This is a genomic window from Edaphosphingomonas haloaromaticamans (genome assembly GCF_001853345.1).
In the GTDB taxonomy this organism is placed as follows: domain Bacteria; phylum Pseudomonadota; class Alphaproteobacteria; order Sphingomonadales; family Sphingomonadaceae; genus Sphingomonas_E; species Sphingomonas_E fennica.
Genome location: NZ_MIPT01000001.1, coordinates 1006978 through 1061930, shown reverse-complemented (window position 1 = coordinate 1061930; position 54953 = coordinate 1006978). Strand labels below are relative to the sequence as shown.

58 protein-coding genes (1 of these 58 running past the window's edge) are annotated in these 54953 nt (G+C 68.2%); 26 read left to right on the top strand and 32 right to left on the bottom strand.

What is annotated here, in order from left to right:
• From BHE75_RS04990 to ybaL, 6 genes are all read right to left on the bottom strand, one after another.
• Window positions 1-129 carry the beginning of an efflux RND transporter permease subunit gene (locus BHE75_RS04990; protein ID WP_015459575.1) on the bottom strand. Its footprint begins 3000 nt before the window's first position, so only the first 129 of its 3129 coding nucleotides appear in the window; its start codon is at window positions 127-129; its stop codon lies off the left edge, out of view.
• Between the two features lie 4 nt (window positions 130-133).
• Complete coding sequence (locus BHE75_RS04985) at window positions 134-1162, bottom strand: efflux RND transporter periplasmic adaptor subunit (protein ID WP_015459574.1); 1029 nt, start codon at window positions 1160-1162, stop codon at window positions 134-136.
• A gap of 412 nt (window positions 1163-1574) precedes the next feature.
• A complete protein-coding gene (locus BHE75_RS04980; protein WP_015459573.1) occupies window positions 1575-2663 on the bottom strand; it encodes a Rieske 2Fe-2S domain-containing protein in 1089 nt (362 codons plus the stop codon).
• 237 nt (window positions 2664-2900) lie between these two features.
• Complete coding sequence (locus BHE75_RS04975) at window positions 2901-3614, bottom strand: EthD domain-containing protein (protein ID WP_041864937.1); 714 nt, start codon at window positions 3612-3614, stop codon at window positions 2901-2903.
• Between the two features lie 108 nt (window positions 3615-3722).
• On the bottom strand, window positions 3723-4739 hold the full coding sequence (locus tag BHE75_RS04970) for a cation diffusion facilitator family transporter (protein WP_070932807.1): 1017 nt from the start codon (window positions 4737-4739) through the stop codon (window positions 3723-3725).
• Window positions 4740-4971: 232 nt separating this feature from the next.
• Window positions 4972-6597 (bottom strand): YbaL family putative K(+) efflux transporter, encoded by a 1626-nt coding sequence (gene ybaL, locus BHE75_RS04965; protein ID WP_070932805.1) that lies wholly within the window; start codon window positions 6595-6597, stop codon window positions 4972-4974.
• 136 nt (window positions 6598-6733) lie between these two features.
• On the opposite strand from ybaL, the gene BHE75_RS04960 reads away from it, so the two are divergent.
• On the top strand, window positions 6734-8533 hold the full coding sequence (locus tag BHE75_RS04960) for a cation:proton antiporter domain-containing protein (protein WP_070932803.1): 1800 nt from the start codon (window positions 6734-6736) through the stop codon (window positions 8531-8533).
• Between the two features lie 32 nt (window positions 8534-8565).
• On the opposite strand, the gene BHE75_RS04955 is transcribed toward BHE75_RS04960, so the two are convergent.
• On the bottom strand, window positions 8566-9033 hold the full coding sequence (locus tag BHE75_RS04955; protein ID WP_015459568.1) for an SRPBCC family protein: 468 nt from the start codon (window positions 9031-9033) through the stop codon (window positions 8566-8568).
• Window positions 9034-9086: 53 nt separating this feature from the next.
• On the opposite strand from BHE75_RS04955, the gene BHE75_RS04950 reads away from it, so the two are divergent.
• Window positions 9087-9428 (top strand): ArsR/SmtB family transcription factor, encoded by a 342-nt coding sequence (locus tag BHE75_RS04950; protein WP_070932802.1) that lies wholly within the window; start codon window positions 9087-9089, stop codon window positions 9426-9428.
• A gap of 10 nt (window positions 9429-9438) precedes the next feature.
• On the opposite strand, the gene BHE75_RS04945 is transcribed toward BHE75_RS04950, so the two are convergent.
• The 6 genes from BHE75_RS04945 to BHE75_RS04920 form a co-directional block, all read right to left on the bottom strand.
• Window positions 9439-9891: a cupin domain-containing protein gene (locus BHE75_RS04945; RefSeq protein WP_070932799.1), complete on the bottom strand. Its 453-nt coding sequence runs from the start codon at window positions 9889-9891 to the stop codon at window positions 9439-9441.
• 17 nt (window positions 9892-9908) lie between these two features.
• Window positions 9909-10898 carry an NADP-dependent oxidoreductase gene (locus tag BHE75_RS04940; protein ID WP_084653451.1) on the bottom strand — a complete coding sequence of 330 codons (990 nt, stop codon included), beginning with the start codon at window positions 10896-10898 and terminating at the stop codon, window positions 9909-9911.
• Between the two features lie 95 nt (window positions 10899-10993).
• On the bottom strand, window positions 10994-11725 hold the full coding sequence (recO, locus tag BHE75_RS04935; RefSeq protein WP_070932798.1) for a DNA repair protein RecO: 732 nt from the start codon (window positions 11723-11725) through the stop codon (window positions 10994-10996).
• Between the two features lie 102 nt (window positions 11726-11827).
• A complete protein-coding gene (locus tag BHE75_RS04930) occupies window positions 11828-12484 on the bottom strand; it encodes a PEPxxWA-CTERM sorting domain-containing protein (RefSeq protein WP_015459563.1) in 657 nt (218 codons plus the stop codon).
• Window positions 12485-12622: 138 nt separating this feature from the next.
• Entirely contained in the window at window positions 12623-13549 is a 927-nt protein-coding gene (locus BHE75_RS04925; RefSeq protein WP_084652936.1) for a hypothetical protein, read from the bottom strand.
• 86 nt (window positions 13550-13635) lie between these two features.
• A complete protein-coding gene (locus BHE75_RS04920) occupies window positions 13636-13926 on the bottom strand; it encodes a 4a-hydroxytetrahydrobiopterin dehydratase (RefSeq protein ID WP_070932795.1) in 291 nt (96 codons plus the stop codon).
• Window positions 13927-14031: 105 nt separating this feature from the next.
• Here BHE75_RS04920 and BHE75_RS04915 point away from each other — a divergent pair, with 105 nt between their 5' ends.
• The 3 genes from BHE75_RS04915 to BHE75_RS04905 are packed head-to-tail and all read left to right on the top strand — an operon-like array spanning window position 14032 to window position 15661.
• A complete protein-coding gene (locus BHE75_RS04915; RefSeq protein ID WP_070932793.1) occupies window positions 14032-14427 on the top strand; it encodes a metallopeptidase family protein in 396 nt (131 codons plus the stop codon).
• Window positions 14424-15017 (top strand): heme ABC exporter ATP-binding protein CcmA, encoded by a 594-nt coding sequence (gene ccmA / locus BHE75_RS04910; protein WP_070932791.1) that lies wholly within the window; start codon window positions 14424-14426, stop codon window positions 15015-15017. The genes BHE75_RS04915 and ccmA overlap by 4 nt, the downstream gene beginning before the upstream one ends.
• Window positions 15014-15661: a heme exporter protein CcmB gene (locus tag BHE75_RS04905; protein WP_070932788.1), complete on the top strand. Its 648-nt coding sequence runs from the start codon at window positions 15014-15016 to the stop codon at window positions 15659-15661. Before ccmA ends, BHE75_RS04905 begins: the two co-directional genes overlap by 4 nt.
• Before the next feature lie 4 nt (window positions 15662-15665).
• Here BHE75_RS04905 and BHE75_RS04900 read toward each other — a convergent pair whose 3' ends face one another.
• On the bottom strand, window positions 15666-16559 hold the full coding sequence (locus tag BHE75_RS04900) for an SDR family NAD(P)-dependent oxidoreductase (RefSeq protein ID WP_070932786.1): 894 nt from the start codon (window positions 16557-16559) through the stop codon (window positions 15666-15668).
• 138 nt (window positions 16560-16697) lie between these two features.
• The gene (locus BHE75_RS04895) at window positions 16698-17717 is read right to left on the bottom strand and encodes a sensor histidine kinase (protein ID WP_070932784.1); all 1020 of its coding nucleotides are present in this window, start codon (window positions 17715-17717) and stop codon (window positions 16698-16700) included.
• Window positions 17718-17873: 156 nt separating this feature from the next.
• Here BHE75_RS04895 and thrC point away from each other — a divergent pair, with 156 nt between their 5' ends.
• The 3 genes from thrC to BHE75_RS04880 are packed head-to-tail and all read left to right on the top strand — an operon-like array spanning window position 17874 to window position 21372.
• Window positions 17874-19280, top strand: coding sequence for a threonine synthase (gene thrC, locus BHE75_RS04890; RefSeq protein ID WP_070932782.1), 1407 nt, complete (start codon window positions 17874-17876; stop codon window positions 19278-19280).
• Complete coding sequence (locus tag BHE75_RS04885; RefSeq protein WP_070932780.1) at window positions 19277-20506, top strand: M16 family metallopeptidase; 1230 nt, start codon at window positions 19277-19279, stop codon at window positions 20504-20506. The genes thrC and BHE75_RS04885 overlap by 4 nt, the downstream gene beginning before the upstream one ends.
• Window positions 20503-21372, top strand: a complete 870-nt coding sequence (locus BHE75_RS04880) for a class I SAM-dependent methyltransferase (protein WP_015459553.1) — start codon at window positions 20503-20505, stop codon at window positions 21370-21372. Before BHE75_RS04885 ends, BHE75_RS04880 begins: the two co-directional genes overlap by 4 nt.
• Before the next feature lie 497 nt (window positions 21373-21869).
• Here the strand turns inward: BHE75_RS04880 and BHE75_RS04875 are convergent, their stop codons facing one another.
• The 8 genes from BHE75_RS04875 to coxB all read right to left on the bottom strand — a co-directional run bounded on the left by BHE75_RS04875 (window position 21870) and on the right by coxB (window position 28197).
• Window positions 21870-22436 carry an SURF1 family protein gene (locus BHE75_RS04875; protein ID WP_438830609.1) on the bottom strand — a complete coding sequence of 189 codons (567 nt, stop codon included), beginning with the start codon at window positions 22434-22436 and terminating at the stop codon, window positions 21870-21872.
• A 38-nt stretch (window positions 22437-22474) separates the two neighbouring features.
• Window positions 22475-22858, bottom strand: a complete 384-nt coding sequence (locus BHE75_RS04870) for a DUF983 domain-containing protein (protein ID WP_015459551.1) — start codon at window positions 22856-22858, stop codon at window positions 22475-22477.
• Window positions 22859-22904: 46 nt separating this feature from the next.
• Complete coding sequence (locus BHE75_RS04865; protein WP_015459550.1) at window positions 22905-23750, bottom strand: cytochrome c oxidase subunit 3; 846 nt, start codon at window positions 23748-23750, stop codon at window positions 22905-22907.
• 36 nt (window positions 23751-23786) lie between these two features.
• Window positions 23787-24341 (bottom strand): cytochrome c oxidase assembly protein, encoded by a 555-nt coding sequence (locus BHE75_RS04860; protein WP_015459549.1) that lies wholly within the window; start codon window positions 24339-24341, stop codon window positions 23787-23789.
• A 2-nt stretch (window positions 24342-24343) separates the two neighbouring features.
• Window positions 24344-24466, bottom strand: a complete 123-nt coding sequence (locus BHE75_RS25175) for a hypothetical protein (protein WP_015459548.1) — start codon at window positions 24464-24466, stop codon at window positions 24344-24346.
• Complete coding sequence (locus tag BHE75_RS04855; RefSeq protein ID WP_015459547.1) at window positions 24463-25389, bottom strand: heme o synthase; 927 nt, start codon at window positions 25387-25389, stop codon at window positions 24463-24465. Before BHE75_RS04855 ends, BHE75_RS25175 begins: the two co-directional genes overlap by 4 nt.
• Before the next feature lie 102 nt (window positions 25390-25491).
• Window positions 25492-27150, bottom strand: coding sequence for a cytochrome c oxidase subunit I (gene ctaD, locus BHE75_RS04850; protein ID WP_070932773.1), 1659 nt, complete (start codon window positions 27148-27150; stop codon window positions 25492-25494).
• 12 nt (window positions 27151-27162) lie between these two features.
• A complete protein-coding gene (coxB, locus tag BHE75_RS04845) occupies window positions 27163-28197 on the bottom strand; it encodes a cytochrome c oxidase subunit II (RefSeq protein WP_070932771.1) in 1035 nt (344 codons plus the stop codon).
• Window positions 28198-28381: 184 nt separating this feature from the next.
• On the opposite strand from coxB, the gene pyrE reads away from it, so the two are divergent.
• The 5 genes from pyrE to BHE75_RS04820 are packed head-to-tail and all read left to right on the top strand — an operon-like array spanning window position 28382 to window position 32207.
• A complete protein-coding gene (pyrE, locus tag BHE75_RS04840) occupies window positions 28382-28966 on the top strand; it encodes an orotate phosphoribosyltransferase (protein WP_070932769.1) in 585 nt (194 codons plus the stop codon).
• 31 nt (window positions 28967-28997) lie between these two features.
• Window positions 28998-29726: a pyridoxine 5'-phosphate synthase gene (locus BHE75_RS04835; RefSeq protein WP_070932767.1), complete on the top strand. Its 729-nt coding sequence runs from the start codon at window positions 28998-29000 to the stop codon at window positions 29724-29726.
• Window positions 29723-30124: a holo-ACP synthase gene (gene acpS, locus BHE75_RS04830; protein WP_015459542.1), complete on the top strand. Its 402-nt coding sequence runs from the start codon at window positions 29723-29725 to the stop codon at window positions 30122-30124. The genes BHE75_RS04835 and acpS overlap by 4 nt, the downstream gene beginning before the upstream one ends.
• Before the next feature lie 50 nt (window positions 30125-30174).
• Window positions 30175-31128, top strand: a complete 954-nt coding sequence (gene lepB / locus BHE75_RS04825; protein WP_191225148.1) for a signal peptidase I — start codon at window positions 30175-30177, stop codon at window positions 31126-31128.
• Window positions 31125-32207: an AI-2E family transporter gene (locus tag BHE75_RS04820; RefSeq protein WP_015459540.1), complete on the top strand. Its 1083-nt coding sequence runs from the start codon at window positions 31125-31127 to the stop codon at window positions 32205-32207. The genes lepB and BHE75_RS04820 overlap by 4 nt, the downstream gene beginning before the upstream one ends.
• Window positions 32208-32536: 329 nt before the next feature.
• Here the strand turns inward: BHE75_RS04820 and BHE75_RS04815 are convergent, their stop codons facing one another.
• Complete coding sequence (locus tag BHE75_RS04815; RefSeq protein ID WP_070932765.1) at window positions 32537-33127, bottom strand: FKBP-type peptidyl-prolyl cis-trans isomerase; 591 nt, start codon at window positions 33125-33127, stop codon at window positions 32537-32539.
• Window positions 33128-33204: 77 nt separating this feature from the next.
• Window positions 33205-33411 carry a 30S ribosomal protein S21 gene (gene rpsU, locus BHE75_RS04810; RefSeq protein ID WP_010126124.1) on the bottom strand — a complete coding sequence of 69 codons (207 nt, stop codon included), beginning with the start codon at window positions 33409-33411 and terminating at the stop codon, window positions 33205-33207.
• Window positions 33412-33637: 226 nt separating this feature from the next.
• On the opposite strand from rpsU, the gene BHE75_RS04805 reads away from it, so the two are divergent.
• Complete coding sequence (locus tag BHE75_RS04805; protein WP_070932763.1) at window positions 33638-34399, top strand: class II aldolase/adducin family protein; 762 nt, start codon at window positions 33638-33640, stop codon at window positions 34397-34399.
• 27 nt (window positions 34400-34426) lie between these two features.
• Here BHE75_RS04805 and BHE75_RS04800 read toward each other — a convergent pair whose 3' ends face one another.
• Window positions 34427-35170, bottom strand: coding sequence for a hypothetical protein (locus tag BHE75_RS04800; RefSeq protein WP_070932761.1), 744 nt, complete (start codon window positions 35168-35170; stop codon window positions 34427-34429).
• Window positions 35171-35299: 129 nt separating this feature from the next.
• Between BHE75_RS04800 and BHE75_RS04795 the strand changes: the two genes are divergently transcribed.
• The 6 genes from BHE75_RS04795 to BHE75_RS04770 are packed head-to-tail and all read left to right on the top strand — an operon-like array spanning window position 35300 to window position 41307.
• Entirely contained in the window at window positions 35300-35935 is a 636-nt protein-coding gene (locus tag BHE75_RS04795; protein ID WP_015459536.1) for a DUF4129 domain-containing protein, read from the top strand.
• The gene (locus BHE75_RS04790) at window positions 35932-37134 is read left to right on the top strand and encodes a hypothetical protein (RefSeq protein WP_084652934.1); all 1203 of its coding nucleotides are present in this window, start codon (window positions 35932-35934) and stop codon (window positions 37132-37134) included. The genes BHE75_RS04795 and BHE75_RS04790 overlap by 4 nt, the downstream gene beginning before the upstream one ends.
• Window positions 37124-38080, top strand: a complete 957-nt coding sequence (locus tag BHE75_RS04785) for an AAA family ATPase (protein ID WP_015459534.1) — start codon at window positions 37124-37126, stop codon at window positions 38078-38080. Before BHE75_RS04790 ends, BHE75_RS04785 begins: the two co-directional genes overlap by 11 nt.
• Window positions 38077-39390, top strand: a complete 1314-nt coding sequence (locus tag BHE75_RS04780; protein ID WP_070932757.1) for a DUF58 domain-containing protein — start codon at window positions 38077-38079, stop codon at window positions 39388-39390. The genes BHE75_RS04785 and BHE75_RS04780 overlap by 4 nt, the downstream gene beginning before the upstream one ends.
• Entirely contained in the window at window positions 39387-40430 is a 1044-nt protein-coding gene (locus tag BHE75_RS04775) for a stage II sporulation protein M (protein ID WP_015459532.1), read from the top strand. Before BHE75_RS04780 ends, BHE75_RS04775 begins: the two co-directional genes overlap by 4 nt.
• Window positions 40423-41307, top strand: coding sequence for an RDD family protein (locus tag BHE75_RS04770; RefSeq protein ID WP_070932755.1), 885 nt, complete (start codon window positions 40423-40425; stop codon window positions 41305-41307). Before BHE75_RS04775 ends, BHE75_RS04770 begins: the two co-directional genes overlap by 8 nt.
• Window positions 41308-41461: 154 nt before the next feature.
• On the opposite strand, the gene BHE75_RS04765 is transcribed toward BHE75_RS04770, so the two are convergent.
• Both BHE75_RS04765 and BHE75_RS04760 read right to left on the bottom strand, forming a co-directional pair.
• The gene (locus BHE75_RS04765) at window positions 41462-41764 is read right to left on the bottom strand and encodes a hypothetical protein (RefSeq protein ID WP_041865436.1); all 303 of its coding nucleotides are present in this window, start codon (window positions 41762-41764) and stop codon (window positions 41462-41464) included.
• Window positions 41765-41846: 82 nt separating this feature from the next.
• Window positions 41847-44699 (bottom strand): M16 family metallopeptidase, encoded by a 2853-nt coding sequence (locus BHE75_RS04760; protein ID WP_070932753.1) that lies wholly within the window; start codon window positions 44697-44699, stop codon window positions 41847-41849.
• Window positions 44700-44943: 244 nt separating this feature from the next.
• On the opposite strand from BHE75_RS04760, the gene BHE75_RS04755 reads away from it, so the two are divergent.
• Window positions 44944-46485 (top strand): O-antigen ligase family protein, encoded by a 1542-nt coding sequence (locus BHE75_RS04755; RefSeq protein WP_015459528.1) that lies wholly within the window; start codon window positions 44944-44946, stop codon window positions 46483-46485.
• Window positions 46486-46504: 19 nt separating this feature from the next.
• Here BHE75_RS04755 and BHE75_RS04750 read toward each other — a convergent pair whose 3' ends face one another.
• Window positions 46505-47134, bottom strand: a complete 630-nt coding sequence (locus tag BHE75_RS04750; RefSeq protein ID WP_070932751.1) for a TetR/AcrR family transcriptional regulator — start codon at window positions 47132-47134, stop codon at window positions 46505-46507.
• Window positions 47135-47225: 91 nt separating this feature from the next.
• Here BHE75_RS04750 and BHE75_RS04745 point away from each other — a divergent pair, with 91 nt between their 5' ends.
• The 3 genes from BHE75_RS04745 to BHE75_RS04735 all read left to right on the top strand — a co-directional run bounded on the left by BHE75_RS04745 (window position 47226) and on the right by BHE75_RS04735 (window position 51392).
• On the top strand, window positions 47226-48686 hold the full coding sequence (locus BHE75_RS04745) for an efflux transporter outer membrane subunit (RefSeq protein ID WP_070932749.1): 1461 nt from the start codon (window positions 47226-47228) through the stop codon (window positions 48684-48686).
• Window positions 48679-49836 (top strand): HlyD family secretion protein, encoded by a 1158-nt coding sequence (locus BHE75_RS04740; protein WP_070932747.1) that lies wholly within the window; start codon window positions 48679-48681, stop codon window positions 49834-49836. Before BHE75_RS04745 ends, BHE75_RS04740 begins: the two co-directional genes overlap by 8 nt.
• Window positions 49837-49850: 14 nt before the next feature.
• Window positions 49851-51392: a DHA2 family efflux MFS transporter permease subunit gene (locus BHE75_RS04735; protein WP_070932745.1), complete on the top strand. Its 1542-nt coding sequence runs from the start codon at window positions 49851-49853 to the stop codon at window positions 51390-51392.
• Between the two features lie 2 nt (window positions 51393-51394).
• Here BHE75_RS04735 and BHE75_RS04730 read toward each other — a convergent pair whose 3' ends face one another.
• The 3 genes from BHE75_RS04730 to BHE75_RS04720 all read right to left on the bottom strand — a co-directional run bounded on the left by BHE75_RS04730 (window position 51395) and on the right by BHE75_RS04720 (window position 53776).
• Window positions 51395-52216, bottom strand: a complete 822-nt coding sequence (locus tag BHE75_RS04730; RefSeq protein ID WP_015459523.1) for an oxidoreductase — start codon at window positions 52214-52216, stop codon at window positions 51395-51397.
• Between the two features lie 89 nt (window positions 52217-52305).
• On the bottom strand, window positions 52306-53082 hold the full coding sequence (locus BHE75_RS04725) for an META domain-containing protein (RefSeq protein ID WP_070932743.1): 777 nt from the start codon (window positions 53080-53082) through the stop codon (window positions 52306-52308).
• A 289-nt stretch (window positions 53083-53371) separates the two neighbouring features.
• On the bottom strand, window positions 53372-53776 hold the full coding sequence (locus BHE75_RS04720; protein WP_015459521.1) for a winged helix-turn-helix transcriptional regulator: 405 nt from the start codon (window positions 53774-53776) through the stop codon (window positions 53372-53374).
• An 88-nt stretch (window positions 53777-53864) separates the two neighbouring features.
• On the opposite strand from BHE75_RS04720, the gene BHE75_RS04715 reads away from it, so the two are divergent.
• Together BHE75_RS04715 and BHE75_RS24860 are read left to right on the top strand one after the other, a co-directional pair.
• The gene (locus BHE75_RS04715; protein WP_070932741.1) at window positions 53865-54428 is read left to right on the top strand and encodes an FMN-dependent NADH-azoreductase; all 564 of its coding nucleotides are present in this window, start codon (window positions 53865-53867) and stop codon (window positions 54426-54428) included.
• Window positions 54429-54444: 16 nt separating this feature from the next.
• The coding region (locus BHE75_RS24860) for an SDR family NAD(P)-dependent oxidoreductase (RefSeq protein ID WP_254684363.1) at window positions 54445-54953 on the top strand (509 nt) is incomplete at its 3' end.

The following is a 54953-nucleotide window of genomic DNA, read 5'->3' as shown; positions in this document are numbered from 1 at the left end:
CGGCGGATCGACATCAGGATATTCGCGCACCGAAAGCGCGAAGAAGGCGACCGCGCCGATGATCGTCAGCAGGATGGACATCACCGCCGCGAAGACCGGGCGCTTCACCGAAACGTCGGAAAGCAGCATCGCCTTACTCCGCCGATGCCTGCTGCGTGGGCTTGGCGGCGGCGGGGCCGGCCGTGCGCACCTTGGCGCCGTCGGCCACCTTCACCACGCCTTCGCCGACGATCTTCTGCCCCGGCTTCAACCCTTCGGTGATCTCGATCATGCCGTCGCGGCGCACGCCCACCTTCACCGGCGTCCGCTTGACCACGTCGTCCTCGCCGATCAGGAAGACGAAGCGATCCGCCCCCTGGCCGATGATCGCGGGCTCGGGCACGGCCGGCGCCACGCGCGCGCCGGATTCGATCGCCACGGTCAGCAACATCCCCGGTTTCAGCCGGAGGTCGCCATTGGGCAGCACCGCGCGCACCATCACCGATCGCGTCGCGGGATCGACCACGGGATCGATCGTGGCGATCGTGCCGCGAAACGGCTGGTCGGGGTAGGCGGCGGCGCGCGCCTCGATCGTCTGGCCGGGCTTCACCGCCGACAGCATCGTCTCCGGCACCGGGAAATCCAGCTTGATGCGGGAAATGTCGCTGATCGTCGCGATCTCGGTTCCCGCCGAAACCACCGCGCCGGCCGAAACCGTGCGCAGCGAGGCGTAGCCGGCAAAGGGCGCGCGGATTACCCGGTCGCCGATCGACGCGATCGCCTCGGCCGCCTGCGCGCGGGCCGAGGCGGCGGCGGCGATCTGGGCATCCACGCTGGCATTGGTGGCGAAGCCCCGATCCTTCAGCGCCGAAAGGCGGGCAAGCTGCTGCTCCGCCTCGCGGGCGCGGGCGCGGGCATCGGCCAGCTGGGCGTTCTGCTGCCCGGCGGCGAGCACGGCGATCACCTGCCCCTGCGCGACGAAGCCGCCATCCTCGAAATTGATGCGGTCGATCCGCTGCGTCACCGGCGCGGAAAGCGTCACCTGCTCATTGGCGCGCGCGCTGCCGACGGCCTCGATCCGATCGATGAAGCGCGCGGACGCGACGGTCGCCGCCGTCACCAGCGGGGCCTGGCGGGCGTCGCCCTCTTTCTTGCCGGCGCCACAGGACGCGAGCGAAATCATCAAGGCTGGCAAAAGAATATGTCGCATCAGCTTCAGAACATGCTCCGCTAGTCGCCCGGGTCCATACGCAATTTGCGCGCCGCCCCGCCCTTCATGGGCTTGCCGGCGGCCATGGTGGCTTATGCCACGGCCATGCGCCTGGAATATTTCAATATTGATATGTCGCGCGATCCGCACGGTTCATCGCTGGATCTCGCACCCTCCGGGTGCATGCAACGCGCCGCCGACGGCCGCGCCATCTTTCGACAAATCGACAAGAGGCTTCGACGAACGGCAGCGCCGCGCCTGCCGACCGCCATCCGGCCCCGTCATTTCTTCGGCAAAGGCGCCGAAAATCCGTCGCCAAGCAAAAAGGGCGGAGTCCACGGCCCCGCCCCTTCCATGTCGATCCGCCTCTTGGGAGGCGGCGGCGTCAGGCGACCTGCTGGTCGTCCCAGGGCGCGTTCAGCGTGCCCCGCGTGATGATCGTCCCGTTCACGCGCGCCCGGAATTCCTGGGCGCGGGCGCGTGGGTTGTAGAATTGGCGATACCAGATGCGCAGCTTGCCGATCGGGCCGTCGCCCAGCACCGCCATCGGGTTGAAGCAGGGGCGCTTATTGGCCCACACCTCGAAATCCTGGCTGAACGCATCGCACGAGGCCTGCTGATAGGCCCGCGCCATGCCGATCTCCTCCTCGCTCGGCACCGCGCCCGCCACCTTCACGAGCAGGCCGTGCCACACCTTCACGACGCCGTCGTCCACCGGCGTGTGGGTGATGAGGATGATCGACGGGAACTGCCCCGCCATCTGCGAAATCAGGATGCCCGGCCCGGTATACCAGGTGTCGGTGAAGAGCGGCTCGCCCCCTTCGGCCGAAAGCGTGCGGTGGCCGGAGGACATGCGCTGCACGACCTTGTGATCCTCGAAATCATTTTCGAACAGGATCACGTCCTGCGTGCCGTGGATCGGCTCGAAATGGGCGCGATCGGCCATGTTGTCGACGATCTCGACGGGGTGGCTGTTCAGCAGCCCCAGCCGGTCCATCTTCCAGTTCACCCAGTGCGGCGCGCCATATTCGGCGAATTCCGGCAGGTCATATTCGGGCTCGCCGCCTTCCGGGTCCCACCACATCCAGATGCAGCCGGCGCGTTCCTTGACCAGCCAGCTTTCCAGCTTGGCCGCGCCCGGCACCTTCTGGGGCGAATAGGGGATCTGGTTGCAGCGGCCGTCCGGGCCGAAGCGCCAGCCATGATAGGGGCAGCGGATCGAATCCCCTTCCACCTGCTTGCCGTCGCGGATCACATAGGATGTGGTGTTGCGGGCCAGATGCGCGCCCATGTGCGGGCAATAGGCATCCACCATGTGAAGCGCGCCGGATTCGCCGCGATACAGCACCATGTCGCGGCCGAAATAGCGCACCGCCAGCGGCTTGGTGCCCTCCAGCTCGTCCGCGTCGGCAACCATGAACCATCCCCTGGGGAAGGTCTGTTCGCCAAGGCCATATTCAGCCGTCGTCGCCATCTTCACTCTCCGCATATTCCGCCCGTGGCCGGGCACCCGCGACTCTTATCGTGGGATGAAACTACCATAAGCGGCGCCATGGCCGACCCGTCCATTTGGACCTGCGGTTCCGCTGGAACCGCTCCCGTCCACGGGGCCGCCCGGCCATCTTGCCGAATTGCGTTGGCCAAAACGCATTATTGCAACGCATTTCGGCACATATTTTCACGCAAGCACCGTCAATGCAAGCTTATTGGCTCATCCGCCGATCGGCCGGAGATCGAACTGGCTGGTCTGGATCACGTCGATCCGCTCGAAATCCATGAACTGGGCGCAGGCTTCGAACATCAGCCGCTTGTTCTCCTGCCACTTCGCCGGATCGCCGGGGCCGTCATAATAAGCCGCCTCGTCATGGAAGGCGGCGGCGGGGAAGCATTCCTCCACGATCGCAACGAAGGGCGGGGCGCCGTAGGTGAGCGGCCGCACCACCAGATTCTGGCGATATTCGAAATTGCTCTGCGTCTCGATCGCCACCGCCGTCTGCACCCGCCGCCACTGATAGGCGAATTCCTCATGGCTCATCTTGGGCGGCTGGCCGATGAAGGCGAGCTGGGAGAAGCCCTCGGTGCGCTTTCCCTTCACCGGCGGGTGAAGCTCGTTCGGCAGCGGCACGGATTCGCACACCAGCCAGGCGGCGAAGCGCGGCGCCGCGCGGCCGACGATCTCGTCGATCGCGGCGCGATAGGGATCGTGCGAGCAATGCACCCAAAGCTGGATCACCGCATCCATCTGCGGCCGGATATTGGCGATGCGCGGCACCGTGCCGCCGACGACATCCTCGTCCGCCACGTTGATGCGCAGCGCCAGCACATGCGGTCCCAGCGCCTCGGCCACCTCGCCCAGAAGCTGCTGCTTGAAGGCGGCCGCATCCACGGCGTCGGATCGCCACAATGCGTAGATTATCTTCTCCATATCTCTCCATTCCGTTGCCGCCCGCGCATCTCATGGCGCGTTCGCGGATGATGGAGGAGGAAGGATTGCGCGTCCAGCCCGGCCGCCGGGGAACCCCCTCCCGATGGCCTAACCGCCGTGGAAGGCGCAGCCGCCGATGTCGCACCGCCCCTCGCCCACGCCTTCCCCCTGCTCGATCTGCAGGGTCGCGTGGCCGATGCCGAAGCGATCGTGGAGCATCGCCGCCGTCCGTTCCAGGAAGGCGTCGCCCGGATGCCCACCCGGCACCACCAGATGCGCAGTCAGCGCCGTCTCCGTCGTGCTCGTCGGCCAGATGTGGAGATGGTGGACCCGCGTGACCCCCTTCACCTCTGCCAGCGCCTGCTGGACGGCGGCGGGATCGATCCGCCCCGGCACCGCCTGCATCGCCATGGCGAGCGATTCCCGGAGCAGCCCCCAGGTGCCGGCGACGATCACCAGCACGATCACCAGGCTGGTGGCGGGATCGATCCAGTCGGCCCCCGTCTTCAGCGTCAGCAGGCCGGCGATCACCACGCCCGCCGAAACCGCGGCATCCGCCGCCATGTGGAGGAAGGCGCCCCGGATATTGATGTCGTGCCCGCTGCCCCGCGCGAACAGCAGCGCCGTGCCCAGGTTGATGACGATGCCCACCCCGGCCACGATCATCATCGTGCCGCCCGGCACCGGCGCCGGCTCCGCGAACCGCTGGATCGCCTCCAGCGCGATCGCCCCGCAGGCGATCAGCAGCAGCACCGCATTCACCAGCGCCGCCAGGATCGATGATCCGCGCAGGCCGTAGGTGAAGCGCGGCGTCGGCCGGGTGCGCGAGGCGAACCACGCGCCCCAGGCGATCGCCAGCCCCGCCACGTCGGAAAGATTGTGGCCCGCATCGGCCAGCAGGGCCATCGATCCGGTGGCCAGCCCATAGAACGCCTCGACGGCGGTATAGGCCAGGTTCAGGCCGATGCCGATCGCGAAGGCCCGGCCGAAGCTGGCCGGCGCGTGCGAATGCCCGTGCCCGCCATGGCCGTGGGCGTGGGCCGCATGCGCGGCGTGCCCCTGAGACACATGGTCATGCGACGCGTGGTCATGGGATGAATGATCGTGATGATGGGCGCCGCCCATGTCCTTGTGATTCCTGCGCCCGCTGCTGACCTTGCCTTAAAAGGCGCCACTATGGGGCGCCGGTCAAGCCGGATAGATCGGATCGCCACGCATTCTTTGCGCCGCCTCCCCGCTTCGGCGCTTCTTCCTCCCCTCCCCGGAAAGGCGGGGGGAATGCCCTGCGCCGGCGGGCCCGGAAGAACCGTTCGGCCGGAAACCGCCGCTCCGGGATTCCAGCCGCTTCCCCCTCGCCCTAGCGGCCGATCAGCGCCTCGTCGATCATCCGGCGCGCGATCTCGCGCTCGCCCATGATCGCGCGGTCGGCGCCATGCGTTTCCAGATAGGCGGACTCGGCATCGCTGTGCGCCCTGGCGACGATGCGCAGCGCGGGATTGAGCGTGCGGGCCTGCTCCACGATCTGTCCCGCCTCGAAGCTTTCGGGGATGGCCACGAACAGCATGCGCGCCTTGTCGATCCCCGCCTCGCGCAGCAGCGCCCCGCTCGCCGGGTTGCCGGCCAGCACGGTGGCCTTCTCATGGGCGGGCAGGCCGGACTTGTCGGCCTGGGCCTCGATCACCGTCACCCGCTCGCCCGCGTCGGTCAGCCCCTTGGCGACGATGCTGCCCACCCGGCCATGGCCCACGATCACGACATGGCCGCGCACCGGCGCCGGCGGCTGGCCGCCGATCGCATGTTCGGGCTCCACGCCGCCCGCCACCCGCGCGGCGAAGCGGTCGATCAGCGAGAAGAGCAGCGGGTTCAGCATGATCGAGATGATCGCGCCCGCCAGGATAAGATCGCGCCCGTCCGACGGCAGCAGCTCCAGCGAAAAGCCCAGCGTCGCCAGGATGAAGGAGAATTCGCCGATCTGGGCCAGGCTCGCCGCGATGGTCAGCGCCGTCTTGTTGGACTTGCCGAAGGCGCGGACGATGCCGAAGGCGGCGATCGACTTGCCGAACATGATGATCAGCACCGTCGCCAGCAGGGCCAGCGGCTCGTCCGTCAGGATATCCGGGTTGAACAGCATGCCCACCGATACGAAGAACAGCACGGCGAACGCGTCGCGCAGCGGCAGCGTCTCCTCGGCGGCGCGCTGGCTCAGCGGCGATTCCGCCAGGATCATGCCGGCGAAGAAGGCGCCGAGCGCGAAGGACACGCCGAACAGCAGCGCCGCGCCGAAGGCCACGCCCAGCGCGATCGCCAGCACCGCCAGCCGGAACAGCTCGCGCGATCCCGAATGCGCCACGGAATGGAGCATCCACGGCACCGCGCGCCGGCCGACGATCAGCATGAAGGCGACGAACGCCACCACCTTGCCCACCGTCACCGCCAGCGCCGTGGCGACGCTGCCGCCCCCGCCCTCGGCGATCGCCGGGATCAGCACCAGCGCCAGCACCATCGCCAGATCCTCGACGATCAGCCAGCCGACGGCGATCTGCCCGCGTTCGGTGTCGAGGATGCGGCGTTCCTGCAGAGCGCGCAGCAGCACCACCGTGGAAGCGACCGAGAGCGCGAGGCCAAACACGAAGCCGCCGGCCACGCTCCAGCCCAGCAGCCAGGCGAGCCCCATGCCCAGCAACGTCGCCACGCCGATCTGCCCCAGGGCGCCGGGCACCGCGATCTTGCGGACGGCCATCAGGTCCTTGACCGAGAAATGCAGGCCGACGCCGAACATCAGCAGGATCACGCCCAGCTCGGCCAGTTCGTTGGCCAGGCTCTGATCGGCGACATAGCCGGGGGTGAAGGGCCCCACCGCGATCCCGGCCAGCAGATAACCGATCAACGGCGACAGGCGCAGGCGGAAGGCGATCTGCCCAAGGATGAAGGCAAGCACGAGGCCGGCGACGATGGTGCCGATGAGCGGTGTTACATGGGGCATGCGGCGATCTGATCTCCCTGTTGGCGGTCGATCCCCAAGCTATGGAAGGATGATGCGTTATGCGAGGCGGAAACAAAAAGTAAAATTGCAAGCCGGCGCTGGAATTTCGTGACTCCAGCCCCCAAAGTCGGCGGCGATGCCGCTACCGATCCAATCCGACGCTTTCAGCGATTCGCTTGTCATCCTCGGGGCCGCGGGCCTCATCATCCCGGCTTTCGCCCGTTTCCGGGTCAATCCGGTGATCGGGTTCATCCTGGTCGGGCTGCTGGTCGGCCCCTCGGGCCTGGGCTCGCTGGTCGATCGGGTGCCCTGGCTCTACCATTTCACCATAACCGACAAGCATTCGATCGAGCCCTTCGCCGAATTCGGCATCGTGCTGCTGCTCTTCTCGATCGGCCTCGAACTGTCGTTCAAGCGGCTATGGTCGATGCGCGGGGCGGTGTTCGGGCTGGGCGCTGCCGAACTCGTGCTGTCGGGCCTCGTCATCGGTTTGGCGCTCCACCTGCTCGGGCAGAGCTGGGCCGGCGCGATCGGCCTCGGCCTCGCGCTCGCCCTGTCCTCGACCGCGCTGGTGCTGCCGATGGTCGGCACGACATCGGGGGTCGGCCGCGCCGCCTTCGCCATGCTGCTGTTCGAGGATCTGGCCCTGGTGCCGATCATCTTCGGCCTGGGCGCGCTCGCCCCCACCGCCACCGATGAAGGATGGGAAGGCCTGCTTTCCACGGTGATGCTCGGCGGGCTCACCGTCGTCGGGCTGATGGTGCTCGGCCGCTTCCTGCTGCCCAGGCTGTTCGCGCAGGCCGCCCGCACCAAAAGCCCCGAACTGTTCCTGTCGGCCAGCCTGCTCGTGGTCATCCTGTCGAGCATCGCCACCACGGCGGCCGGCCTTTCGCCGATCGTCGGCGCCCTGCTCGCCGGCCTGCTGATCGCGGAGACGGACTATCATACCGAGGTCGAGGTGATCATGGCCCCCTTCAAGGGGCTGGCGCTCGGCGTGTTCCTCATCACCATCGGCATGAGCCTCGATGTCCGCGTCATCCTCGCCAACTGGCAGGCGCTGGTGCTGGCGGTGGCGGGCGTGGTCGCCGCCAAGGCGGTCGTCACCGCCGGCCTCCTGCGGCTGAGCGGGGCCGATCGCGGCATCGCCACCCAGACCGGCCTGCTGATGGCCTCGCCCTCGGAAACAACGCTGATCGTGCTGGCGGCCGCCGCGCAGGCCAAGCTCATCATGCCGTCCACCGCCGCCTTCTGGCAGATCGTCACCGCGATCGGCCTCACCATCACCCCGCTGCTGGCGCGCATCGGCCGCGATATCGCCAGCCGGGTCGAGCGGCGCGAAGGCAAGGATGCGCTGGACACGATCGAAACCAAGCCCGGCCGCACCGTCATCATCGGCTTCGGCCGGGTCGGGCGGCTGGTGGCGCAGATGCTGGATGCGCACAAGCGGCCCTATGTCGCGCTGGATGCCGATATCGATACGATCGCCCATGCCCGGCGGCGCGGCTACAATATCGTCTTCGGCGATATCACCCGGCCGGGGATGATCGACAAGCTCGATCTCGCCAATGCCAGCGCGCTGGTGCTCACCATGGACGAACCCGTCCAGATCGTCCGCACGGTGGCGCGGGTGCGCGCGGCTTTTCCCGATCTCGCCATCATCGCCCGCGCGCGCGATCCCAACCATGCGGCCGAGCTCTATCGCGCCGGCGCCACCGACGCGGTTCCCGAAACGCTCGAATCCTCGCTGCAATTGTCGGAAGCCGTGCTGGTCGATCTCGGCGTGGCCATGGGGCCGGTGATCGCGTCCATCCACGAAAAAAGGGCCGAGCTGCGCGCCAAGATCATGGAAATGGCGCAGACCACCCGCGTGCCGCCGCTGCGCGGCCGCCGCCTGCGCGATGCCGCGCCGGACAAGGCGAGCAGCGAAGCCGGCTGATCGGCGCGGTTCGCCCATCCATCCCGGCTACGCTATTTGTAGAAGCCCTGCCGCAGCCTCACGCCGTCTTCCAGCCACGCCTTCAACGCGCAGAGCATCCCCGTCCAGCCCTCGCAATTGCCGTAGGATGCGGCAAGCCCCGCCGGCGTTTCGGACCATCCTTCCTCGGTGATCCGCACCAGCGTGCGCCCGTCCTCCAGCGGCTCGAAGGTCATGGTCACGGTGGTCAGCCGCGCGCCCGTGGCATCGGGCGGGGCGGTGCCGTCCACCGCATCCCATCGCAGGACGATGCGACTGTCCTTTTCCACCTCCGTCACATGGACGGGAAAGGCGCCGGGAAAATCGTGGAAGTCCCAGGATACCACCGCCCCCGGCTCCAGCCGTCCCTTCGCGCCGCCGGTCGTGAAATATTCCGATAGCCGGCCGGGATCGACGACGGCCTCGAAAACCTCGCTCACCGGCTTGGCGATGCGCCCCGCGATCGTGAACCTCAAGTCCATCGCGCGCCTCCAATCTCTGTTGCGCGGGCCATGATATGTTGTAGGATTATAACATGTCAATCGACGATCAGGATGATGCGCTGTTCAAGGCGCTCGGCCATCGCACCCGCCGCCGGATGCTGGACGCGCTGAAGGAAGGACCGCTCACCACAGGAGCGCTCTGCGCCCGCTTCCCCGATCTCGATCGCTGCACGGTGATGCAGCATCTGGACGTGCTGGAAGCCGCCGGGCTGATCGTGGCCGAACGGCGCGGCCGCGAACGCTGGAATCATCTGGATGCGCTGCCGATCCACGGCATCCACGAACGCTGGATCGGCCCCTATGCGGCCTATGCCGCGCACATGCTGGGCCGGCTCCGCACGGCGGCCGAGGCACCCGCGAAGCACGAAGCCTGAGCCCCTCCCCTCAGTCGGCCCGCGCGGTCATCACGCCCCAGAATACCGCATCCCGGTCGGTCATGTTCTGCCAGGCGTGGCTGGCGTTACGCTGGATCACGACGTCCCCGGCGCGGATCGTGGTGCGATCGCGATCGAGCACGAGATCCACCTCGCCCTCCAGCATCAGGATATAGTCGATCGTCTCGGTGCGGTGGAAACCATCCGCATCTAGGCCGGGAAAGCGGCCCGCCGCCACATCGTCCTTCATCGCTGCCCATGGCGGCAGCACCACGCGGGAGCAGCGGCTGCTGCCTCCATCCGGCTCCAGATGCCGCGCGGTGGAGGGCAGCCAGCGCTCCAGCCGCCCGCTTTCCCGCCAGACCACGCCGTCGGGCGCTCCTTCCACCGCCACGACCCTCTCGTCGCTCACGATATAGGAGCGCCCCTGCGCGTCATTGCCCGTCACGATCCGCCGGATCATCGCACCGTGCCTGCGGATCAGAGCCGCACCACCATCTTGCCCTTGTTGCCGCCGCTGAACAGCTCGCGGAACGCATCGGGCGCCCCTTCCAGCCCGTCGCGGATCGTCTCGATATTCTTGAGCTTGCCGGCCGCCGCCCAGGGGCCGACCTCGGCGAAGAACTCGTTCATCCGGTGCATGTAATCGCTGATGATGAAGCCGCGCAGCTGCAGGCGGAACCCCACGATCCGTATGGCATATTGCAGCGACAGCGGCGCGCCCGTGTTGTAGCTTTCGATCATCCCGCACATGGCGAAGCGGCCATGGTTGCGCGCCGCCGCCAGCGCGGCATCCAGATGCTCGCCGCCGACATTGTCGAAATAGACGTCGATGCCGTCCGGCGCGGCTTCGGCAAGCTGCTTCACCAGCGGCCGGTCCGCCTTGTAATCGATCACCGCATCGGCGCCGAGATCGCGGACCAGCGCGCATTTCTCCGCGCCGCCCGCCGATCCGATTACCGTCATGCCCTTCAGCTTGGCGAACTGGACGACGGCCGATCCCACGGCGCCCGCCGCCGCCGATACGAACACCGTGTCGCCGGCCTTGGCTTCCGCCACATCGAACAGCCCGAAATAAGCGGTCAGCCCGGTGATGCCGAGCAGGCCGAGGAACATCTGGTCCGGCACGCCCAGGTCCGGCAGGGGCATGAATTCGGGCGGCTTGCCCACCGCCTCGTCGCGCCAGCCCAGCATGTGCATCACCCGGTCGCCGGGCTTGAGGCCGTCGGCCCGCGATTCCACCACCACGCCCACCGCGCCGCCGGTCATCGCCTCGTTGAGGCCGAAGGGCGGGACGTAGCTTTTCACGTCGTTCATCCGGCCGCGCATATAGGGATCGACCGAAAGCCAGGTGTTGCGCACCCGCACCTCGCCGTCCGCCAGCGGCGCCGGGGGCGTTTCGACCAGGCTGAAGCATTCGGGGCCGGGCAGGCCGGTCGGGCGGGCAATCAGGTTCCAGGCACGCGGCATCGCCATTCTCCCAGCTATATCTGACGCGAACATAGGCTAGGCACGGGCCGGCGCAATCTTTCGAAAGGGCGTTCGGAAATTCGCAAAGCGGGCCGTCAGCCCAGCCGCCCGATCCGCTCGATCAGCCGCTCGCGCGCGGCCAGCACCGCCGCCCGGCGCTCGGTCATCACGTCGCGGGCCAGGAAATGGCCGGTGATGCGCAACCCGGCCAATATGTCACCCCATCCCTCCCCCTGTCCGCCGGCGATCAGGAAGGATGGCAAGGGCAGCAGCCGGTCCTCATATCCGGCCGCCCCCGCCAGGCTCACCGCCCGCCCGCTGCGGGGGCTGACGAAGGCGAGGCCCGCAGCGTCGCCGGTCGCCGCGCAAGCCGAAAGATCGAGACCGAAGCCCAGCTCGCCCAGCAGCAGCAGCTCGTATCGCGCCAGCGCCGCGCCCCAGCCCCGCGCCGACGGCGCGAGCTCGATCGCGTTCAGCAGGCCGTCCAGCGCGGCATGGAGCTGCGGGAAGGGCTGGCCTTCGGGCAGGGCGGCGGCCGTCAGCGCCGTCGCCCAGCCGATCGCGGCGGCGGCCAGCGGCTCGCCCATCAGCCCCGCCCGGCTGCGCACCAGCTCCACGGTCAGCCCGGCAAGCTGCTCCTCGCTGCGGGCGCGGAACTCGGCCGCCACCAGGTTGCCCGGCAGCAGCACCGGCCGGATCGCGCGCGATCGGCCGCCGCGCACATAGCCCGGCTGCAGGCCGTCATCGGGCGTCATCAGCCGCGCCACCGTGCCATGCTCGCCATGGGCGAGGACAGCGCAGACGATCGCGGTGGCCCTGATATGCATGGAACCGGCTTATCGGGGACGACGCCTCGATACCATCCGATAAGCGGCGCTGCGGCGCCCGGCTATGGGGGCCGGCTTTCGGGCCAGCCCCCCATCCCCTTTTCAATCGGCGAAGGCGATCCTCGCGCGATAGCGCCGCCGCCGCGCGGTCGCCCCGACCAGGCCGAAGCCCGCGATCATCATCGCCCAGCTTCCCGGCTCGGGAATGGCGCCCTGCGTCGGCCGTTCCGATCCGAAGGTAATGTTGTCGAAGGCGGTCTGGTTCGCGGTTCCGCCGAAATCGATCGATCTCGCCAGCCCTTCAAAGGCCACGCCGATCGGCGTCCAGTTGCAGAACTGGCCATTGGGATCGCCGGTGCAATTGTTGGAGAATTGGGCGGTCAGGTCGATCGATCCCAGCAACGTGCCGGTGGCGCCGACTTCGGACCACACGTTCACCGTGGCTGCCGTCGAGGAGCTGTAGAAGAAGGAGAAGCCGGTTTCGAAGCCCGCCGCCACGTTCAGGACCGCATTGTTGGAATTGAGGAAGAACATGACGGTGCTGGCCGATGGCTCGTTGGCGATATTGCCGGTCCCGCCGGCATCGGCATCGATCACAGCCAAGGTGTCGTCTGAAAATATGATGCCTTGCGCGGCATAGAAATCACCGACGGGGTTGAGATTGCCGATCCCCTCGAAGGTCAGCGTGACGATCGCCGCATTCGCCGTCACTGGCAAAGCCAGCGACAGTGCCAGCAGCGCGACTGAACTCTTGAACATACGCATGACAGTTTCCCCAGCTGTATCGCCGTGTGGCGACGCCGCAGGAAGCCGCCGGACGGGGCCTTGGGTCAATTGGCGCAAAAGTATCTGCCCCGACATCGCCAGGGCGGGTATTCCGGGCGGGCGCGGCGCGCCTCAGATATCGCCGCGCGTGCCCTCGTCGCGATCGAAGGGGGATGCCACCAGCAGGTAGGCGAGCGTGGCGAATTGCGGGCTTGGTTTCAGCACGTTGACGCCACCGGTGCGCCCCGCCAGCGCCAGCATCGTATCGGGCATGTCTCCGGCGGGCCGCGCGGTCGATGCCGGCACGTCCACCAGCCGCACCGCATCGGACAGCGAGGCCGTAAGCGGAGTCGCCGTCATGGCCACGTCCGTCGCCCCTTCCAGCGCCGCCATCCGCACCGGCCGCTCCATCGCCGATCCGCCGCCCGGCGTTTCCACCTTGCGCGCCATCAGCCGATAGACCTCGTCCAGGCTTCGCGCGGTGCCGGATCGGGTGTAGAAGATCGTGCGGTTCACCGCCGCCTCGCGCGGGAACATCGCGGCGGCGGGCGCATCGGGATTGTCCTGCGCCGCCTTCAGGAATTTGCGGGCGCCAGCCAGCCCCAGAAAATGCGCGAAATAAAGGTCGCCCGCGCTCGGTTCCCGGCCCAGCGCGGCGCGCAGGCCATCGGCATTGTCCTGCGCGAACTCGCCGGCCATCAGCGCCGATGCCTGCGGATCGTTGCGCAGGGCGAACACCGCCTCGCGCGCGGCCGGCGCCACCCGCCAGCGTCCGCCGCTCCACGAGATCGCATCCGCCGCCCAGCCATAGCCGTGCGTGCCGCCATGCTGCTTCAGCACGCCGAGCCAGCTCTGGTCGATGAACTGGTAAAGCCCGCCCGCCGAGGACGTGCTTGCCTTGGCATAGGGGTCCAGCCCGCTCTCGCTCTTGGCCTGGTTGAACAGATAGGTGAAGTCCGCGCCCGTCCGCTCCGCCGCGCGGCCGATCGCGTCGCGCACCGCCGCCTTGTCGGCGGAGGCGCGGATCGATCCGGTCCCTCTCAGATATGGCGCGGTCAAGGACGGTCCTTCCCTGGCAGATGCGCCTTCCTGCCGCCGATATGGTTAAGGAAGGATTAGCCAGCCGGGATCGACCCGCCCCAGCTTCAGCCCACCATCGCGTCGATCGCCTCGGCCAGCACGATATCGCGGGTGGAAAGTCCGCCGGCATCGTGGGTCATCAGCAATATCTCCACCCGGTTCCACACGTTGGACCATTCGGGGTGGTGATCCATCTTCTCCGCCAGCAACGCCACGCGCGTCATGAAGGCGAAGGCTTCGGAAAAATCGGCGAAGGTGATGGCGCGGGTGATGGCGTCGCGGCCCTCGTCATAATCCCACTCGTCCAGCGCCTCCAGCGCATCGGCGCGCTCGGTCTCGTTCAGGGCCTCGATCATCGTCCACTCCAGAAACTGCCAGGGATGCACCCTAGCGCGCGCTTTTGCGGGCACAAGTTCAGCCCGGCGATTGGAAGCCGCACGTTTCCCATCTATGCCACGAACATGACCGGCACCTTCGCCCCCACGGCAGAACAGATCGAGGCCCTCGCCCGCCGCGCGCTGGCGCGCATTCCGCAGCCGTTCCGCGACCATATGGGCACCATCGCGCTGTTCGTGGAGGATTTCGCCGACGACGAGACGCTCGATGCCATGGGCTTCGAGGACCCGTTCGAGCTGACCGGCCTCTACCAGGGCACGCCGATCGGCCAGAAATCGATCAGCGACGTCGCCGCCATGCCCGATCGCATCACCCTCTATCGCCGCCCGCTGCTGGATGAATGGGTCGAAACCGACGTCAGCCTGGAAGCGCTGGTCACCCATGTCGTCGTGCACGAGGTGGGCCATCATTTCGGCCTGTCGGATGATGACATGCACGCGCTGGAGGATGCCGTCGGATGATAGCGGCGGGGGGCGCGGCCCGGCTGGAATTCGATCGCGTGGCCTGCCTGCGCGGGCACCGGCTGCTGTTCGAGGGGTTGAGCATCGCGCTCGGCCCCGGCGAGGCGGCGCTCGTCACCGGCCCCAACGGCACCGGCAAGTCCAGCCTGCTGCGGCTTGCCGCCGGCCTGCTCGCGCCCGCGGCCGGCGCGATCCGGCGCGAGGGCGCGATCGCGCTGGCCGATGAGCGCCACGCGCTCGATCCCCGCCTGCCGCTGGGCCGCGCGCTCGCTTTCTGGGCGGCGATCGACGGGCGGAGAGGCGATGCCGTCGCAGCGGCGCTCGATACCACCGGCCTTGCCGCCATCGCCGAAGTGCCGGTGCGGATGCTGTCCACCGGGCAGGCGCGGCGCGCCGGGCTGGCGCGCCTGATCGCGGGTGGCGCGGCGATCTGGCTGCTGGACGAACCCGGCAACGGCCTCGACGCCGCCTCGCTCGATCGGCTGGCGGGGGCGATGGCCGCGCACCGCGCTGGCGGGGGCATCATCCTTGCCGCCAGCCACCAGCCGCTGGGCCTCGCCGATGCGCAGGCGATCGGGCTGGCGCCATGAGCTCGCTCGCCCGCATCGCCGCCCGCGACCTTGCCCGCGCCTATGCCGGCGGCGGCGTGCTGCTGCCGCTGATCTTCTTCCTGCTGGTCGCCACGCTCTTCCCCTTCGCGGTCGGGCCGGATGCCCGGCTGCTGGCCGCCACCGGCGGCGGCGCGCTGTGGATGGCTGCACTACTGGCGGCGCTGCTGCCGGTGGATCGCCTGCTCGCGCCCGATGCGGAGGCCGGCGTGCTCGATCAGCTGGCGCTGCGCGGGATCAGCGAGGAAGCGGTCGCCCTGGCCAAGCTCGCGGCCCACTGGCTCACCTTCGGCCCGCCGCTGCTGATCGCGGCCCTGCCCGCCGCCGCGCTCCTCAAGCTGGACGGCGCCACGCTCGCCCGGCTGGAAATGGGCCTTGCGCTCGGCACGCCCGGCCTCGCCGCGCTCGCCCTCATGACGAGCGCGCTCACCCTGGGCCTGCGCGGCGCGGGCGCGCTGGCGGGCCTCGTCATGCTGCCGCTCGCCGTGCCGATCCTGATCTTCGGCGCGGGATCGCTGGGCGCGGCGGACAATGGCGGCCTCAAGCTGCTGGCCGCCGCCTCGCTGATCCTGGTGGCGCTGGCCCCCTTCGCCGCCGGCGCGGCCCTGCGCGCCGGCCGGGAATAAGGGATCAGATCGGCGAGGGGATCTTCGCCGTCGGGATCTTGAAGGTCGAACGGATCGCCTTTTCCAGCTGGCTGTCCGAAAGCAGGCGGCGCATCAGCCCCATCGGCTTCACGTCCTTGCCGACATAGGAGATCGGCTTCCACTTCGGCTGGTCCAGGATCGCCATCATCTGGTCCACCGCCTCGTCGGGCGTGCTGCCGCTCTTTTCCAGCATGTCGGGCAGCACCTGCTTCACCGTATTGCCCAGCGGCTTGTCATAGACGGCCAGCACCGCATCCGGCTGGGCGTGCCAGGTCTTCAGCGTGTTGGCATGGGCATTGGCGGACATTCCGGTCAGCACGCCGCCGGGCAGGATCGACGTCACCTGGATGCCGAAGGCGGCCAGTTCGTGCCGCAAGGTCAGCGTCATGCCGTGGATGGCGTGCTTGGTCATGTTGTAGGGGCCGGAGCCCACCGGATTGGCGATGATCGCGCCGGAGCTGTAATTGGCGATCCGCGCGGCCTTGGCCCGGCGCAGCATCGGCAGGAAGGCCTGGACGACGCGGAGCTGGCCGAAGGTGTTGATCTGGAAGATGCGCTCCACCTCCTCCATCTTCACGCCCTCGATCACGCCCACGGCGATATTGGCCACGCCCGCCACGTTCAGCAGCAGATCGAGGCCCTGCCCGTTCAGGGCCGCCTCGACGATCTCCGCGCTCTTCCGCACGGATTCGCCGTCCGAAACATCCTGTTCGACCAGCGTGATGCGGTTGTCGCCTTCCAGATCGGTGGGCGCGCCGGGCAGCACGCCGGCAAAGACGCGCACGCCCCTGTCGGCCAGCCGCTTGGCCAGCAGATTGCCCTGCCCGACATTGGCGCCGGTGATGAAAGCGGTTCCGATCGGCCTGTGGCTTGCCATTATTCGCCTCCCCCAAAAGGCGATGTCGCTTCCCGCCGGCGGTCGGCGCCGGTCGTGCCACGCATCGCTGAACAGGATTCATTATAAGCCAAGCCGGTCCGCTGGCAAGGCGCGGCAAGGACGCGGGAAACGCCCCTTTCAGGCGGGGCGCCGGGGGATGGAGATGGAAAAGCGGGCGCCCGGATCGGCGCTCGCGACGGTCACGGTCGCATCCAGCTGGCGGGCGATATTGGCGATCAGCCGCATCCCCAGGCTCTGGCCACGGGCGTGGATGTCGAACCCCTCCGGCAGCCCCACGCCGCGATCGGCCACCTCCAGCACCACCCGGCCGCTCTCCGGTCCGCCCTCCGTCCGATCATGCAGCACCACCGCGATCGGCCCGCCCTTCCCGTGCGGATAGGCATATTTCAGCGCGTTGGTGACAAGCTCGTTCAGCATCAACCCCAGCGGGATCGCCCGGTCGGTCGGCACCATGATCCGCCCGCCGGCGAAGCTGATCTCATGTTCCGGTGCGGTCTCGGCCAGGCGCAGGCACAATTCCTCCAGGAAGGCCCCGATATTGGTGATGCTCGAATCGCTCTGCCGCCACAGATGGGCGTGCACGTCGGCGATGGTCTGGACGCGCGAATAGGCATCCATCAGCACCTTCCGGCTCGCCTCGTCCTCGGCATCGCGCGCCTGCATCGACAGCAGCGCCGCCACCAGCGAAAGGCTGTTCTTCACGCGATGGCTGATCTCCTGCGCCATCAGCCGCTGGCGTTCCTGCAATTCGCGCTCGTCATGGATATCGCCGGCGGCGCCGATCCATCCCACGACCCTGCCGTCGATCGGCACCGGCGATACGCTCACGCTATGCCAGCGATACATGAGGTCGCACGCCCGCCGCAGCCGCACGTGCATGTCGTATCGGGCGCCCCGCGCGAAGCCTTCGTTGCGGATGCGCACCAGATCGGCCTGATCGTCGGGATGGACGATATCCTTCCAGTTGCTGATGTCCGTCATCGGGGCAAGACCGGCATAATCGCGCCATTCGCGGTTGAAGAAGCGCACCCTGCCGACCGTGTCGGTCGCCCACATCTTGCGCGGGGCATGTTCGATATAGGCGCGCAGGCGATCCCCGCTTTCGTTCCACCAGTCCGCGCCCTCGGCATCCGTCATGCAGGCATCCTGTCGGCCGGGCGCCGCCGCTGGGCTTCGCGATGTTCGCAAGCGCACCCCGGGCTCATGTTTTTCGCGCACATATTGACCGTTTCGGAACGCCCTTTCATGTCAAAAGTTGCTCCGGGCCGCGCACGCCGCTAAGCGCGGCGCACTATGCGCTATATCAGCACCCGGGGCACGGCGCCCGCACTCGACTTCGAAAACGTCACCCTCACCGGTCTTGCGGCCGATGGCGGCCTCTATGTGCCGGAAAGCTGGCCGCGCTTCACGCCCGAAGCGATCCGCGCGCTGGCCGGCCTTTCCTACGTGGATACGGCGGTCGAGGTGATGGCCCCCTTCGTCGGCGACGCGCTGGGCCGGGACGAGCTGCGCGCGCTCTGCGCCGAAGCCTATGGCCGCTTCGATCATGAGGCGGTGACGCCGCTGGTCCAGCTCGACGGGCGCAACTGGCTGCTGGAGCTGTTCCACGGCCCCACACTCGCCTTCAAGGATGTGGCGCTCCAGCTTCTCGGCCTGCTGTTCGAACGCTTCCTGTCGCAGCGCGATACCCACCTCACCGTGGTGGGCGCCACCTCGGGCGATACCGGATCGGCGGCGATCGACGCGCTGGCCGGCCGCGCCAAGGTGGATATCTTCATGCTCCACCCGCTGGGCCGGGTGTCGGACGTCCAGCGCCGGCAGATGACGACGGTGCTCGCCCCCAACGTCCACAATATCGCCATCGAAGGCAGCTTCGATGATGCGCAGGCCCTGGTGAAGGCGATGTTCGCCGATCGCGATTTCGCCGGCCGCTTCCGCCTGAGCGCGGTGAATTCGATCAACTGGGCCAGGCTGATGGCCCAGATCGTCTATTATTTCTACGCCGCCGTCCGGCTGGGCACGCCGGACCGGCCTGTCGCCTTCTCGGTGCCCACCGGCAATTTCGGCGACGTCTTCGCCGGCTATGCCGCCGCGCGGATGGGCCTGCCGGTGGCGAAGCTGATCGTCGCGACCAACGTGAACGACATCCTCCACCGCGCGCTGGCGGAAGGCGATTATTCGGTCGGCACCGTCACGCCCACCGCCGCGCCGTCGATGGACATCCAGGTCAGTTCCAACTTCGAACGGCTGCTGTTCGACCTGCACGGGCGCGACGGCGCCGCGCTGGCGCAGACGATGGCGGGATTCGAGGCAACGAAGCGGCTGGCCATCCCCGCAGCCATGCGGGACGAGGCCGCCCGCCTGTTCACCAGCGCGCGCATCGACGCGGACGGCATGGCGCTGGCCATGCGCCACGCCGCCGAGCGCAGCGGCCAGGTGATCGATCCGCACACCGCGATCGGCCTTGCCGCCGCCCATGGTGCCGATCTCGATCCGCAGGTCCCGATCGTCACGCTCGCCACCGCGCATCCGGCCAAGTTCCGCGATGCGGTGGAGCGCGCCACGGGCCAGCGCCCCAACCTGCCCGCCCGCGTCGGCGGCCTGTTCGAGCGGGAGGAGCGCTATGCCACCCTTCCCGCCACGCTCGAGGCGATCGAGGCGCATATCGCCGAACGCGCGACGGCGGCCGTCCCCGCATGAGCGCCAGCCTCCACCGGCTGGCGAACGGGATCACCGTCGCCATCGAGCCGATGGACGGGGTGGAGACGCTGGCGGTCGGCCTCTATGCGGATGTCGGCGCGCGGTCCGAGCCGGAGGGGCTGAGCGGCCTCGCCCACATGGTCGAACATATGGTGTTCAAGGGCGCCGGCAATCGCGACGCCCGCGCCATCGCCGAGGATATCGAGGATGTCGGCGGATCGCTGAACGCCTGGACGGCGCGCGATCACACCGTGTTCCACGGCCGCCTGCTGGCGGGCGATCTGGCGCTGGGCGTCGGCATGATCGCCGATCTCGTCCGCGCGCCCCATTTCGATGCCGACGAGCTGGAGCGCGAGAAAGGCGTCGTCCTGTCCGAACTGGGCGAGGCGCGGGATACGCCGGACGATATCGTCTTCGATCACCTCCAGCTCGCCGCCTTCCCGCGCCAGCCGCTCGGCCGGCCCGTGCTGGGCGACGAAGCCAGCATCGCCGCGATCGACGCCGATGCGCTCCGGGCCTGGGTGACGGGGCAATATCGCCCAGACGGCCTCGTCCTCGCCGCCGCCGGCAAGGTGGACGAGGCGGAGCTGCTCCGCCTTGCCGAGGCGTATTTCGGCGACATGGCCCCCGGCGCGCCCGCCACGCCGCCCGCCGCCAGCTTCGCGGCCGGCGCCAAGCTTGACCGGCGCCGCTTCGACCAGATCCATCTGGCGCTCGGCTGGCGGGGGGTCGGCTATCGCGATCCCGCCGTCCACGCGCTCAGCCTGTTCACCACGGCGGCGGGCGGCGGCATGTCGTCCCGCCTGTTCCAGGAACTGCGCGAGCAGCGCGGGCTGGCCTACAGCGTCTATGCCTGGGCGCAGAGCTATGCCGAGACCGGCCTGTTCGGCGTCTATTGCGCGGCCCAGCGCGATCAGGGCGCGGAAGCGCTGGCGCTGGCGGAGGAAGTGCTGGCCCGCACCGCCGAAGGGCTGACCGAGGCGGAGCTGGAGCGCGCCCGCGTCCAGGCCAAGGCCGGGCTGCTGATGGGGCTGGAAGGCCCGGCGGCGCGCTGCGATCATCTCGCCCGCCAGATCCAGGTCCACGGCCGCATCGTGCCGGTCGCGGAAACCGTGGCCGCGCTCGACGCGGTAAATCTGGCGGCGGCGCGCGAAGCCGGGGCACGGGCGCTTTCCGGCGGACGGGCGATCGCCACCGTGGGCGGCAAGCTGGCGAAGGCGGCATGAACGATCTCATCACCCTCGTAACCGAACCCTGGGCCGATTACGGCCTCGTCGATTCCGGCCATGGCCGGAAGCTGGAACGCTATGGCCGTTTCCGCTTCATCCGCCCCGAACCGCAGGCGATGTGGGCGCCCGCCGATCCCAACTGGAGCGCCGACGGCGATTTCATCGCCGCGTCGGACGAGGATGGCGGCGGCAAGTGGCACCTCGATCGCGAAGTGCCGCGCGGCGGCTGGCACCTGAAATGGGAGGATGTGCGCTTCAACGCGCAGAACACCCCCTTCCGCCACCTCGCCTTCTTCCCGGACATGGCACCGCAATGGGCATGGATGCGCGATCGCATCGCCGAGGGGGACGAGGCGCTCAACCTGTTCGGCTATACCGGCGTCGGCACGCTGGCGCTCGCGGCCAGGGGCGCGCGCGTCACCCATGTCGATGCGTCCAAGAAATCGGTGGAGGCCGGCAAGGCCAATGCCCTGCTGTCCGACATGGTCGACCGCCCGATCCGCTGGATGGTGGACGATGCCGTGAAATTCGCTGCCCGCGAGGTGCGTCGCGGCCGCCGTTACGACGGCATCATGCTCGATCCGCCCAAGTTCGGGCGCGGGCCGGATGGCGAGGTATGGCGGCTGGAGGAGCATCTGCCCGGCCTGATCGCCCATTGCGTGAACCTCCTGGACGAACGCTCCAAATTCCTCGTGCTCACCGTCTATGCGGTGCGCATGTCCGCGATCGCCATCGCGGAGTTGCTCCGTCAAGCCACCGCCCATCTCGGCGGCCGGATCGAAGCCGGCGAGATGACGGTGCGGGAAGAAGCGCGCGGCCTGCTGCTCCCCACCGCCATCTTCGCGCGCTGGGTGAGGGATTAGGGCGAGCCGGCGCCACCGGGAATGGCGCCGCAAAAACGAAATCTAGGGTCCGCCGAGCATCGGCCATTCCCCTGAATTCCATCCCTCGCTGCAGCGTGCGCGGGGTCCCCTGCACAAGGGGGCGGCATCCATGATGGCTCGCACTTCGTTAACCCTCTGACAGGAAGCCGACGGAGACACTTCGAGGATAACCTGCGGAGTAGGATTGAGACTGCTTGCTTGAACCATGTATGCCCGAAGCTGGGCATTGGAAATCGCCACTTTGTTCCAGAGAATCGAACCGTCCGATGCCAAAAATACGGGCATTATCGGCACGAGATGCCCCACTCCGTCCTTCTCGGTCCCCCAATGGCTGAGCGGAGTTGAACAAGCGGCGCTGTAGGTCGTTGGCACTCGATCACATCCGGACAATAGTGCCGCCCAGGCAAATGCCGCCGCGATAACAAGCCCTCTCATTACGGTACGGTGGCGTGCTATCCTCGACACTACAACCCCAGTCAGGCGCCCGGCTTCGCCCCCGGCCCGGCCGGCGGGCGGCGCCAGACGGCGATGGCGTAGATCACCAGCGCGACCAGGGCGAACAGGAACCATTGCACGGCATAGGCGCGGTGATTGTTGGGCACGTTCAGGGGTGAAGGCTTCTCGCTCGGCTCCAGCCCCGGCGCGGCCGTGTCGGCGACGAGGATGAACACGCGGTCGCGGTCGAAATCGATCACGCCGCTCACCGGCCCGCCGAGCGCCGGAGCCTTGGGGGCTTCGGAGCTGCGCGACCAGCCATAATCGACCGCCATGCCCGGCCCCTCGCCGCCGCCGGTGCGGCAGGAGGCGATGTGGCGCCAGCCCTGCNCGCCCTTGCGGTTGCGACCTGCCCGCGCATCCCAGCGCGTCACCGCCAGGCAATGGCCCGATGCCCTGCGGAAGACGAGGTTCTCGTCCGGCACCGGCACGGCCGGAAAGGCTGTCGGCGGCAGGCCTTCGGCGGCGGCGTAACGCGCCAGCAGCGCTTCCTTCCATTCGGCGCGGCGGAGCTGCCAGATGCCCAGCCCCACCATCAGCGCCACCATCGCCAGCACGAACAGGGTCGGCCAGAAGGGCAGTCGCCTCACGGCTGCTCGTCCCGTGCCGCTTCCTCGACGATGCGGCCCTCGCGCGCGGCGTTGCGATATTCCAGCGCCAGCAACATGCCCTTGGCGACGCGCAGCGATCCCAGCACGGCGCCGGCGGTGATCGGTATCCACAGGATCAGGTGCAGCCAGAATGGCGGATGGACGGCCAGTTCGAACAGGATCGCCATCGCGGTGACGGCGGCGCCCACCCCCAGCGTCAGGAAGGCCGCCGGCCCGTCGCCCACGTTGAAGCTGGCGAAGGAAAGGCCGCATGCCCGGCAGGAAGGCGCAAAACTGGCTGCCCCCGCGAACAGCGTCTTGGCGCCGCAGCGGGGGCAGAGGCCGCGAAGGCCGGATTCGAGGGGTGTCGGGCTGGTCATGCCAGCGCCGCCCCGGCGCGATCCACCAGGGCGGCGATGATCGTCATCAGCCGTGGACCGGGGCGCCCCAGCCGCCCCACACATAGACGGCGGCGAACAGGAACAGCCACACCACGTCCACGAAGTGCCAGTACCAGGCGGCCGCCTCGAAGCCGAAATGCTGCTTCGGCGTGAAATCGCCGCGATAGGCGCGGATCAGGCAGACGATCAGGAAGATCGTGCCGACGATCACGTGGAAGCCGTGGAAGCCCGTCGCCATGTAGAAGGCGGCGCCATAGTTCAGGCCTTTGAAGGCGAAGGGGGCATGGGCATATTCATAAGCCTGGATGCTGCTGAACAGCAGGCCCAGCAGGATGGTGAGCCACAGGCCGGTCTTCAGGCCCTTGCGGTCGCCTTCCAGCAGCGCGTGGTGCGCCCAGGTGACGGTGGTGCCCGAGCAGAGCAGGATCAGCGTGTTGAGCAGCGGCAGGTGGAAGGGATCGATCACCTCCAGCCCCTTGGGCGGCCACACGCCCGCCGTCTGGACCAGGCTCACTGCACCGTCGGTCACTTCCACCGGCGCCGGGAACAGCGCGAAATCGAACCACGCCCAGAACCAGCCGACGAAGAACATCACTTCCGAAGCGATGAACAGGATCATGCCGTAGCGCAGGTGGAGCTGCACGACCGGCGTGTGATCGCCGGCATGCGCCTCGCGAATCACGTCCGACCACCAGCTGTAGAAGGTGAACAGCAGCAGCGCGACGCCCGCCAGGAACACCGCCCCGCCATGGGCCGCCTCGTGCATCCACATGATGCCGCCCGAAGCCATGACCAGCGCGGCCATGGACCCGGACAGCGGCCAGATGCTCGGTGGCAAAATGTGATAATCGTGGGTCTTGGCGCCGGCCATTCTTTCCGTCCCCTTTGGCTCTACCGTGCGTCGTCCTTAACCGCCGTTCCCGGCGGAATCCACCGGGAAGAAGGTGTAGGAAAGCGTGATTTCGTTGATATCCCTGGCATCCGGATCGTCGAGGATCCTCGGGTCGACATAGAAGACGACCGGCATCCGCACCGATTCTCCGGGCTTCAGCGTCTGCTCCTTGAAGCAGAAGCATTCGATCTTGGTGAAATATTGCCCCGCCTGGCTGGGCGAAACGTTGAACGTCGCCGATCCCGTGACCGGTTTGTCCGAATTGTTCGTGGCGTTGTAGAAGGCCATGTCCCTTGCGCCGATGGCCACGCGCTGCACATGCTCCTCGGGCGCGAAGCTCCACGCCATGCCCGGCTTCACATTGCCGTCGAAGCGCACGTTCACGATCTTGCCGACCACCGCGCCCGGCGCCTTCGCGCCTTCGGCCTTCTGCGTCGTGCCGTTGAAGCCGGTCACCTGGCAGAACATGCGGTAGAGCGGCACGCTGGCGAAGCCGAGGCCGATCATCGCGCCCACGATCGCGGTCGCCATCAGGCCCACCCGGCGGTTGCGTTCGACCAAGGTCGCCATGGTCAGGCCATCTTCGCGATCGAGATCGCGTAGAACAGGATCACCAGCGCGCCCAGCAGCAGCGCCATCACCAGCGCGCGGGAACGCTGGCGGCGGCGGATCTCGTCGTCGGGAAGCGGATTCATGCCAGCACCATCCGATCGGCGACCAGCGCGCCGAACAATATGAAGAGATAGAGGATCGAATAAGCGAACAGCCGCCGTTCCGGCTTCATCTTCGCCTGGTCCGCCTCCTGGCTGAAGGCGACGCGGGCGGAAAGCAGCAGGAACAGGCCGGAAAGCGCCACGGCGGCAAGGCCGTAGATCGCGCCCGTCAGCCCCAGCGGCCACGGCGCGACGGCGGCGGCCACCATCGGCAGCGTATAGAGCAGGATCTGCGCCCTCGTCGTCCGCGTGCCTGCCACCACCGGCAGCATCGGCACGCCGGCATTGGCGTAGTCGGTGCGCACGAACAGCGACAGCGCCCAGAAATGCGGCGGCGTCCACAGGAACACGATCGCGAACAGCAGCACCGGCAGCAATTCCACCCGGCCGGTCGCCGCCGCCCAGCCGATCAGCGGCGGGAAGGCGCCGGCCGCGCCGCCGATCACGATGTTCTGCGGCGTCCGCCGCTTCAGCCACACAGTGTAGACGAGCACATAGAACAGGATCGAAACCGTGAGGATCGCGGCGGCCAGCAGGTTCACCGCCAGCCCCATCAGCAGCACGGAGAAAGCGCCCAGCCCCACGCCGAAATGCAGGGCGGACTGGCGGTCCATCCGCCCGGCTGGCAGCGGCCGGCCGGCGGTGCGCCGCATCTTGGCGTCCAGATCGGCCTCATACCACTGGTTGAGCGCGCCGGCCGCGCCCGCGCCCAGCGTGATGCACAGCATCGCGGTGAAGCCCAGCACGGGGTGGATCGACACCGGCGCCGCCAGCATCCCGCACAGCCCGGTGAAGACGACCAGCGTCAGCACGCGCGGCTTGCAGAGCGCGAGGAAGTCCCGCCACTCGGCCGTGGCCGCGCCTGCCGGCTCCATCGCTGTGGTGTTCATCGCGGTCGTGTTCATCTCATTCCAATTCCGGCGGGTCGATACCCGCTCATGGGCTGGCCGCCGCCCCGGCGCGAACCGGAACGGCGGCCATCATTCCCCTTTCGATCGCCGCCGATCTCAGTCGATCTTGGGCAGCGTCTCGAACTGGTGGAACGGCGGCGGGCTGGAGAGTGTCCATTCCAGCGTCGTGGCGCCTTCGCCCCACGGATTGTCCTCCGCCTTCTTGCCGGCGATCAGCGACCAGATGACGTTCACGAAGAACACCACCATGCCGGCCGCCATCACCTTGTAGCCCAGGGTGGCGAGGTGATTATACTGCGTGAAGGCATCCGGATAGTCGGGGTAGCGCCGCGGCATGCCATCCAGGCCCAGGAAGTGCATCGGGAAGAACAGCAGGTTCACGCCGATGAAGAACACCCAGAAATGGAGGTGGCCGAGGAACTCGTTATACTGCTTCCCCCACATCTTGCCGAACCAGTAGTAGAAGCCGGCGAAGAGGGCGAACACGGCACCCAGCGACAGCACATAGTGGAAGTGCGCCACCACATAATAGGTGTCGTGCATATAGTTGTCGACGCCGCCATTGGCGAGCACGACGCCCGTCACGCCGCCGACGGTGAACATGAAGATGAAGCCCAGCGCCCACACCATCGGCGTTTTGAAGGTGAGCGACCCGCCCCACATCGTCGCGATCCAGGAGAAGATCTTGATGCCGGTCGGCACCGCAATCACCATCGTCGCCGCGGTGAAATACATCTTGGTGTTCACGTCCAGGCCGGTCGTGAACATGTGGTGCGCCCACACGATGAAGCCGACCACGCCGATCGCGACCATGGCGTAGGCCATGCCGAGATAGCCGAACACCGGCTTCCGGGAGAAGGTGGCGATGATGTGGCTGACGATGCCGAAGCCCGGCAGGATCATGATGTAGACTTCGGGGTGGCCGAAGAACCAGAACAGATGCTGATAGAGGATCGGATCGCCGCCGCCGGCGGGATCGTAGAAGGTCGTGCCGAAGTTGCGGTCGGTCAGCAGCATGGTGATCGCGGCGGCGAGCACCGGCAGCGCCAGCAGCAGCAGGAAGGCGGTGACCAGCACCGACCACACGAACAGCGGCATCTTGTGCAGCGTCATGCCCGGCGCGCGCATGTTGAAGATGGTGGTGATGAAGTTGATCGCGCCCAGGATCGAGCTCGCGCCCGCGATGTGGAGCGAAAGGATGCCCATGTCGACCGACGGCCCCGGCTCGCCATAGGTGGAAAGCGGAGCATAGACCGTCCAGCCGGTGCCGGCGCCGCCGAAGAAGGGCGAGGCGAGCAGCAGCGTGAAGGCCGGGATCAGCAGCCAGAAGGACACGTTGTTCATGCGTGGGAAGGCCATGTCCGGCGCGCCGATCATGATCGGCACGAACCAGTTGCCGAACCCGCCGATCATCGCGGGCATGACCATGAAGAACACCATGATCAGGCCGTGCGCGGTGACGAGCACGTTCCACAGGTGCAGCGCCTCGTCGAAGGTGCCGGGTCCGTGCAGCATCGCCAGCCAGGTCGGCAGATACTGGATGCCCGGCGCCGCCAGCTCGGCGCGCATCAGGCCGGAGATCCCGCCGCCGATGATGCCGGCGACGATCGCGAAGATCAGATAGAGGGTGCCGATGTCCTTGTGGTTGGTGGACATGAACCAGCGGGCGAAGAAGCCCGGCTTGTGATCGGCATCATGGTGCGCATGATCGTCATGCGCCTGGAAATGGGCAGCGGTGGCTGTCGTATCGGTCATCTGCTGTCAGCCTCAGTTCGTCGTCGCCGCGGCGGCGGCGGGAGCTGCCGCCGGCGCTTCGGCGGGGGCAGCTTCGTTGGCGGCGGGGGCGGCCTCGCCGGCGGGGGCCTCGGCCGCCTCGCCCGGCATGGTGCCGCCCTTCGACTTCACCCATTCCGCGAAACGGGCCGGCTCCACCACCTCGACGGCGATCGGCATGTAGGCATGGCGCGCGCCGCACAGTTCGGAGCACTGGCCGAAATAGACGCCGGGGCGATCGGCCTTGAACCAGGTTTCGTTCAGGCGGCCGGGCACGGCGTCCATCTTCGTCCAGAAGGCGGGCACGGCGAAGCTGTGGATCACGTCATTCGACGTGACGATCAGCTTCACCACCGCGCCGACCGGAACGACGATGCGCTCGTCGACCGCCAGCAGGCGGGGGCCGTCCGCGTCGGTGCGGAAGCGGTCGCCCGGCTTAACCTCGTCCTTCTCCTTCAGCATGTTGGAGACCAGCTCGAAGTCGCCATTGTCGGGATATTGGTAGGTCCAATACCACTGGTTGCCGATCACCTTGATGGTGAGATCGGCCTTAGGCTGGTTATATTGCGCGGCGAGCAGGCGGATCGAGGGGACCGCGATCACCAGCAGGATGAGCACCGGCACCAGCGTCCACACCACCTCGATGAAGGTGTTGTGCGTCGTCCGCGACGGCACCGGATTGGCCTTGGCGCGGTAACGCACGATCACCCACAGCATCAGCGCCAGAACGAAGACGCAGATGGCGGTGATGATCGGCACCAGCACGCTGTTGTGCAGCCACTGCCCGTCCTCGCCCAGCGCGGTCACCTGCGGCTGGATCTTCCAGCCGCCGGGAATCGGCTGGCCGATATCGGCTTCGGGCGCGGCATGCTGGAAGGCAGGCTTTGCGGATTCGGGGGCGGCGGTCGCCGCGGCGGCCGGCGCAGCAGCCGTTTGGGCCGCGACGGGCGCGGGAGCGCCCTGGGCAAGCGCGGCTGCGGGCGTCGCAGCCAGCGCGAATGCCATCAACATCGTCTTCAGCGTACTCATCTCACCCCCGGTCAGCGCCGCTTCCCTCGCGGCTGTTCGTCTCTATGCGGGCTTATCGCGATTGGGGGGCTTATAGGCGCGGGTGTCGCGGGTCTCAAGCAGGGTAATCGCAGAATTTCGGGCAGTTGATGCACGCGCCCGCGCGGCCTATCTGGCGGGGCATCGAACCGCCGGGAGAAACGACATGACGGATGAAGAGATACTGGCGGAATTCCGCGACGCCGATGCGCTGCTCGAAGGCCATTTCATTCTGTCCTCAGGGCTGCGTTCGTCCCGATATCTGCAGTGCGCGCGCGTGCTGATGAACCCGGCGCGCGCCGCGCGGCTGGCCGAAGCGCTGGCGCGGAAGATACCGGACAAGGTGAAGATCCAGCTCGGCGCGGTGGTATCGCCGGCCATGGGGGGCGTGATCGCCGGGCATGAGATGGGCCGCGCGCTCGGCCTCGACGCGATGTTCGTCGAACGCCCCACCGGCACATTCGAGCTGCGCCGCGGCTTCCGCCTCGCACCGGGGCTGAAGGTGCTGCTGATGGAGGACGTCGTCACCACCGGCCTCTCCTCGCGCGAGGCGANCAAGGCGGTGGAGGAAGCCGGCGGCCAGGTGATCGCGGCGGCTTCGCTGGTCGACCGGTCGGACGGCAAGGCCGATCTCGGCGTGCCTTTCTACCCGCTGATTCGCATCGCCGTGCCGACCTATGCGGCCGATGCGCTGCCGCCCGAGCTCGCGGCGATCCCCGCGATCAAGCCCGGAAGCAGGGCCGCTTCATAATCAACCCTCCTTATAAAAGGATGCCGCCGCCATGACCGGCCGTCTCCGCCTGGGTGTGAACATCGATCACGTCGCCACCATCCGCAACGCGCGGGGCGGCGATCATCCCGATCCCGTGCGGGCGGCGATTCTGGCGGCGCAGGCGGGTGCGGACGGCATCACCGCCCATCTGCGCGAGGACCGCCGCCACATCACCGACGGCGATATCGACCGGCTGATGGCGGAAATCGCCCTGCCCCTCAATCTGGAGATGGCGGCGACGGAGGAGATGCTGGGCATCGCGGTGGCCCACCGGCCGCACGCCGCCTGCATCGTGCCCGAACGGCGGGAGGAGCGGACGACCGAAGGCGGCCTCGACGCCGCCGGCCAGTTCGATCACCTCCTGCCCTTCGTCCGCAGGCTGGGCGATGCCGGCATCCGCGTCAGCCTGTTCATCGAACCCGATCCCCGCCAGATCGAGGCCGCCATCCGGCTCGACGCGCCCGTGGTCGAATTCCACACCGGCCGCTATGCCCATGTCGACGGCGCCGATCGCACGGCCGAGCTTCGCCGCATCGCCGATGCTGCGGCGCTGGCCGCCAAGAACGGGATCGAGCCGCATGCCGGCCACGGCCTGACCTTCGACAATGTCACGGCCATCGCCGCCATCCCGCAGCTCGCCGAGCTGAACATCGGCCATTTCCTGATCGGCGAGGCGATCTTTACCGGCCTCGGCGCCAGCGTGGCGCGGATGCGCGAACTGATGGAGCAGGCACGATGATCATCGGCATCGGTTCCGACCTCTGCAATATCGAGCGCATCCAGAATTCGCTCGACCGGTTCGGCGAGCGCTTCGTCAACCGCGTCTTCACCGATGTCGAGCGCGCCAAGGCCGAGCGGCGCCAGCTCACCCGCGCGGCCACCTATGCCAAGCGCTTCGCCGCGAAGGAGGCTTTCTCCAAGGCGGTGGGCACCGGCTTCCGTTCGGGCGTGTTCATGAAGGACATCGGCGTGGTCAACGCGCCGTCGGGCGCGCCGACGCTGGCGCTGACCGGCGGCGCCAAGGCAAGGCTTGACGCGATCACGCCGCCGGGCCACGCCGTTGACGTGCATCTGACGCTGACCGACGACCACCCCTGGGCGCAGGCGTTCGTCATCCTCTATGCCCGCGCCGTCTAGGCGCCGCCCGGATCTAAGGAGTGGATCGCTTGAGCGATCAGCAAGTATCGATGAGTATCGAAGACACCGCCCAGCCCCAACCGCAGCCGCAGGCCCCGCTGCCCTCCACGGCCGATTCCCGGCCGAAGACGGATTGGTGGGCGGAGGCGAAAGGCGTATTCTGGCTGGTGCTGGCGGTGCTCGCCTTCCACAGCTTCCTCGCCAAGCCCTTCTACATCCCGTCCGAATCGATGATGCCCACGCTCATCAAGGGCGATCGGCTGGTGGTGACCAAATATCCCTATGGCTGGTCCTATGTGTCGCCCAGCATCACCCGCATCCCCGGCGCGCCGGGCCGCTGGCTCGGCCGGCTGACCGGGCAGGATTATCTGTCGATCCCCTTCATCCACGGGCGCCTGTTCGGCCACCTGCCCCAGCGCGGCGACGTGGTGATCGCCAAGCCGCCGACGCAATATACCGATTATATCAAGCGGGTGATCGGCCTGCCCGGCGACCGGATCGAGCTGCGCAACGGCGTGGTCATCCTGAACGGCGTGCCGGTGAAGCGGCAGTTCCTGTCGCCCGCGATGATCCCGATCGATCCCAACATCCCCTGCGACACGCCCGACGTCTATCGCCTGCGCGTGACGGGGCCGGACGGCCGCGAATATTGCCAGATGCCCCGCGTCCGGGAAACTTTGCCCAACGGCGTCAGTTACGACACGATCGATCTCGGCCCCGGCGGCCAGAACGATGATTATCCGGCGCTGACCATACCGGAGGGCCATGTATTCCTGATGGGCGACAATCGCGATCAATCCGCCGACAGCAGGGTCTCATCGATGGAAGGCGGCCTGGGCGGGCCGGTTCCGGTGGAAAATCTGGGCGGCCGCGCGGAATTCATCACCTTCTCGCTCGATGGCACCTCGACGCTGTGGAACCCGATTAGCTGGTTCACGGCGATGCGCGGCGGCCGCGCGGGCACCAGCCTGCGCCCGGCCCATGCGGAGGCCCCCGCGCAATGAGCGACGAGGCGCGCGCGCCCGAACAGCCCGGCCCTTCGGATTTCCGCGATCCGATCACCACCCGGGAACTGAAGCGCGCCGCCGTCTGGCTCGGGCTCGCCGCCGGCATCGTGCTGGCCTGGTATCTGATCCAGACATTGCTGCTGATCGCCGGCGGCCTTGTCATCGCCTCGATGCTGGACGGCGGCGCCCGCCTGCTCGGCCGGGTGCTGCCGATCCGGCGGGGCTGGCGGCTGGCGATCGTGTGCCTGGCCGTCACCGCCTTCCTGCTCTGGACCTTCTATTTCGCGGGCGCCTCGATCGGCGCGCAGTTCGGCACGCTGCGCATCGTCGTGACCGAACAGTTCAACCGCATCGTCGATTGGGTGCAGGCGATGGGGCTGATGCCCCGCGACAGCGCCAATGCGATCGGCGAGCAGGTGATGGGATCGCTCGGCCGGCTCACCAGCGCGCTCGGCACCGCGATCGGCGCCGTCTCCAGCATGGCGATGATCCTGGTGATCGGCGTGTTCGTGGCGATCGAGCCGCGCCTCTACGAACGCGGCTTCGCCTGGATGCTGCCGATGGAAAGGCGCCAGGAATTCTACGAAACCTCGGCCAAGCTCGGCTACACGATGCGCCGCCTGATGGCCGGGCGCCTGCTCGGCATGGCGGTGGAGGGCGTCGGCACCTGGCTGCTGCTGCTGGTGGGTGGCGTGCCGATGGCGGCGCTGCTCGGCATCCTCACCGGCCTGCTCGCCTTCCTGCCCAATATCGGCGCGATCGTATCGGGCCTGCTGCTGGTGCTCGTCGGCTTTTCGGCCGGGGTCGAGACCGGGCTGTGGGCGATCGCCGTCTATTTCGTCGTGCAGACGGTGGACGGCTATCTGATCGTGCCGACCGTCGCCAAGCGCTCGGTCGATCTCGCGCCCGCGCTGGTGCTCAGCGCCCAGCTCCTCCTGGGCTCGCTCTGCGGCATCCTCGGCCTTGCGCTGGCCGATCCGCTCGTCGCGATGATCAAGGTGCTGCTGGAACAACGCTCCGACGCCAAGGCCGAGGAAGCCGCGGCCTCCGCCGTCACGCACCGCATCACGGGCTAAGGATCGCCCGCGCCGTCCGGGGGCCATGCCCGGCGCTGACGAGTGGGATGTGGCGGTCGGCTGGAGCCGGCATTTCTTCCCCGTCGTCATGCCAGCGCAGGCTGGCATCGCTCACCGCTATACAACGGCACGGCACCAGCCTCGATACGATGCCAGCCTGCGCTGGCATGACGATGGGGGGGGGGGGAGACGACGAGGGAGATACGCGCCATGCCGGAACCGGCGCGCGCCTCGCGGAGCGCAAACGGAAAGACGGCGCCCCGATGCCTCGGGACGCCGCCTGCGTCTTGGTCGACGATGTCCGCCGCCGGAGCCCGGCGGCCGGGCGATCACATGCCGGGATGGCCTTCCATGCCGCCGCCCATGCCACCCATGCCGGGCATCGCGTTCATTGCGCCGGGCTGCACGGCCAGCAGCTCCAGGTCGAACACCAGCACCGCATTGGGCGGAATCTCGCCATTGGGGCCGGCGCCGGCATCGCCATAAGCGAGCCTCGGCGGCATCCAGAAGCGATATTTGGAGCCCTGCTTCATCAGCTGCACGCCTTCGGTCCAGCCCGGAATCAGGCCGGTCACGGGAAGGGTGGCGGGGCCGCCATGCCGTTCGGAGGCGTCGAACACCTCGCCCGTCTTTGCCAGCTTGCCCTCATAGTTCACCAGCGTGAGGTCGGCCGGCGTCGGCTTGGGGCCGTTACCTTCCTTCAGCACCTCATATTGCAGGCCGGACGGCAGCGTCACGACGCCGGCGCGCTTGCCGTTATCCGCCAGATATTCGTCCGGCGTCTGCGCCGCGACGACGGCCGCCTTGGTCGAAAGCCAGGCGGCGCCGATGCCGACGGCGGCCAGCAGGCCGATGCCGATCCACAGCTTGGTAAGCGAGCCCTTCTTGATCGGACGCAACGGAACGGCAGTCACGGACATGGGGCAGGCTCGCTATGTCAGAATGGGCAGGTCATCTTTCTCGGGCGGGGCCTTGCGGCCCCACACGATGCGGCGTCTTACCGGACGCCGTCACGCTCGGCGCGCTTGCGCTCCAGCTTGCGCGCACGGCGGATGGCGGCGGCACGCTCGCGCGCGCGCTTTTCCGACGGCTTCTCGTAATGACGGCGCAGCTTCATCTCGCGATAGACGCCCTCACGCTGCAGCTTCTTCTTGAGCGCGCGCAGCGCCTGGTCGACATTATTGTCGCGAACGATGATTTGCATAAGGCCGTCGATCTCCAGTCTCTCGCTTCCGCAGGGCGGCTTCCGGCCACTCGACGGACGTGAATAGGGTTCGCCGCGAACCCCGGTCCGCGTCGCAAGGCGTGCGCCCTAGCAGTGGGTGGGCGATTCTTCAACCCGAAAAGGCCGCTTCCCGCCGATAGGGCTGCGGCTCGACAGCGGCAAAGCGGCGCGGCACTATATTGACATAATTGTCAGGAGAGACGCCATGGCCACCGCCATCCCGGAACGGGCCGGCATCAGCGAGGCGGAATGGTCCGCCCGCCAGCAGCTTGCCGCCTGCTACCGCGTGTTCGATCACCTCGGCTGGACGGAACTGATCTTCAACCACATCACCCTGCGCGTGCCGGAGGAGGAAGGCGCCTTCCTCATCAACCCCTTCGGCCTGCATTTCAGCGAGGTCACCGCCTCCAACCTCGTGAAGATCGATATCGACGGCAACAAGCTTTCCGATTCGCCCTGGGGCGTGAACCTGGCCGGCTTCGTCCAGCATGCCGCCTTCCATCGCCACCTGCCCGACGCGCATTGCGTGATGCACACCCACACCACCGCCGGCATGGCCGTGGCGTGCCTGGAGGACGGGCTGTCGATCAGCAATTTCTACGCCGGCCAGATCGCGGGCCAGATCGCCTATCATGATTTCGAAGGCATCACCGTGCGCGACGACGAGGCCCCCCGCCTGATCGCCAATCTGGGCGACAAGCGGCTGATGATCCTGCGCAACCACGGCCTGCTTTCGATGGGGCCGACGCTGCCGATCGCCTTCCTCAGGCTCTGGGCGCTGGAACGGGCCTGCCAGATCCAGGTGGCATCCGCGCCGATGGGCCGCCTTCGGGAAATTCCGGCGGAGGTGCTGGCCGTCCACCAGCGCGATCAGGCCAAGCTCGTCCGCCCCGGCATGCCCGGCGAGGCGGAATTCAACGCCCTGGTCCGCCTGGTCGATCGCAAGGATCGCGGCTGGCGGGATTGATCCCCGCCAGCCCGCGCCCCTTCCGCGTCAGGCGAACACCTCGGCATAGCGCTCGCTCGCCAGTTCGCCGTCGCCCGCGCTCAGATCGACATAGATGGCGGCCGTCAACACCGACCACAGCGCATAGACCACGGTGTTGATGGCGACCTGAATCACAAGGATGCCCACGGTCACCCCGCCCGGCGTGGCGAGATCCGGCTTCGCCATGAACGCGCCGATCGCGATGATCGAAACGACGATGCCGATCCCGCTCAGCAGCAGGAACAGGCTCCCCCGCGCGCCCCTGGTGATCGCGCGGCTATATCCCAGCGCCGCCAGCACGCCTTCCTGCCGCGCGATCAGCGCGGGTCCGGCCACCGCCCACATCAGCGCCACGATGATTCCCGGCACCACCAGCAGCAGCGAAGCACCGAATATGCCCAGCCAGGAAAGGATCGTGAGGCCGATCATCGCCGGCAGCGCCCGCAGCGCACCCGGCACGATCTCGCTCATGCCGCGCCTCACGCCTGCCGCCTCGTCGATGGTGATGCGGAACAGCGCCGCCTGCATCGCCGCATTGGCGATGAGGCCGAGCATCGTCATCCCGCCGGCAAGGCCCATCCCCCTGGCGGCCGCGTCCCTGCCCGGTTCTCCGAGCGCGTAGCTGATCGCCGCCGGCACCGCCATCGACACCGCCGCGATGCCGAAGATCGCCACCGGCCGCGCGCCGACCACGGCGCCCGTGCACCGCATCACCCGCCCGATATCGAGCGCATTATCCTCATAGGCCATGATATTCCCCCAATTCCCCGGCCAGGATCATTCCGCGTCCCCAAGCTTTTGTCCATAGGGCGGAATCGGGGCTTTCCGTCGGCCCGCGATCCGCTCTAAGCATGGCTCCGGGGAATTTGGGGGAAGCTCTTGGCGGCGTCGGGCGGCATTGGCAGCACGGGCATCAGCGATGCGGATTTCGCCGCCGCGCATGAAAAGCTGCGCGCCGATCCCGCGCTGCAGTTCGATCTGCCGACGATGCCGCCGCCCGATCCGCCGCCTGCCTGGCTCGTGCGGCTGCTGAAGGCGATCGCGCCCTATATGGAATATATCGCCTGGGGCCTGCTGATCCTGGCCGCGCTGGCGCTTCTCTATATCGTCGCGCGCCACCTCCTCGCCCACGGCCTGCCCTTCTTCCGCCGCAGGGCCGTGGCGGAGGAAGGGCAGGAGCCCGAATGGCGGCCCGAAGCCGGCCCGGCCCGGCAATTGCTGGCCGAGGCGGACGCGCTGGCCGCCGCCGGCCGCCATGCCGAGGCCGTCCACCTCCTCCTCGTCCGCAGCATCGAGGAGATCGAGCGCCGCCGCCCCCACCTCGTCCGCCCCGCGCTCACGGCGCGGGACATCGCCGCCGCCGATGCGCTGCCGGGCAAGGCGCGCCGGGTCTTCGCCGGCCTGGCCGGGCTGGTCGAGCGCAGCCTGTTCGGCGGCCGGCCGGTCGATGCGGCGGCGTGGCGCGATGCGCGCGCGGCCTATGAGGATTTCGCGCTGCCGGGGGCCTGGCGGTGAGCGCCGCTTCCGCCTCCCCCTTCTCTGTCCGCACGATGTTGTGGGTGGTGGCTGCCGGCATCCTCGCCTTTGCCGGCCTGCTGATCCTCGGCACCTATGCCCCCGATCTCAGGAACGGGCGCAACGGCGGCGCGCATGCGCTGTCGACGTCCGCGATCGGCTTCCACGGCCTTGCCGACCTGATCGACGGCCTGCCCTGGGAAGACTGGTCCTATTTCGTCCGCAGCGACGGCGAATGGGACGGCAAGGAACTGCTGGTCCTGACGCCCGAGCCGGGCACGGATCCGGACGAGATCGGCAAGCGCCTCGCCCCGCGGGCGGACAAGCCCACCCTGATCGTGCTGCCCAAATGGTGGGTGCGGCAGATGCCGCAAAAGCCCGCCTGGGTGGAAAGCGCCGGCACCCTGCCCGTCGAGGAGATTCAACGGCTCATCCGCCAGGTGCCCAATTTCGCGCTCCACCGCAGCGCCGGCGGGCAGCTCCGCGCGGTGAACGGCCTGCCGGCCGATGCCGCCACCGGCGGGCCCGCCCAGCTCCAGACCATATCGGGCCGCAACCTCCGCCCGCTGATCGTCGATGGCGAAGGGCGGATCGTGCTGGCCGAGGTGGGTGGACGGCCGCTCTATATCCTCGCCGATCCCGATCTCCTCAACAATCAGGGGCTGGCCAGCGCCGATACCGCGCGGGCGGCGATCGCGATGATCGACTGGCTCAATTCCAGCGGCGCCGAGACGGTGGATTTCGATCTTACCCTCAACGGTTTCGGCCGGTCGCCCAGCCTGATGAAGCTGGCGCTGGAACCGCCCTTCCTGGCGCTTACCCTCTGCCTGCTCGGCGCGGCGCTGCTGGCCGGCATCCAGGCGCTGTTCCGCTTCGGCCCGCCCGCGCGGGAGGAGCGCGAGATCGCCTTCGGCAAGCGCGCGCTGGTCGACAACAGCGCCGCGCTGCTCAAGCTCGCCCGCCGCCAGCATCGCGTCGGTGGCCGTTATGCGCTGCTCACCCGCGATGCCGTGGTCGCCGCGACCGGTGCGCCGGCCCAGGCGGACGAGGCCGCGCTCGACGCCTATCTTGATCGGCTGGCCGAGCCGCGCTTTTCCGAACTCGCCGCTGCCGCCCGCGCCGCCGCCGATCCGGCGGAACTCGCGCAGGCGGCGCGCGCACTCTATCGCTGGAGAAGGGACGTGATCCGTGAAGGTTGAAGAGGTGAAGGCGCTCGCCGACGATATACGCGGCGAAATCGGCAAGGCCGTCGTCGGCCAGGCCGAAACGGTGGAGCTGATGCTGGTCGCCCTCTTTTCCGCCGGCCATGTCCTGCTGGAAGGGCCGCCGGGAACGGCCAAGACCTTCCTCGCCCAATGCTTCGCGCGGGCCACCGGCCTCGATTTCGGCCGCATCCAGTTCACGCCCGATCTGATGCCCGGCGATATATTGGGCGCCAATCTGTTCAACTTCCAGACGAGCAGCTTCACCCTGACGCGCGGCCCCATCTTCACCGATCTGCTGCTGGCGGACGAGATCAACCGCACCCCGCCCAAGACGCAGGCCGCCCTGCTGGAGGCGATGCAGGAACGCACCGTCACCATCGACGGGGAAACCCTGCCGCTGGGCGCCCGCTTCATGGTGGTGGCCACCCAGAACCCGATCGAGCAGCAGGGCGTCTATCCCCTGCCGGAAGCCCAGCTCGATCGCTTCCTGTTCAAGCAGACCGTGGATTATCCCGACGCGGCGGAGGAACGGCGGATCATCGCCAGCCACGGCGTCCGCTTCGGCGCGCCGAAGCCGGAGGATTGGGGCGTCGCCCCCCGCGCCGATGCCGCGGCCATCGATGCGGCGGTCGCCACCGTCGCGGAGGTGCGGCTGGTGGACCAGGTGATCGATTATATCGTCGCCCTGATCCGCGCGACCCGCGATGTCGCCGATCTGGAAAGCGGCGCATCGCCGCGCGCGGGCGCGATGCTCGCCGCCGCCGCGCGTGCGCGCGCCGCGCTCGACGGGCGCGATTTCGTGATCCCCGATGACGTGAAGGCGCTGGCTCCCGCCGTGCTGCGCCACCGCGTGATCCTTTCGCCCGCCGCCGAGATAGACGGCCGGCAGGTCGAATCGGTGGTCGCCGAGATCATCGAGCGGATCGAGGCGCCGCGTTGATCTACCCCGCCCGCCGCGCGGTGCTGCTGGCGGCGGCGGGCGCGCCCGCCGTGCTGGTGGTGGGCGTGCTCTGGCCGGCTTACTGGTATGCCGGCATCGGCTGGACGCTGTTCGTCTTCGCGCTCACCGCCATCGACGCGGTGTCCGGCGCCTGGCCGCGCGATCCGCGCATCGATGTGGAGGCGCCCGGCACCGCCGGCGTGGGCGCGGGCCTCAAGGCGCTCGTCCGTGTGGCCTTCACGGGCGCCGCGCCCGCATCGGCGGAAATCATCCTCGAACATTCCGATCTTCTGGAAACGCCCGACGGCCCCAGCCGGACGATCGCGCTCGCCGGCGGCAGCGGCGCGGCCTCCCTCCCCCTCGCCGCCGCCCGGCGCGGCGCGGCGCGGCTGGAGGCGCTGTGGCTCCGCTGGACAGGCCCGCTCGGCCTCACCTGGAAGCAGCGCCGCGCCCCCCTCGACCTGCGGATACTCATCACCCCGGACGTGCATGCCGTGCGCGATCGCGGCGCGCATCTCTTCCTGCGCAGCACCATGCACGGCCTCGTCGCCCAGCTGGATCGCGGCGACGGCGCGGAGTTCGAATCGCTCGCCGATTTCCAGCCCGGCATGGATCGCCGCGCGATCGACTGGAAGCAGTCCGCCCGCCATTCCAGGCTGCTCGCCAAGGAATATCGGACGGAGCGCAACAATAATATCGTCTTCGCCCTCGATGCCGGCCGCAACATGTGCGAGCCGCTGGACGGCGTGCCGCGCATCGACCGTGCCGTCTCGGCGGCGCTCCTCTCCGCCTATGTCGCGCTCAAGCTCGGCGATCGGGTGAGCCTGTTCGGCTTCGATTCGCGCCCGCGCCTCACCAGCGGCGCGGTTGCGGGCGCGCGCGCCTTCGCGCTGATCCAGCGGCTGGCGGCGGAGATCGATTATTCGGGGGAGGAAACCAACTACACCCTCGCCCTCACCACGCTGGGCGGCCGCCTCAACCGCCGCTCGCTGATCGTCGTCTTCACCGAATTTTCCGATCCCACCAGCGCGGAGCTGATGCTGCGCGCCGCCGCCGGCCTGCTCGACCGCCATCTCGTCCTGTTCGTGGTGCTGGAGGATCGGGAACTTGTCGATATCGCCGCTGCCGAGCCGCACGATCCCGACGACGTCACCCGCGCGGTGATGGCGGCGGAGCTGCTGCGCGAACGCCGCATCGTCATCACCCGCCTGCGCCACAGCGGCTTCCACGTGCTGGAATCGCCCCACGACCGCGTCGGCCTGCGGCTGGTGGACTATTATGTCGATCTCAAGCGACGGAACCTGCTGTGAATCCGCTCCGCTCTCCCGCCGCCGCGCCGGCCGATCCCGCCGCCACCGCGCGCCGCTTCCGCGAGGCGCATGAGGCGGACTGGCGCCGCCTCGACGAGTTGCTCACGCTGGCCGAGAAGCGATCGCTCCGCGCGCTGGACGAGGAGGAGCTGATGGCCCTTCCCGTGCTCTACCGCCAGGCGCTGTCCTCGCTCTCGGTCGCGCGGGAAACCTCGCTCGATCGCGCGCTGGTCGAATATCTCGAAAGCCTGAGCGCGAGGGCCTATTTCTTCCTCTATGGCGTGCGCACGCCCGCCGGGCAGCGGCTCCGCGCCTTCGTCCTCCACGATTGGCCGGCCTCGGTCCGCGCGCTTTGGCGGGAAACGCTCGTCACGCTTCTCCTCACCGTCGCCGGGGTGGTGGCCGCCTATCTGCTCGTCATCCACGATACGAGCTGGTTCTACTCGATCATCCCCAGCGAGCTTGCGGGCGGGCGCGATCCCACCAGTTCCACCGCCGCGCTGCGCGCCACCCTCCATGCCGAACCCGGCGGGCCGGCCGCCGATCGCGACGGCCTCAGCATCTTCGCCACCTTCCTCTTCACGCACAATGCCAGCGTCGCGATCTTCGCCTTCGCGCTGGGCTTCGCCTTCGGCCTGCCGTCAGCGCTGCTGATCGTCGCCAATGGCTGCACGCTGGGCGCCTTCTTCGCCCTGTTCGCGCCCCGCGGGCTCGGTGTGGACCTGGGCGGGTGGCTGGCCATCCACGGCACGACGGAGATATTCGCGATCCTCATTGCCGGGGCCGCCGGCCTGCGCATCGGCCGCGCGGTCGCCTTTCCTGGCCCCAGCACCCGCCTTGCCGCCGCGCGGGAAGCCGGCCGGATATCCGCCACCGCCATGGCCGGCGTGGTGGTGATGCTGATGGTCGCGGGCCTGCTGGAAGGCATCGCCCGCCAGCGGATCGACGCCAATGCCGCGCGCTATGCCATCGGCGGCGGGGCGCTGCTGCTCTGGCTTGCATATTTCTACTGGCCGCGCCGGAGGCCCGCCGATGGCTGAACATGCCGACGAACGGCTCCGCCGCCGCTTCATCACCCCCGAAGGCGTCGATCTCGGCCTCGTGCTGGCATCGGCCGGCGAACGCGCCGCCGCCTTCGCGATCGATGCGGCAATCATCACCGCCACCTTCTTGCTCGCCACCATCCTGCTCCTCGTGATCGGCGCCTGGTTCGGCGGCAATACCGGCCAGATCGCCATCATCCTCTGGCTGCTGGGCCTGTTCGTGGCCCGCAACGGCTATTTCATCCTGTTCGAGATGGGGCCGCGCGGCGCCACGCCCGGCAAGCGCCGCAGCGGCCTGCGCGTCGTCGCCCGCAATGGCGGCCGGCTGACCGGCGACGCCGTGATCGCGCGCAACCTGATGCGGGAGATCGAGCTGTTCCTGCCGCTGAGCTTCTGGTTCTACCAGGCCCATGAAGGCGTGGCGGACGCCGCCACCGCGCTGTTCGGCCTGGGGTGGAGCGGCATCTTCCTGTTCTTCCCGCTGATGAACAGGGATCGCCTGCGCGTGGGCGATCTGCTGGCCGGCACCTGGGTCGTCCGCGCGCCGAAGACGGAGCTGGACCTCGACCTGATCCGCATCGCCGCCCGTCCGCGCCGCGGCCCCGCCTACAGCTTCACCGACGCCCAGCTCGACGCCTATGGCGTCTACGAGCTGCAGACGCTTGAAGACGTGCTCCGCGCCAATGACTGGGCAACGATCCAGACGGTCGCCGAAGCCATCCGCACCCGGATCGGCTGGCAGGCCCCCGGCGGGGACAGCGAATTCCTCAACGCCTATTACACCGCGCTCCGCCTCCGCCTCGAACGCAACCTCCTCTTCGGCCGCCGCCGCGAGAACAAGTTCGATCGCGAGAACAAGTTCGATCGGAGGTAGGCATTCCGCCCTGGCACGGGTGGCGTTGCGGAGGTTCCCAGGGGAACCGCCAGATGCGGTGAGGTCGGCAGGCACGCTTCGCGCGCCTGCCGACCCTCATTCCCGTCCCTCAGGAGGGAGGTTCGCCCGGCCGCGAGGGCCGGGCTACGTCGGTTCAGGCCTTGCGCGTGCCCGTCATCGGGGCGACGCCGAACGCGCCCAGCTTGATGGTTCCGGTCAGCGTGTCGCCGTCGACGGTCGCGGTGGCGTCCATCGTCATCGCCATCGGCACCTTGAGCTCCATCTTCCAGCTCAGCGTGTCACCGTCGACCTTGCCGTCGACCACGTCCAGCGATCCCATCGGCCCGGCATTGCTGCCGGTGAAGGTGTCGCCGTTGCTGACCACCGTGAAGACGGACTTCTGCTCGCCCATCGGCGTCTTGGTCACGCAATCCCACTGTCCGTCGACATTCGCCATGTTCATTCCTCTCCGTTCATTCGGTGGCACAGGGATGGAGGCGCCTGACGCTTGCGTCAAGAACCTCCGTATTGGGCAGCGATCAGGCGCCGGGCTTGGCTTCCTCCACCGGCAGGTTGATGCCCTGCGCCTTGAGCTTTTCGAGCTGCGGGCGGACCTTGGCGGCATCGCCCACCACCACCCAGATCAGGTCGTCGGGGCGGATGGCCTCGCGGGCGGCCTTGTCCATCTCCGCGGCGGTCATCGCGCGATAGCGATCGGCGAGCCTGGTGTAATAATCGTCCGGCCGGCCCAGCGTATCGAGCGAAACCAGCCCGGCCAGAAGATCGCTGCTCGTCTCGAACGATCCCGGCAGCGAGCGGATCTGGTTGCTGATCGTGCGGTCATGCTCCTCCTCGTCCACGCCCTTGGCGGTGAGGAAGGTCTTGATGTCGCCGATCGCCGCCGCGATCGAATCGCCGGTCCGGTCGGTCTGCACCGGCGCGATCACGTAGAAGGGCATGGTATCGCGGACCAGCGGGGCGGAGGTGAAGGCGCCATAGGCCCAGCCCTTGTCCTCGCGCAGGTCCATGTTGAGCCGCGAGAGGAAGCTGCCGCCGATCACCTCATTGGCCGTGGTGAAGGCCAGCGGATCGTCCGTGCCGCGGAACGGCAGGAGCTGGCCCGCCATGATGTAGGATTGCGGGCTCTGCGGCCGATCGATCAGCACGATCCGCGCCGGCCGCGCCATGCGGTCCATGCGGAACAGCTTGGCGCCCTTGGGGGTGGCCGGTGCCTGCCACTGGCCGAAGCGCGCCTCCAGCAGCGGCTTGATCTCCTCCAGCGTGGTATCGCCGGTCACGAAGATCTTGCCGTTGTCGGGGCGCAGCCACGCCTGGTGGAAAGCCACCAGATCGTCCCGCGTCACTGCTTTCACTCCCGCTTCGGTGCCGCTGCCGGACATCGGCACGCCATAAGGGTGGATCTTGCCGTAGAGCAGTTCCGGGATCACCCGGCGGGCGATGCCGCGCGGCTGGGTATTCTCCGCCGCGATCGAGGTGACGAGCTGCCCGCGCAGGCGCTCGATCTCGGCCGGTTCGAAGGCGGGGTTGCGCACCACATCGGCCAGCAGGTCGAGCGAGGGCGCGAGATTGGCCTTGAGCGCGAACAGCGAGACGCCGGTGCGATCCATCGACTGGCTGGTGGCGATCGCCGCGCCCAGCCGCTCCTGCTCCTCCGCGATCTGGATCGAGTTGCGCGTCTTGGTGCCCTCGTCCAGCAGGGAAAGCATCAGCGCCTGCGTGCCCAGTTTCTGCTTGGGATCGGCGGCATTGCCCGCATCGAAGGAAATCGACACCCGCACCGTCGGCACGGTGGTGCGGCGCGCCAGCGTCACCTGCATGCCGTTGGATAGGGTGGTCCGCTCGATCGCCGGGAAGGTGAGGTCGCCGATCGGCTTCACCTCGGGGAACTTGCTGCGGTCGACCGCCGCGATCGAGGAGGCCGGCGCGGCCGCCCCGCCCTCGCGCTTGGGATCGCGATAGTAACGCGGCTCGGCCCGGATGCCGCCGGCGATGGCGATATCCGCCTCGCTGCGCTCGCCCGGTTCCACGGTCAGGCGGTAGGCCGGCCGGCCCAGCCATTTGCGGGTGGCGGCCGCCACCGTCGCGGGCGTCGCGGCGGCGGCTTCGGCCAGATCCTGCTTATATTTGGCGGGATCGTTGGAATAGACCTCGCCCTCGGCCAGCGTCACCGCCTTGCCGCTGAAGCCGCCCACAGATTCCAGCCCGCCGATCTGCGAGGAGATCGCCCGGGTGGCGGCGCGCGTCACCTCGTCGGCGGTTGGGCCGTTCTTCAGGAAATCGGCGATCAGCGAATCGAGCTTCGCCGCCACCTGCGCGGCATCGGCGCCCGGCTTCACATTGGCCGCAATCTCGACGATCGATATCTTCTCGAACGGCTGGACCGAGGCCGAAACGCTCACCGCCGTCTTGTCCTGCCGCACCAGCGCATTGTCGAGCCGCGAGGAAGCGAGCCCGCCCAGGATCGACATCGCGATCTGGAGCTGCGTCGTCTCCGGATCGTTGAGGCCTGGCACCGCCCAGCTCCGCATGATCCGCGTGGTGGCGACGCGATCCTTCATCACCTGGTCGACGGGCGCGGGCAAGGTCGGCACCGTCACCTCCGCGCGCACCGTGTCCGGCCCGCGCGGAATATCGCCGAACCATTTCTCGACGAGGGGCCTGGCGGTCTTCGCGTCGATGTCGCCGGCCAGCACCAGCACGGCATTGTTGGGGCCGTAATGGGCGCGGAACCAGTTCTTCACGTCCTCCAGGCTCGCCGCGTCGAGGTCCGCCATCGATCCGATGGTGGAATGGCGATAGGGGTGCCCGTCGGGGAACAGGGCGGCAAGCTGGGCATATTCGACCAGGCCGTAGGGCTCGTTATCGCCCTGCCGCTTCTCGTTCTGCACCACGCCGCGCTGGTTATCGAGCTTCGCCTGGTCGATCGCGCCGAGCAGGTGGCCCATCCGGTCCGATTCCAGGAACAGCGCCGTTTCCAGCGCGCCCGTCGGCACCGTTTCGAAATAGTTGGTCCGGTCGAACCAGGTGGTGCCGTTGAGGTCGGTGGCGCCCACCTGCTCCAGCGGCTTGAAGAAATCCATGTTGGCGTTTTCGGACCCGTTGAACATCAGATGCTCGAACAGGTGGGCGAAGCCGGTCTTGCCCTTGGGCTCGTCCTTCGATCCGATGTGATACCAGACGGATACGGCCACGATCGGCGCCTTGCGATCCTCGTGCACGATCACGCGCAGGCCGTTGGCCAGGGTGAATTGCTGGTAGGGGATGTCCACCGCCTTCACGAGGGCGCTCACCGGCGCCGGCTTGGCGGCGAAGGCGGGGGCCGTGGTTGCGAGGAGGAGCGCGGCGATCGAGCCGGAGAAGAAACGCGGCATAAGCGGCTTTCCAATATTGGGCGGCCGGGGCCGGCCGGGATGGCCGCACCCTATCGCTGGATCGTTCCGGGTGCAAAGCAGTTCGCAGAAACGGCACGGCGCTTCGTCCAGCCCCCGCTTTCGGCCGCGCACGATGGCGGCACGCTCCGCCGGCCTTGCGCCATCGAAGGCTGGACGCCGCCGGCCGTTACGATATCAACGGGCGCGGACGGGTTCCTTGGGGCCGCATGGGGAGACGGGCTTAATGCTCCACGATCTGATCAAGCTCGCCTACATGCTGTTCGCCAGCCTCGGCGCGCTGGCCTTTCTCCACGTCTGCCTCAAGGGCAAGGAATTGCAGGCGGTGATCCCCCAGGTGGCGATCGTTTGCGCGGCGGTGCTGTCGATCCTCGTCCTGTCGCCCAACCTGATCCTCACCTCCGTCGCCCTCTTCTTCATCGTCCCCGTGCTGTGCCGCCGGCCGGAGCATCTCGGCGGCATGATGCTGATCTCCATGCTGCTCGTGCCCGAAATGCACACCCATCTCACGGTGGCGGGTGTCTGGCTATTCCCCTGGGGGCCGTCGCACACGATCGGCCTCGGCGCGCTCATGATGCTGTTCGTACAGGGAAAGCGGGCGAAGCCGGCGCGCCTGTCCGATATCGTGGCGCTGCTGCTGGTCGCCTATTTCGTGGTCGGGCAGGCGCGCGACACCAGCTTCACCAACGTGCTGCGCGTCACCACCCAGCAGCTGCTCGATCTCTATCTGCCTTACTATGTGGTGACGCGGTCGCTGCGCACCGAATCCGATTTCCGCACCTTCATCGTCTACCTGCTTTCGGCCGGCATGGTGCTGTCGGCGCTGGTCGCGCTCGAATCGGTCACCGGCTGGGTGGTCTTCCGCGAGACGCTGAGCCGCTACGGCCTGGATGCCCAGTGGTTCCGGGTGAAGTGGCGGCACGGCTTCCTCCGCGCCGCGGGGCCGTTCCTCGAGGCGACGGCGATGGCGTTCGGCCTGTCCTTCTTCGCGATGGTGGCCTGGCAGTTCCGCAGCTTCTTCCAGAACAATCTGTCGCGGCTGGCGGTTTTCGGGGCGATCTTCGTGGGCGTCACCGCCTGCCAGTCGCGCAACGCCCATCTCGGCCTCGCGGTCGCGATCATCGCGTCGGAAGCATTCCGGCGCTTCGCCAAGCCCGCCACGGCCAAGGCGCTCCTCGTCTTCGCCGTCATGCTGATCGCGGTGCCGACCACGCTGTTCCTGAACGAATCCCCCCAGACCACGAAAACGGGCAGCGATACCGAGGACACCGCCGCCTATCGCGTCCGCCTGTTCCATCGCGGGCTGGAGGAGATCGCCAAGCATCCGCTCATCGGCACCAACCAGGACGAATTCACCAGCCATATGGAGGATATGCGCCAGGGCGAGCGGATCATCGATTTCGTCAATAGCTACATCTATGTCGCGCTCGTTTCCGGCGTGATCGGCCTGGTCATGTTCATCGGCGCGCTGGCGGCGATTCCCGTGATCGCCGTCCGCTTCGCCACCCGCGTGCGCACGCCGCAGATGCACGAGGCGATGGGCTATTATTTCGCGATGGCCCTGGCGGTGCTGCAGATGCTGCTGTTCACCTTCTTCGGCGGGCGCAACTCCTTCATCACGGAGATGACGATCGCGACGGTGATCTATGCCGGCAAGCTCAACCTGGGGGCCGGCGCGGCGCTTCCCCGCCCCGCGCGCCCGCGTGGATCACTGGCGGCGATGCTGCGCGGGCCCGATCCCAACTGGCGGCGGTCCGCCGGGGATTGATGTCCCGGCGGGCGGGCCTTCAGGCCGCATAGGCGCGGATGAATATCTCCACCGCGTCGGCCACGTCCTCCTCGATCGCCTCGGGCAGCGATGCCGGCCCCACGCCCCACATCAGGCGCTGGTGGCAGCCGGATATGCACAGGCCGACGAGCCGGCGGGCCATGCGCAGCGAGTCGCCCGGCCGCAGCCAGCCGTTCGCGATGCAGCGTTCCAGATAGGCCGAAAGCAACCGCTGCGTCGCGCGCGGGGCGCGTTCGTAGAAGATGCGCCCTACCTCGGGAAAGCGCTGATGCTCGGCCTGCACCAGCCGGTGCAGCGCCAGCGCGTCGGGCGACGTCACCTTCTCCAGGAAATTGCGGCAGAAACGGGTGAGCGTTTCCCGCAGGTCGCCAGCCAGGTCGAGCGCATGCTCAAGATCGCGGCGATAGGCCACCGTCTGGTGATCGAGCACGGCCTCGAACAGCGCCTCCTTCGACGGGAAATAGCTCCACAAGGTTCCCTTGGACCCCCCGAGCGTCGCGGCGATGGCCGACATCGACGTCGCGGCATAGCCCTTTTCCAGGAAGGATCGGGCCGCCACGGCCAGGATCGTCTCCCGCCTGTCCTGCTTGCGCGCGTCGCGCCGGTCTTTGAGTGTCACCGCCGTCATAGTGAAATCGTACTATAGAGTACGGTTTTTGATTGACAAGGGCGATGGAGAGGCGGAAAGGCGCCGTACCAGCCAGTACGGTTCTTTATCCATGTCCTTGATTCGTCTTCTTCCAGCCTGCGCCGTGCCCTTGCTTGGCGGAATGGCGCTGCTGGCCGCCTGCGCGCCGGTTCCCGATCTCGGCGCCGCGCCGCGTCCGCTGGCGGCCGGCTCGATCATGGCGACGCAGAGCTTCGCCGCCGGTGAGACCGCCTGGCCCCAGGCCGGATGGTGGCAGGCCTATGGCGATGCCCAGCTTTCCGCGCTGATCGACGAAGGTCTGAAGGGCGCGCCCGATCTCGCCGCCGCCGCCGCCCGCCTGCGCAAGGCCGATGCGCTCGCCCAGCAGGCCGGCGCCGCTCTCCTCCCCTCGCTCGATGCCAGCGCGAGCGGCGGCTGGGCGAAGCAGAGCTACAATAACGGCATCCCGCCCGCCTTCGTGCCGCGCGGCTGGCAGGATAATGGCCGCGCCGCGCTCGATCTCGGCCTCGATCTCGATCTGTGGGGCCGCAATCGCGCCGCGCTCCGGGCCGCGACATCGGATGCCGCCGCTGCGCGGATCGAGCTGGAGGAGGCGCGTCTTGTCCTCTCCACCAACATCGCCGCCGCTTATGCCGATCTCGCCCGGCTGTTCGCCGAACGGGACGTGCAGCAATCCGCGCTCCGGGTGCGCAGCGAAACGCTGGCGCTGGTCGCCAACCGCGTCGCCACCGGGCTCGACACGCAGGCGGAACTCAAGCAGGCGGAGGCCGCCGTGCCCGCCGCCCGCGCCGATGTCGCCGCGACGGACGAAGCGATCGCGCTGACCCGCAACCGTCTGGCGGCGCTGATCGGCGCCGGCCCCGATCGCGGCCTCACGATCGAACGGCCCGCCACGCCGGCGCTCGGCGGACGCGGGCTGCCCCCAGGCGTCACCACCGATCTCATCGGCCGCCGGCCCGATGTCGCCGCCGCCCGCGCGCGGGTCGAGGCGGCCGCCGCGCGCATCAAGGTGGCACGGGCGGATTTCTACCCGGCGGTCAATCTCTCGGCGATGATCGGGCTGCAATCGCTCGGCATCGACAATCTGGTGAAGAGCGGCTCCTCCATCGGCAGCGTCGGTCCCGCGATCAGCCTGCCGATCTTCCACGGCGGCGAGCTTGCCGGCCGCTACAAGGGCGCGCGCGCCGATTACGACCAAGCCGTCGCCAGCTATGACGGCAGCGTGGTGGAGGCCTATCATCAGGTCGCCGATGCCGTCACCAGCCAGCGGTCGCTGGCCGTGCGCCTCGATGAAACGCGCCGCGCGCTGGCCAGCTCGGAACAGGCCTATGCGGTCGCGCGCCAGCGCTATGAAGGGGGTCTTTCCACCTTCCTCGACGTTCTTTCCGCCGAAGACGCCGTGCTCCTGAACCGGCGGATCGTCGCCGATCTGGAAGCGCGCGCCTTCACGCTCGATGTCGCGCTGGTGCGCGCGCTCGGCGGCGGCTTTGCGACAAACGATATTATTGCCAAGGAAAATGACGATGGCTGAGGCCGATCCCCAGGACCTGCAGGCCCCCCGCGCAACCGGCGGCGCCCCCAGCGGCGGGCGGCCGGGCCTGCGCAAGCGCCTGCTTACCGGCCTCGCCGCGGTCGTCATCCTGGCGGGCGTCGGCTACGGCGCCTGGTATCTGCTGATCGGCAGCCGCCACGCCACCACCGACAATGCCTATGTGAACGCCGAGACCGCGCAGATCACCCCGCTGATCGCGGCGCAGGTGATCGAGGTCGCGGTGTCCGATACCCAGGCGGTGAAGCGCGGCGACGTGCTCGTCCGGCTCGACGACAGCGACGCCCGCATCGCCGTCGCCGAGGCCGAGGCCGAGCTTGCCCGCGCCCAGCGCCAGTTCGGCCGGACGTCCGCCAGCAGCGAGGCGCTCGCCGCGCAGGTCCGCGCCCGCCAGGCGGAGATCGAGCGCGCGCAGGCCGAGCTGGTCTCCGCCCGCGCCGCCTTCGCCAAGGCGCAGGTCGATTTCGATCGCCGGGCGAAGCTCGCCCCCAGCGGCGCCGTTTCGGGCGATGAGCTGACGAGCGCCACCAACGCGCTCGCCGCCGCCCGCGCCAATCTGGAANCCGCGCAGGCCGGCGTCGCCCAGGCCAATTCCACGCGCATCGCCGCCGCCGGCGATCTCGCCGCCAACGATGCGATCATCGCCGGCACCACCGTCAGCACAAATCCCGATGTCCGCGCCGCGCAGGCGAAGCTGGACAAGGCCCGCCTCGATCTTTCCCGCACGGTGATCCGCGCGCCGATCGACGGCATCGTCACCCGCCGTCAGGTCCAGCTCGGCCAGCGGGTCGCCGCCGGCACGGTGGTGATGATGATCGTCCCCGTCGATCAGGCCTATGTCGACGCCAATTTCAAGGAAGGCCAGCTCAAGCATGTCCGCATCGGCCAGACGGCGGAGCTGACGTCCGACCTCTACGGCGACGGCGTCGTCTATCACGGCAAGGTCGTGGGCCTGGCCGGCGGCACGGGATCGTCCTTCGCGCTGATCCCGGCCCAGAACGCCACCGGCAACTGGATCAAGGTGGTGCAGCGCCTGCCGGTGCGCATCCAGCTCGATCCCAAGGAGCTTCGCGAGCATCCGCTACGCGTCGGGCTTTCGATGGAAGTCGACGTCGATATCTCGAACCGCTGAGGGGGCCGTCCGCCATGGCCTCCGCAGCCCCCGCCGCCGGCCAGAGCGCCGAGCCGCTCCACGGCATCCGCCTCGTCATCGCCTGCATCACGCTGGCGGTCACCAACTTCATGGTGGTGCTCGATACCACCATCGCCAACGTCTCGGTGCCGCACATCGCCGGCGGCCTCGGCATATCGGCGAGCCAGGGCACCTGGGTCATCACCTCCTATGCGGTGGCGGAGGCGGTGTGCGTGCCGCTGACGGGCTGGCTCGCCCAGCGCTTCGGCGCGGTGCGCACCTTCGCCTTCGGCATGGTCGGCTTCGGCCTTTTCTCCTTCCTCTGCGGGGTTTCGACCACGCTCACCATGCTGGTTGCCTGCCGCGTCGGCCAGGGGCTGTGCGGCGGCCCGCTGATGCCGCTGTCGCAGACGCTGCTGCTGCGCATCTTCCCCAAGGAACAGCACGCCCAGGCCATGGGCATCTGGGCGATGACGACGGTGGTCGCCCCGATCCTCGGGCCGATCCTGGGCGGCACGATCAGCGACAACTGGTCCTGGCACTGGATCTTCTTCATCAACATCCCGGTGGCGCTGGGCTGCGCGGCGGGCGCGATGCTGGTGGTCCGCGTCGTCGAAACGCCGATCCGGCGCGTGCCGATCGACATGATCGGGCTCGCCCTCCTCGTCCTGTGGATCGGCGCGCTGCAGATCATGCTCGATCTCGGCCGCGAGCATGACTGGTTCTCCGACAGCTTCATCGTCGCGCTCGCGATCATCGCCGCCGTCGGCTTCGTCGCCTTCCTGATCTGGGAATTGACGGAGGCGAACCCCGTCGTCGATCTCCGCGTGTTCCGGCACCGGGGCTTCTCGGCCGCGGTCGTCACCACCGCCTTCGCCTTCGGTACCTTCTTCTCGACGATCGTGGTGATCCCGCAATGGCTGCAGGTGGGCCTTGGCTACACGGCCACCAAGGCGGGCTATGTGATGGCGTTCATGGGCGTCGCCGCCGTCGTCATGTCGCCGATCGTGGCGAAGCTCCTCAGCAAGATCGATCCGCGCGCGCTGGTCTGCTTCGGCGTGGCGTGGCTGGGGATGACGTCGCTGCTGCGCGCCGGCTGGTCCACCGAGGCGGATTTCTGGACGCTCGCCATCCCGCAGATGGTGCAGGGCTTCGGCATGCCCTTCTTCTTCGTGGCGGTGACGACCCTGGCGCTCGGCGCCGTCAGGCCGGAGGAGACGGCATCCGCCGCCGGCCTGCTGAGCTTCCTGCGCACCATGTCCGGCGCGGTGGGCACCTCGATCGTCGCCACCGCCTGGGACGACAAGACGCGCGTCGCCCGCAGCGAAATCGTGTCCAGCCTCAACACCCAGTCGGTGTCGGACGCGCTATCCGCCCAGGGTTTCTCGCTGGATCAGGTCCGCGTGCTGATCGAACGGTCGGTGGAACAGCAGGCGCAGGCGCTGGCGACCACCCAGGTCTTCCTGGTCGCCAGCGCCATGTTCGCCTTCGCCGCCGCGATCATCTGGCTCAGCCCCCGCCCCCGCAAGGATGTGGATACCAGCGCCGCGCATTGACCCTATTTCAGCGCCGCCATGATCATCCGGTCGAACAGCCGGTCCGGCAGCACGCGGCGCAGGAACAGGAACGTCCCCGCATAAAGCCCGCCATGATAGCGGGCCCTGGGCCGCCGGGCCTTCAGCGCGCGGACGATCAGGTCGCTGATCACGCTGGGCGGGGGCTGCTTGCGGATGCGGGCCTGCAGCTCGCCGAAGCGCCTCGTCATCGCGGCATAGGCGCCGTCCGCCGAATAACGCTCTGCCTCCGCCGTGGCGATGCCGCTCCATTCGCTTTCGATGCCGCCCGGCTCGATCACGATCACGTCGATGCCGAAGCCGCGCACCTCGTTGCGCAGCGCATCTGAATAGGCTTCCAGCGCGAACTTGGAGGCGTGATACCAGCCCCCCAGCGGCAGGGCGAAGCGGCCGCCGATCGAGGATATGTTGAATATCTTGCCGAAACGCCGTGCCCGCATGTGCGGCAGGCAAAGCTGGGTCAGCCGCGCCAGCCCGATGACGTTGGTTTCCATCTGGCGGCGCGCCTCGGCGATCGGCACATCCTCCAGCGCGCCATATTGGCCATAGCCGGCATTGTTGATGAGCACGTCGATCCGCCCCTGATCGGCAATGATCCGGTCGACGCCTGCCACCATCGTCGCATCGTCGGTCACGTCCATGGCGATGGCGATCCCGCCCGCCGCCGCGATCCCCCCCATGCGGTCGACCCGACGGGCCGCGCCATAGACGGTATAGCCTTCCGCGATCAGCCTGAGCGCGAAATCCAGCCCCATGCCGGAAGACGCGCCCGTCACCAGGGCCACGGGCTTGGTCGCAACGTTCATATTCCCCCCCACTTGATGCCATCGTCATCCGGCGGGGCGGAAGTTAGCCCGTGGGCGGCGGCCGCCGTCAAGCGCCGCTGCCGGCCGGATCAGCGGAGATAGACCGCCTCGAACCGCGCCAGCGGCGCCATCCGCGCGCGATTCAGGGTAAGATGATCGCCGTTCAGCGAATAATTGTCGGCCTGCCCGAGCACCCGGTGGAACGCCTGCTCCACGTCCATGCCCGACACGCAGGCCATCATCGTGGAGGCGACCTGCCCGAAGCTGATCCGCGATGCCGCCTCGTCCACCGTATAGGAGCCGCTGAAGCTGTTGCACCCGCCAAAGCCGTTCACGCGGCCGCCCTCGGCCTTCAGGATCAGATAGGGTTCGCGCTCCAGCCGGGGCACGGGCCGGCCGTTCAGTTCCACCAGTTTCCAGTAGGTCTCGGTCAGGTGCCCGGCCATCTTCTCCAGCCCATAGCGATCGGCAAGGCCGCCGGTGATCCTGGAACCGTCTCTCGCCAGCCGCGTGATCCGGTTCTCCCCCACGAAATAACGCGCCGGCCCGTCGCCTTCCAGCGTCACGACATTGCCGGCGTCGTTCCACTGGAACGCGCCCTCCCGGGTCAGGACCTTGCCGTCTCCCTTGCCCAGATATTTCACCTCCTCGCGGAAGCGCCCGTCCTGGCCCAGCGTCACCACGGTCTCGATCCCCTCGCAATCGGCGCAGGGCAGCACGCCGCGATAGGCGCCGGCCCAGTCCAGCGAATTGCGCGCATCATGCGCATCGGGCGGCGAAGCCCCGGCCGGCCCCGCCTGCGGCGCGCAGCCGCCGGCCAGCAGGATGAGCGAAAGGGCAATCGCGGTGCCGATACGAACCTTCATGGTCCTTCTCCCCAACATCGCCGGACGGGAACGTCCCGCCTTCGCAGAACGGCATCCCACGCGATATTGTTCCGCCCCTGAAAGGGTCTTGGCCGTCGCCCCGGCCGGCATGTGCCTTTCCGTTGCGTCGCCCCCTCCGTCATTCCCGCGCAGGCGGGAATCCATCGTGTCGGGAGCTATCGACTCGATCGAGCCAGCCGCATCCGTGGATCAGCTACGCTAACCTATGGCTCCCGCTTTCGCGGGAATGATGAAAAGGCCAGCGGAATATCCTCCCCCCAAATGCGGCCTAACCCGTCTTACGGTCATAATGGGCGCGATGGCCCCGGATCAGCTCCAGATGCGCCCAGGCCCACTGGCCAAGCTGCTTCACCGGCTCGGCCAGGGATGTCCCAAGCTCGGTCAGCGAATATTCCACCTGCGGCGGCACGCTGTCCTGCACGCGGCGCGATACCATGCCGTCGCGTTCCAGCGCCTTCAGCGTGCGCGCCAGCATCTGCTGCGAAATGCCGTCCACCGCGCGCTTCAGCTCGTTGAAGCGGCGGGGCCGCTCGCGCAGCGTCATCACCACCAGCACCGTCCATTTGTCGCCGATCCGGCCCAGTATCTCGCTGATCATCCGGCAATCGCGATGCTCGATGTCCGGCGGCGGCTCGCTGGCCGGATGCCCGATGGCGGATGCAGTCCTATTCATGTGACCAGGTCCCAAAGATTTGCGTTCTTGGCAGCGAACAGGGGGTTCCATAACTGGATCAGGTCACAAATCCATACCGGAGATTATCGTGAACCTGCTCCACCTCGATTCCAGCATCCAGGGCGAACGCTCCGCCAGCCGCGCGCTCACCGCCGCGATCGTCGATCGCCTGCGCGCCGAAAATCCGGGCCTCGCCGTCGATTATCGCGATCTCGCCGCCGCGCCGCCGGCCCATCTCGCCCTCGCCGATCTCGCGGAAGTGGCCGAAGGGGACGATCTCAAGGCATTCCTCAATGCCGACATCGTCGTGATCGGCGCGGGCATGTATAATTTCACCATCCCCAGCCAGCTCAAGGCGTGGATCGATCGCATTCTCGTGGCGGGGCAGACCTTCCGCTACGGCGCCAACGGACCGGAAGGGCTGGCCGGCGGCAAGCGGGTGATCGTCGCCCTGTCGCGCGGCGGCCTCTACGGCCCCGGCTCCCCGGCCGCCGCCGCCGAGCATGCCGAAACCTATCTGCGCAGCGTGTTCGGTTTCATCGGCGTCACCGCGCTGGAAGTCATCGTCGCCGAAGGCCTTGCCATCAGCGAAGCGACGCGCACCGCCGCCATGGCCGCCGCGCTGGATCAGGCGGCCCTGATCGCGGCCTGACGGCAGGAGGCCCGCGATGCGACGCGACAGAAAAATCGTCTGGCACCCGGCCGGCATGGCGGCCATCGCGGGCAAGCGGGTGATCGTGGTGGGCGGCACGGGCGGCATCGGCCGCGCGATCAGCCGCCTGCTCGCCTCCCACGGCGCCGATGTCACGGTCGTCGGGCGGAGGTTCCGCGATGCCGACCGGCCGGGCATCGCCTTCGTCCCCGCCGATCTCGGCCTGATGGGTGAGGCCCGGCGCGTGGCGGAGGAGCTGCCGGCCGGAAATGCCGATATCCTGATCTTCACCACCGGCATCTTCGCCGCGCCGCACCGGCAGATGACGACGGACGGCATAGAGCGCGACCTGGCGGTCAGCTATCTCAACCGCTTCGTCATGCTGCGTTCGCTGGCACCCCGCCTCGGCCGCGATCGGCGGGATGCCGCGTTCCGCCCCCGGATATTCGTCATGGGCTATCCCGGCACGGGTGCGGCCGGCGATCCCGGCGATCTCAATGCCGAACGGCGATACACGGCCCTCGG

Coding starts and splice junctions, on each gene's coding strand:
- BHE75_RS04985 (WP_015459574.1), bottom strand. CDS start 1,162: ATGATTTCGCTCGCGTCCTGTGGCGCCGGCAAGAAAGAGGGCGACGCC.
- BHE75_RS04980 (WP_015459573.1), bottom strand. CDS start 2,663: ATGGCGACGACGGCTGAATATGGCCTTGGCGAACAGACCTTCCCCAGG.
- BHE75_RS04975 (WP_041864937.1), bottom strand. CDS start 3,614: ATGGAGAAGATAATCTACGCATTGTGGCGATCCGACGCCGTGGATGCG.
- BHE75_RS04970 (WP_070932807.1), bottom strand. CDS start 4,739: ATGGGCGGCGCCCATCATCACGATCATTCATCCCATGACCACGCGTCG.
- ybaL (WP_070932805.1), bottom strand. CDS start 6,597: ATGCCCCATGTAACACCGCTCATCGGCACCATCGTCGCCGGCCTCGTG.
- BHE75_RS04960 (WP_070932803.1), top strand. CDS start 6,734: ATGCCGCTACCGATCCAATCCGACGCTTTCAGCGATTCGCTTGTCATC.
- BHE75_RS04955 (WP_015459568.1), bottom strand. CDS start 9,033: ATGGACTTGAGGTTCACGATCGCGGGGCGCATCGCCAAGCCGGTGAGC.
- BHE75_RS04950 (WP_070932802.1), top strand. CDS start 9,087: ATGTCAATCGACGATCAGGATGATGCGCTGTTCAAGGCGCTCGGCCAT.
- BHE75_RS04945 (WP_070932799.1), bottom strand. CDS start 9,891: ATGATCCGGCGGATCGTGACGGGCAATGACGCGCAGGGGCGCTCCTAT.
- BHE75_RS04940 (WP_084653451.1), bottom strand. CDS start 10,898: ATGCCGCGTGCCTGGAACCTGATTGCCCGCCCGACCGGCCTGCCCGGC.
- recO (WP_070932798.1), bottom strand. CDS start 11,725: ATGCATATCAGGGCCACCGCGATCGTCTGCGCTGTCCTCGCCCATGGC.
- BHE75_RS04930 (WP_015459563.1), bottom strand. CDS start 12,484: ATGTTCAAGAGTTCAGTCGCGCTGCTGGCACTGTCGCTGGCTTTGCCA.
- BHE75_RS04920 (WP_070932795.1), bottom strand. CDS start 13,926: ATGATCGAGGCCCTGAACGAGACCGAGCGCGCCGATGCGCTGGAGGCG.
- BHE75_RS04915 (WP_070932793.1), top strand. CDS start 14,032: ATGACCGGCACCTTCGCCCCCACGGCAGAACAGATCGAGGCCCTCGCC.
- ccmA (WP_070932791.1), top strand. CDS start 14,424: ATGATAGCGGCGGGGGGCGCGGCCCGGCTGGAATTCGATCGCGTGGCC.
- BHE75_RS04905 (WP_070932788.1), top strand. CDS start 15,014: ATGAGCTCGCTCGCCCGCATCGCCGCCCGCGACCTTGCCCGCGCCTAT.
- BHE75_RS04900 (WP_070932786.1), bottom strand. CDS start 16,559: ATGGCAAGCCACAGGCCGATCGGAACCGCTTTCATCACCGGCGCCAAT.
- BHE75_RS04895 (WP_070932784.1), bottom strand. CDS start 17,717: ATGACGGATGCCGAGGGCGCGGACTGGTGGAACGAAAGCGGGGATCGC.
- thrC (WP_070932782.1), top strand. CDS start 17,874: ATGCGCTATATCAGCACCCGGGGCACGGCGCCCGCACTCGACTTCGAA.
- BHE75_RS04885 (WP_070932780.1), top strand. CDS start 19,277: ATGAGCGCCAGCCTCCACCGGCTGGCGAACGGGATCACCGTCGCCATC.
- BHE75_RS04880 (WP_015459553.1), top strand. CDS start 20,503: ATGAACGATCTCATCACCCTCGTAACCGAACCCTGGGCCGATTACGGC.
- BHE75_RS04870 (WP_015459551.1), bottom strand. CDS start 22,858: ATGACCAGCCCGACACCCCTCGAATCCGGCCTTCGCGGCCTCTGCCCC.
- BHE75_RS04865 (WP_015459550.1), bottom strand. CDS start 23,750: ATGGCCGGCGCCAAGACCCACGATTATCACATTTTGCCACCGAGCATC.
- BHE75_RS04860 (WP_015459549.1), bottom strand. CDS start 24,341: ATGGCGACCTTGGTCGAACGCAACCGCCGGGTGGGCCTGATGGCGACC.
- BHE75_RS25175 (WP_015459548.1), bottom strand. CDS start 24,466: ATGAATCCGCTTCCCGACGACGAGATCCGCCGCCGCCAGCGTTCCCGC.
- BHE75_RS04855 (WP_015459547.1), bottom strand. CDS start 25,389: ATGAACACGACCGCGATGAACACCACAGCGATGGAGCCGGCAGGCGCG.
- ctaD (WP_070932773.1), bottom strand. CDS start 27,150: ATGACCGATACGACAGCCACCGCTGCCCATTTCCAGGCGCATGACGAT.
- coxB (WP_070932771.1), bottom strand. CDS start 28,197: ATGAGTACGCTGAAGACGATGTTGATGGCATTCGCGCTGGCTGCGACG.
- BHE75_RS04835 (WP_070932767.1), top strand. CDS start 28,998: ATGACCGGCCGTCTCCGCCTGGGTGTGAACATCGATCACGTCGCCACC.
- acpS (WP_015459542.1), top strand. CDS start 29,723: ATGATCATCGGCATCGGTTCCGACCTCTGCAATATCGAGCGCATCCAG.
- lepB (WP_191225148.1), top strand. CDS start 30,175: ATGAGTATCGAAGACACCGCCCAGCCCCAACCGCAGCCGCAGGCCCCG.
- BHE75_RS04820 (WP_015459540.1), top strand. CDS start 31,125: ATGAGCGACGAGGCGCGCGCGCCCGAACAGCCCGGCCCTTCGGATTTC.
- BHE75_RS04815 (WP_070932765.1), bottom strand. CDS start 33,127: ATGTCCGTGACTGCCGTTCCGTTGCGTCCGATCAAGAAGGGCTCGCTT.
- rpsU (WP_010126124.1), bottom strand. CDS start 33,411: ATGCAAATCATCGTTCGCGACAATAATGTCGACCAGGCGCTGCGCGCG.
- BHE75_RS04805 (WP_070932763.1), top strand. CDS start 33,638: ATGGCCACCGCCATCCCGGAACGGGCCGGCATCAGCGAGGCGGAATGG.
- BHE75_RS04800 (WP_070932761.1), bottom strand. CDS start 35,170: ATGGCCTATGAGGATAATGCGCTCGATATCGGGCGGGTGATGCGGTGC.
- BHE75_RS04770 (WP_070932755.1), top strand. CDS start 40,423: ATGGCTGAACATGCCGACGAACGGCTCCGCCGCCGCTTCATCACCCCC.
- BHE75_RS04765 (WP_041865436.1), bottom strand. CDS start 41,764: ATGGCGAATGTCGACGGACAGTGGGATTGCGTGACCAAGACGCCGATG.
- BHE75_RS04760 (WP_070932753.1), bottom strand. CDS start 44,699: ATGCCGCGTTTCTTCTCCGGCTCGATCGCCGCGCTCCTCCTCGCAACC.
- BHE75_RS04755 (WP_015459528.1), top strand. CDS start 44,944: ATGCTCCACGATCTGATCAAGCTCGCCTACATGCTGTTCGCCAGCCTC.
- BHE75_RS04750 (WP_070932751.1), bottom strand. CDS start 47,134: ATGACGGCGGTGACACTCAAAGACCGGCGCGACGCGCGCAAGCAGGAC.
- BHE75_RS04745 (WP_070932749.1), top strand. CDS start 47,226: ATGTCCTTGATTCGTCTTCTTCCAGCCTGCGCCGTGCCCTTGCTTGGC.
- BHE75_RS04735 (WP_070932745.1), top strand. CDS start 49,851: ATGGCCTCCGCAGCCCCCGCCGCCGGCCAGAGCGCCGAGCCGCTCCAC.
- BHE75_RS04730 (WP_015459523.1), bottom strand. CDS start 52,216: ATGAACGTTGCGACCAAGCCCGTGGCCCTGGTGACGGGCGCGTCTTCC.
- BHE75_RS04725 (WP_070932743.1), bottom strand. CDS start 53,082: ATGAAGGTTCGTATCGGCACCGCGATTGCCCTTTCGCTCATCCTGCTG.
- BHE75_RS04720 (WP_015459521.1), bottom strand. CDS start 53,776: ATGAATAGGACTGCATCCGCCATCGGGCATCCGGCCAGCGAGCCGCCG.